The organism is Rhodococcus sp. RD6.2 (assembly GCF_001040705.1).
In the GTDB taxonomy this organism is placed as follows: Bacteria; Actinomycetota; Actinomycetes; order Mycobacteriales; family Mycobacteriaceae; genus Rhodococcus_G.
This window is the reverse complement of record NZ_CVQP01000008.1, coordinates 1-57671: the sequence shown is the minus strand read 5'-3', so window position 1 is coordinate 57671 and position 57671 is coordinate 1. Positions and strand designations below refer to the sequence as shown.

General features: G+C 67.1%; 46 protein-coding genes and 3 pseudogenes (1 of these 49 running past the window's edge). 19 read left to right on the top strand and 30 right to left on the bottom strand.

The genetic code is table 11. The features are described from left to right. On the bottom strand, positions 1-334 hold the 5' end (the start) of the coding sequence (locus RHCRD62_RS17005) for a lycopene cyclase family protein (protein ID WP_084734358.1). 794 nt of this gene lie to the left of the window's left edge; only the first 334 of its 1128 coding nucleotides appear in the window; the start codon lies at positions 332-334; the stop codon falls past the left edge of the window. 68 nt (positions 335-402) lie between these two features. Between RHCRD62_RS17005 and RHCRD62_RS17000 the strand changes: the two genes are divergently transcribed. Further along, positions 403-780 (top strand): DUF1622 domain-containing protein, encoded by a 378-nt coding sequence (locus RHCRD62_RS17000; RefSeq protein WP_050065941.1) that lies wholly within the window; start codon positions 403-405, stop codon positions 778-780. Positions 781-786: 6 nt separating this feature from the next. Then, entirely contained in the window at positions 787-2418 is a 1632-nt protein-coding gene (locus tag RHCRD62_RS16995) for an ABC-F family ATP-binding cassette domain-containing protein (RefSeq protein WP_050065940.1), read from the top strand. A gap of 148 nt (positions 2419-2566) precedes the next feature. Here the strand turns inward: RHCRD62_RS16995 and RHCRD62_RS16990 are convergent, their stop codons facing one another. After that, positions 2567-3424: an alpha/beta fold hydrolase gene (locus RHCRD62_RS16990; RefSeq protein ID WP_084734331.1), complete on the bottom strand. Its 858-nt coding sequence runs from the start codon at positions 3422-3424 to the stop codon at positions 2567-2569. 326 nt (positions 3425-3750) lie between these two features. Here RHCRD62_RS16990 and RHCRD62_RS16985 point away from each other — a divergent pair, with 326 nt between their 5' ends. Next, positions 3751-5922, top strand: coding sequence for a hypothetical protein (locus RHCRD62_RS16985; RefSeq protein ID WP_050065938.1), 2172 nt, complete (start codon positions 3751-3753; stop codon positions 5920-5922). Positions 5923-6033: 111 nt separating this feature from the next. Here RHCRD62_RS16985 and RHCRD62_RS16980 read toward each other — a convergent pair whose 3' ends face one another. From RHCRD62_RS16980 to RHCRD62_RS16965, 4 genes and pseudogenes are all read right to left on the bottom strand, one after another. Continuing rightward, positions 6034-7950 (bottom strand): hypothetical protein, encoded by a 1917-nt coding sequence (locus RHCRD62_RS16980; protein WP_157050970.1) that lies wholly within the window; start codon positions 7948-7950, stop codon positions 6034-6036. Beyond that, positions 7947-9797: an HSP90 family protein gene (locus RHCRD62_RS16975; RefSeq protein ID WP_050065936.1), complete on the bottom strand. Its 1851-nt coding sequence runs from the start codon at positions 9795-9797 to the stop codon at positions 7947-7949. Before RHCRD62_RS16975 ends, RHCRD62_RS16980 begins: the two co-directional genes overlap by 4 nt. Before the next feature lie 124 nt (positions 9798-9921). Further along, positions 9922-10404: a type III secretion system chaperone family protein gene (locus tag RHCRD62_RS16970; protein WP_050065935.1), complete on the bottom strand. Its 483-nt coding sequence runs from the start codon at positions 10402-10404 to the stop codon at positions 9922-9924. A gap of 342 nt (positions 10405-10746) precedes the next feature. Continuing rightward, positions 10747-11920: pseudogene (locus RHCRD62_RS16965) on the bottom strand (AMP-binding protein). A 128-nt stretch (positions 11921-12048) separates the two neighbouring features. On the opposite strand from RHCRD62_RS16965, the gene RHCRD62_RS16960 reads away from it, so the two are divergent. Both RHCRD62_RS16960 and RHCRD62_RS16955 read left to right on the top strand, forming a co-directional pair. Further along, a complete protein-coding gene (locus RHCRD62_RS16960) occupies positions 12049-12705 on the top strand; it encodes a TetR/AcrR family transcriptional regulator (RefSeq protein ID WP_050066236.1) in 657 nt (218 codons plus the stop codon). Further along, positions 12702-14210, top strand: a complete 1509-nt coding sequence (locus RHCRD62_RS16955) for a carboxylesterase/lipase family protein (protein WP_050065933.1) — start codon at positions 12702-12704, stop codon at positions 14208-14210. Before RHCRD62_RS16960 ends, RHCRD62_RS16955 begins: the two co-directional genes overlap by 4 nt. Positions 14211-14302: 92 nt before the next feature. On the opposite strand, the gene RHCRD62_RS16950 is transcribed toward RHCRD62_RS16955, so the two are convergent. The 4 genes from RHCRD62_RS16950 to RHCRD62_RS16935 form a co-directional block, all read right to left on the bottom strand. Then, on the bottom strand, positions 14303-15904 hold the full coding sequence (locus tag RHCRD62_RS16950) for a long-chain fatty acid--CoA ligase (protein WP_253277359.1): 1602 nt from the start codon (positions 15902-15904) through the stop codon (positions 14303-14305). Positions 15905-16049: 145 nt separating this feature from the next. Beyond that, positions 16050-17102 (bottom strand): beta-keto acid cleavage family enzyme, encoded by a 1053-nt coding sequence (locus RHCRD62_RS16945; protein ID WP_050065932.1) that lies wholly within the window; start codon positions 17100-17102, stop codon positions 16050-16052. A gap of 73 nt (positions 17103-17175) precedes the next feature. Next, positions 17176-18000, bottom strand: coding sequence for an SDR family NAD(P)-dependent oxidoreductase (locus tag RHCRD62_RS16940; RefSeq protein ID WP_050065931.1), 825 nt, complete (start codon positions 17998-18000; stop codon positions 17176-17178). Positions 18001-18079: 79 nt separating this feature from the next. Then, a complete protein-coding gene (locus RHCRD62_RS16935) occupies positions 18080-19441 on the bottom strand; it encodes an MFS transporter (RefSeq protein WP_050065930.1) in 1362 nt (453 codons plus the stop codon). A gap of 300 nt (positions 19442-19741) precedes the next feature. Between RHCRD62_RS16935 and RHCRD62_RS16930 the strand changes: the two genes are divergently transcribed. The 3 genes and pseudogenes from RHCRD62_RS16930 to RHCRD62_RS16920 all read left to right on the top strand — a co-directional run. Beyond that, positions 19742-20755, top strand: coding sequence for an AraC family transcriptional regulator (locus tag RHCRD62_RS16930; RefSeq protein WP_050065929.1), 1014 nt, complete (start codon positions 19742-19744; stop codon positions 20753-20755). Positions 20756-20991: 236 nt separating this feature from the next. Beyond that, the gene (locus RHCRD62_RS16925) at positions 20992-21792 is read left to right on the top strand and encodes an IclR family transcriptional regulator (RefSeq protein ID WP_050065928.1); all 801 of its coding nucleotides are present in this window, start codon (positions 20992-20994) and stop codon (positions 21790-21792) included. A 101-nt stretch (positions 21793-21893) separates the two neighbouring features. Beyond that, positions 21894-25235, top strand: a pseudogene (locus RHCRD62_RS16920) (NAD-glutamate dehydrogenase); the annotation flags it as partial. 49 nt (positions 25236-25284) lie between these two features. On the opposite strand, the gene hutC reads toward RHCRD62_RS16920, so the two are convergent. After that, positions 25285-26058, bottom strand: a complete 774-nt coding sequence (gene hutC, locus RHCRD62_RS16915) for a histidine utilization transcriptional repressor HutC (protein ID WP_050065926.1) — start codon at positions 26056-26058, stop codon at positions 25285-25287. Between the two features lie 176 nt (positions 26059-26234). Here hutC and hutU point away from each other — a divergent pair, with 176 nt between their 5' ends. The 4 genes from hutU to RHCRD62_RS16895 all read left to right on the top strand — a co-directional run bounded on the left by hutU (position 26235) and on the right by RHCRD62_RS16895 (position 30929). Beyond that, a complete protein-coding gene (gene hutU / locus RHCRD62_RS16910) occupies positions 26235-27905 on the top strand; it encodes a urocanate hydratase (protein WP_050065925.1) in 1671 nt (556 codons plus the stop codon). Positions 27906-27907: 2 nt separating this feature from the next. Further along, entirely contained in the window at positions 27908-29104 is a 1197-nt protein-coding gene (gene hutI, locus RHCRD62_RS16905) for an imidazolonepropionase (RefSeq protein WP_050065924.1), read from the top strand. Next, positions 29101-30054, top strand: a complete 954-nt coding sequence (gene hutG / locus RHCRD62_RS16900; protein ID WP_050065923.1) for a formimidoylglutamase — start codon at positions 29101-29103, stop codon at positions 30052-30054. Before hutI ends, hutG begins: the two co-directional genes overlap by 4 nt. Positions 30055-30236: 182 nt before the next feature. After that, positions 30237-30929 (top strand): hypothetical protein, encoded by a 693-nt coding sequence (locus RHCRD62_RS16895; protein WP_050065922.1) that lies wholly within the window; start codon positions 30237-30239, stop codon positions 30927-30929. 101 nt (positions 30930-31030) lie between these two features. On the opposite strand, the gene RHCRD62_RS16890 is transcribed toward RHCRD62_RS16895, so the two are convergent. The 5 genes from RHCRD62_RS16890 to RHCRD62_RS16875 all read right to left on the bottom strand — a co-directional run bounded on the left by RHCRD62_RS16890 (position 31031) and on the right by RHCRD62_RS16875 (position 36009). Then, complete coding sequence (locus RHCRD62_RS16890; RefSeq protein WP_084734330.1) at positions 31031-31615, bottom strand: HutD family protein; 585 nt, start codon at positions 31613-31615, stop codon at positions 31031-31033. A 25-nt stretch (positions 31616-31640) separates the two neighbouring features. Next, the gene (gene hutH, locus RHCRD62_RS16885) at positions 31641-33188 is read right to left on the bottom strand and encodes a histidine ammonia-lyase (RefSeq protein WP_050066234.1); all 1548 of its coding nucleotides are present in this window, start codon (positions 33186-33188) and stop codon (positions 31641-31643) included. A gap of 85 nt (positions 33189-33273) precedes the next feature. Further along, positions 33274-34668, bottom strand: a complete 1395-nt coding sequence (locus tag RHCRD62_RS16880) for an amino acid permease (RefSeq protein ID WP_050065920.1) — start codon at positions 34666-34668, stop codon at positions 33274-33276. Positions 34669-35011: 343 nt separating this feature from the next. Further along, complete coding sequence (locus RHCRD62_RS26745; protein WP_216596642.1) at positions 35012-35458, bottom strand: TipAS antibiotic-recognition domain-containing protein; 447 nt, start codon at positions 35456-35458, stop codon at positions 35012-35014. A 62-nt stretch (positions 35459-35520) separates the two neighbouring features. Further along, positions 35521-36009 (bottom strand): hypothetical protein, encoded by a 489-nt coding sequence (locus tag RHCRD62_RS16875; RefSeq protein WP_050065919.1) that lies wholly within the window; start codon positions 36007-36009, stop codon positions 35521-35523. Positions 36010-36604: 595 nt separating this feature from the next. Between RHCRD62_RS16875 and RHCRD62_RS16865 the strand changes: the two genes are divergently transcribed. Beyond that, positions 36605-37378 (top strand): SDR family NAD(P)-dependent oxidoreductase, encoded by a 774-nt coding sequence (locus tag RHCRD62_RS16865; RefSeq protein ID WP_050065917.1) that lies wholly within the window; start codon positions 36605-36607, stop codon positions 37376-37378. 170 nt (positions 37379-37548) lie between these two features. Here RHCRD62_RS16865 and RHCRD62_RS25925 read toward each other — a convergent pair whose 3' ends face one another. The 10 genes from RHCRD62_RS25925 to RHCRD62_RS16820 all read right to left on the bottom strand — a co-directional run bounded on the left by RHCRD62_RS25925 (position 37549) and on the right by RHCRD62_RS16820 (position 46493). After that, the gene (locus tag RHCRD62_RS25925; protein WP_157050968.1) at positions 37549-37686 is read right to left on the bottom strand and encodes a hypothetical protein; all 138 of its coding nucleotides are present in this window, start codon (positions 37684-37686) and stop codon (positions 37549-37551) included. 5 nt (positions 37687-37691) lie between these two features. After that, positions 37692-38534, bottom strand: coding sequence for an SDR family NAD(P)-dependent oxidoreductase (locus RHCRD62_RS16860; RefSeq protein ID WP_253277358.1), 843 nt, complete (start codon positions 38532-38534; stop codon positions 37692-37694). Beyond that, positions 38512-40065, bottom strand: coding sequence for a class I adenylate-forming enzyme family protein (locus RHCRD62_RS16855; protein ID WP_050065915.1), 1554 nt, complete (start codon positions 40063-40065; stop codon positions 38512-38514). The genes RHCRD62_RS16860 and RHCRD62_RS16855 overlap by 23 nt, the downstream gene beginning before the upstream one ends. Next, entirely contained in the window at positions 40062-41309 is a 1248-nt protein-coding gene (locus RHCRD62_RS16850) for a thiolase family protein (protein WP_301280727.1), read from the bottom strand. Before RHCRD62_RS16850 ends, RHCRD62_RS16855 begins: the two co-directional genes overlap by 4 nt. A gap of 2 nt (positions 41310-41311) precedes the next feature. Then, a complete protein-coding gene (locus RHCRD62_RS16845; protein ID WP_050065913.1) occupies positions 41312-42613 on the bottom strand; it encodes an MFS transporter in 1302 nt (433 codons plus the stop codon). A 147-nt stretch (positions 42614-42760) separates the two neighbouring features. After that, positions 42761-43894, bottom strand: a complete 1134-nt coding sequence (locus tag RHCRD62_RS16840) for a PucR family transcriptional regulator (protein WP_157050967.1) — start codon at positions 43892-43894, stop codon at positions 42761-42763. 254 nt (positions 43895-44148) lie between these two features. Continuing rightward, entirely contained in the window at positions 44149-44406 is a 258-nt protein-coding gene (locus tag RHCRD62_RS16835) for an alpha/beta fold hydrolase (RefSeq protein ID WP_050065911.1), read from the bottom strand. After that, a complete protein-coding gene (locus RHCRD62_RS25540) occupies positions 44403-44828 on the bottom strand; it encodes a PadR family transcriptional regulator (RefSeq protein WP_157050966.1) in 426 nt (141 codons plus the stop codon). The genes RHCRD62_RS16835 and RHCRD62_RS25540 overlap by 4 nt, the downstream gene beginning before the upstream one ends. Further along, positions 44782-45705, bottom strand: a complete 924-nt coding sequence (locus tag RHCRD62_RS16825) for a PfkB family carbohydrate kinase (protein ID WP_172671086.1) — start codon at positions 45703-45705, stop codon at positions 44782-44784. The genes RHCRD62_RS25540 and RHCRD62_RS16825 overlap by 47 nt, the downstream gene beginning before the upstream one ends. Positions 45706-45707: 2 nt before the next feature. Next, entirely contained in the window at positions 45708-46493 is a 786-nt protein-coding gene (locus RHCRD62_RS16820) for a YggS family pyridoxal phosphate-dependent enzyme (RefSeq protein ID WP_050065908.1), read from the bottom strand. Positions 46494-46553: 60 nt separating this feature from the next. Here RHCRD62_RS16820 and RHCRD62_RS16815 point away from each other — a divergent pair, with 60 nt between their 5' ends. From RHCRD62_RS16815 to glyA, 6 genes are all read left to right on the top strand, one after another. Then, positions 46554-47876 (top strand): aminotransferase class I/II-fold pyridoxal phosphate-dependent enzyme, encoded by a 1323-nt coding sequence (locus RHCRD62_RS16815; RefSeq protein WP_050065907.1) that lies wholly within the window; start codon positions 46554-46556, stop codon positions 47874-47876. Then, the gene (locus RHCRD62_RS16810; protein WP_253277357.1) at positions 47873-49138 is read left to right on the top strand and encodes a pyridoxal phosphate-dependent aminotransferase; all 1266 of its coding nucleotides are present in this window, start codon (positions 47873-47875) and stop codon (positions 49136-49138) included. Before RHCRD62_RS16815 ends, RHCRD62_RS16810 begins: the two co-directional genes overlap by 4 nt. Positions 49139-49178: 40 nt before the next feature. Then, entirely contained in the window at positions 49179-50519 is a 1341-nt protein-coding gene (locus RHCRD62_RS16805) for an aminotransferase class III-fold pyridoxal phosphate-dependent enzyme (RefSeq protein WP_050065906.1), read from the top strand. 192 nt (positions 50520-50711) lie between these two features. Continuing rightward, positions 50712-51338, top strand: a complete 627-nt coding sequence (locus RHCRD62_RS16800) for a non-canonical purine NTP pyrophosphatase (RefSeq protein ID WP_050065905.1) — start codon at positions 50712-50714, stop codon at positions 51336-51338. Between the two features lie 218 nt (positions 51339-51556). After that, complete coding sequence (locus RHCRD62_RS16795; protein WP_367379651.1) at positions 51557-52030, top strand: pyridoxal-phosphate dependent enzyme; 474 nt, start codon at positions 51557-51559, stop codon at positions 52028-52030. 31 nt (positions 52031-52061) lie between these two features. Next, positions 52062-53333, top strand: a complete 1272-nt coding sequence (glyA, locus tag RHCRD62_RS16790; RefSeq protein WP_050065903.1) for a serine hydroxymethyltransferase — start codon at positions 52062-52064, stop codon at positions 53331-53333. Positions 53334-53422: 89 nt separating this feature from the next. Here the strand turns inward: glyA and RHCRD62_RS26445 are convergent. From RHCRD62_RS26445 to acs, 4 genes and pseudogenes are all read right to left on the bottom strand, one after another. Continuing rightward, positions 53423-53556 (bottom strand): annotated as a pseudogene (locus RHCRD62_RS26445) (histidinol-phosphate transaminase); the annotation flags it as partial. Positions 53557-53743: 187 nt separating this feature from the next. Continuing rightward, a complete protein-coding gene (locus RHCRD62_RS16785; protein WP_050065902.1) occupies positions 53744-55186 on the bottom strand; it encodes a MocR-like pyridoxine biosynthesis transcription factor PdxR in 1443 nt (480 codons plus the stop codon). Between the two features lie 239 nt (positions 55187-55425). Continuing rightward, positions 55426-56028: an adenylate kinase gene (locus RHCRD62_RS16780; protein WP_050065901.1), complete on the bottom strand. Its 603-nt coding sequence runs from the start codon at positions 56026-56028 to the stop codon at positions 55426-55428. 79 nt (positions 56029-56107) lie between these two features. Next, the coding region (gene acs, locus RHCRD62_RS16775) for an acetate--CoA ligase (RefSeq protein ID WP_050065900.1) at positions 56108-57671 on the bottom strand (1564 nt) is incomplete at its 5' end.

The window sequence follows — 57671 nt, the reverse complement described above, 5'->3', positions numbered from 1 at the left end:
CGAGGTGCAGGGCGCGGCCGGTGACGACGCGGGCGCTTCCGGTGTCGAGTGCGGCTCGGAAGATGGCGTTGTCGAGGACGACGTACTCGCGGTCGACAACGTGTTCGCGAACGGCCACGACGCGGGGCCCCGCGACGTCGGCGGCGACCACGCGTCGATCGAGCCAGGCGGGAAGCTCGTCCGCCCACATCGCGTACGTGGGGGTCCAGGCGCGATCGGGCGCCGGGTCGACGGCGACGACGGCCAGACCGGCGGCGTGCGCCCGGTGCGTGAGCGCTCGCCCCGCCGGGCCGAGCCCGACCACCACCAGGTCCGCCACGCCGCCATCGCTCACGATCACACACGGTAGCGGCGAACCTGCGACCCTGGTCCCAACCGAATCGGACGCAGGGGGTCGCCGCCATGGACGTCGAATCCGTCATCTCGAACGTCGGGTCGGCCGTCGACATCGTCGGTGTGGCCGTCATCGTCGTCGGCGCCGCCGTCGCGAGTTGGATCGCGCTCTCCACGATCCGGTCCCGGCCCGGCGCCTCCGTGTACACCCCGTACCGGCGCAACCTGGGTCGCTCGATCCTCCTGGGGCTGGAGTTCCTCGTCGCCGCGGACATCATCAAGACCGTTGCCGTCACACCCACTTTCGAGTCCGTCGGAGTCCTGGCGTTGATCGTGCTGATCCGGACGTTCCTGAGCTGGTCGCTCCAGTTGGAGATCAGCGGACGGTGGCCGTGGCAGGAGCGCGCGGACCGTGGCAGGGAAGGTGCCGACGATCCGGTAGGCTGAACCGTCGTGATTACTGCCACCGACCTCGAAGTTCGTGCCGGTGTGCGAACCCTCCTCTCGGCGCCCGGATCGGCCCTGCGTGTGCAGGCCGGCGACCGCATCGGCCTGGTGGGCCGCAACGGTGCCGGCAAGACGACGACCCTCCGGATTCTCGCCGGCGAAGGCGAGCCCTACGCGGGCACCGTCGTCCGCAGCGGTGAGCTCGGTTACCTTCCCCAGGATCCGAAGGAAGGCAACCTCGACGTCCTCGCCAAGGATCGTGTCCTGTCGGCCCGCGGGCTCGACGAGATCATCCGCAGCATGGAGAAGCAGCAGACGATCATGGCCGAGGCCGTCGACGACGCCACGCGCGACAAGGCCGTCCGCAAGTACGGATCCCTGGAAGACCGCTTCGGCTCGCTCGGTGGCTACGAGGCGGAATCGGAAGCGGCGCGGATCTGCAGCAGCCTCGGTCTCCCCGACCGGGTGCTCGCGCAGCCGCTGCGCACCCTGTCCGGTGGTCAGCGCCGCCGTGTGGAGCTGGCACGCATCCTGTTCGCGGCCTCCGACTCGTCGGGTGGCAAGTCCACCACGACGCTGCTGCTCGACGAGCCGACCAACCACCTCGACGCCGACTCCATCACATGGCTGCGCGGGTTCCTGCAGAACCACGACGGCGGCCTCATCGTCATCAGCCACGACGTNGACCTGCTCAACGACGTGGTGAACAAGGTGTGGTTCCTCGACGCGGTGCGCGGCGAAGCGGACATCTACAACATGGGCTGGAAGAAGTACCTCGATGCCCGCGCCACNGACGAGCAGCGGCGCCGCCGTGAGCGTGCGAACGCGGAGAAGAAGGCATCCGCGCTGCGCCAGCAGGCCGCGAAGCTCGGAGCGAAGGCGACGAAGGCGACGGCCGCGCAGAACATGGCCAAGCGNGCCGACAAGCTGATCGCCGAACTCGACGACGTCCGCGTCGCCGACAAGGTCGCCCACATCCGGTTCCCGGAGCCTGCTCCGTGCGGCAAGACGCCGCTCATGGCCAAGGGCCTGACGAAGGTGTACGGNTCNCTGGAGATCTTCANCGGCGTCGACCTCGCGATCGACCGCGGCAGCCGGGTCGTCATCCTCGGGCTCAACGGTGCGGGCAAGACGACGCTGCTGAGATTGCTTGCGGGAGCNGAGAAGCCGGATCTCGGGGAGCTGGTTCCCGGCCANGGCCTCAAGACCGGGTACTTCGCGCAGGAACACGACACCCTCGACGACGAGGCCAGCGTGTGGGAGAACATCCGGCACGCCGCGCCGGACGCGGGGGAGCAGGACCTGCGGGGTCTGCTCGGTGCGTTCATGTTCTCCGGCCCTCAGCTCGACCAGCCGGCGGGCACCCTCTCCGGCGGCGAGAAGACCCGGTTGGCGCTGGCCGGTCTGGTGTCCTCGGCGGCGAACGTGCTGCTGCTCGACGAGCCGACCAACAACCTCGATCCGATCTCCCGCGAACAGGTGCTCGAGGCGCTGCGCAGCTACGCCGGCGCGGTCGTGCTGGTCACCCACGACCCCGGCGCCGCTGAGGCCCTCAACCCGGAGCGGGTGATCCTGCTACCGGACGGCACCGAGGACCACTGGTCCCAGGAGTACGTGGAGCTCATTCAGTTGGCGTGACTCCGCGGCTGACGTCCCGCGCCGGTTCGTCACCGCACTCCCCAGCCGGCACAAGTGTTCACTCACAACATCTTTCACTGACAGTGACGAACCCCGCGCGGGCGGCACCGCGACGGGACTCCGGCGCGGGACTCCAACCGACACGCGGCTACCGTCCCAGCGACAGCATCGCCGCCGCCACCTCACCGGTGGCCGCGTCGGGGATCGCGGTCGCTGCATCCTCGATGACGAGTAGCCGGGCCTCGGGGATCTCCCGCGCGCACGCTTCGCCGTTGCCGACGGGAAAGAACGGGTCGCGCCTGCCGTGCACCACCAGTGCCGGGATCGTGAGTTCGGGCAGACGTTCGCGCCAGCGCGGCGTGCAGTCGAGTCGGGAGAACACCATTCGCAGCTGGTTGGCCGTCTGGATCGCGGACCCGGTGCCCGGCGTTCGGTCCCAGATGCGTTCGGCGGTGACTCGCGCGGCGGAGGGGTCATCACCACGGATCTCGGCGCCTGCGGCGGCGAACTCCGCCACGGCGGCGCGATCGGACCAGTCCGGCCTCGGAAGCGAGAACAGCCGGGCCATGGTCGCTCCGTCATGGTCAGGCAGATCGTCGTCGACTGGACCCGGAGCGACAGGCCTCGTCCCGACGAGCGTGAGTGCACTGAAAGCGTGCGCATGATCGAGCGCGGCGACCTGGGCGACCATTCCACCGACACCGATGCCCGCCAGGTGCGCCGGCCTGGAATCGAGTTCGCGGGCGAGCGCCGCGGCATCCGATGCCAGATCGCGCAGCGTGTAGGCAGGCGACTCGGGATCGAGTGTGGTCGAGGGCCCCGAATCGCGGAGGTCGTACCGCACGACATGGTGCCCGCCGCGGGCGAGGGCCGCGCACAAGGCGGTGGGCCACGAGAGCATGGTGGTTCCGCCCACGAGGAGGATCAGCGGCGCCGTCGCGTCCCCGAAGTGCTCCACCCCCAGTGCGACGCCGTTGACGTCGATCGTGCTCATCCCGTCTGCCATCAGGGTTTCCCTCCGTCATTGTCCGTACCGACCGGCGCCCTACCCGCAAGGCCGCTCTTGCACAGATGGACCCGTCACGAAGCCTGGAATCATCGGTCAGGTCTGACGGAACACATCGACGACACTCACGTCCCGCAAGGCGAACCCTGACTCACGCATCCCGAAAGCCGTCCTCGACCGGAGCCGGCCGAGTCGAGCAGTCCGGGCAGTCCCGCCCTCGATGAAGGCAATGTCCCGGCGAACTCCACGGCGTTCGGTCCCGTAGATTCTGACACCGGTGTGCGACGTCCCGACCGACTTCCGGCTGTTCCGCGACAAGGAGACTCATGACCGGCATGCACGTGCGAACCCACCTCGCCGAGGTCGACTGGTCGACGCTGGAGCATGCATACGGCGATGCGAGTGATGTGCCCGGCTGGATCGAGTTGCTGACGGGCGCGGAGACCGCCGAAGAGTCGCTACACAACCTGTGGGCGGCGGTGTTGCATCAGGGAACGCTCTACGACTCGACCCCACCGGCGATGGTGTCCATCGCGTCCCTCCTCGGCGCACGGCAGGCCGCGGACGCGGAGAACACCGCGTGGTTGCTGCTGATGTTCGCCGACGCGGTGCGCGACTACGAGCAGGTTGAGGTGGACGACGCCGACACGGCCACGATCGTCCGGTCGGCCCGAGAGTCGCTGACCCGGATCGCCGCCCTCGTACGACCACTGATCTCCGACGCCGGCCCGGAAGCCGTGGCAGCAGCACTGCTCCAGGCCACCACGGGCACGGCCGATTCCGCAGCCCTCGACACCCTCGGGGCACGGGCGAACGCCCGCCCGGCTGAGCAGGTCGAGCAGGCGTGTGTCGCTGCGCTCACCACCCTCGGGGCCGATGCTTCGGAGGCCCTCTCCGACGGGGATCAGGGCCTGGTGATGGCGGCAACGCTTGCCCGGATCGCGGCTGGCGACGCCACGACCACCGACCTCGACGCGCTGGTAGCGGGCTGGGAGCTCGCCGTCGAGGTGGCACCGTGCATCGCGTTCGGGGTCGCGAACCTTCCGGAGTGGTTGAGCGCGGTCAACCCCGACGCGTCGGCTCACGTACTGGCCGCGCTGCCCACGCCGGACGAGGCGACGATCGCAGGGCTCGTCGATGTCGTCATCGGCTCCAGGCGCAATGCTCCGGCCGCGGTCCGCCGCCTGCTCGCCTTTGCCGCGCTGCCGGAGGCCGCGCCGGAGACGATGATCGCAGCACTCCGGCAGTGCCCACCGACACCCGAGGTCTGCGACTCTCTCGCCGACCTCGCCGAAAGAGTCACTGCCGGTGGCACATCCGCCGTCGGGTCGAGCACGTTCGACACGGATGCCCGGGCAGACTCCGCTCTCGCCCTGCTGCGTGCGGGAGACGGACGGTGGGCCCGCCCGATGGCCCAGGCCTTCCTCACGAACCCGGCCGCGCGCGGCCTCATGGTGTCGACGTCCGCGTCCGGACGGTCCGCGCTCGGTTTCGCGCTCGTGCGCGTGGGCGCGCCGTCCGCCACCATGCTCGTCGCGGGTATCCGGCAGGCGCTTCGGCAGGAGCCGCCTGCCGATCCGTCCCGGGACGGCGCCGGGCACCTCGCAGAGTTGCTCGCCTCCTGGCCGGCCGAGGCTGCCGCCGGCGCGCTGCCCGAGGTCCGCGAACTGCTCGCCGTCGCGCCGAAGCACGCCGCCGCTGCACTCGCGACGTGGGACGACACCGCGAGCATCGACCGGATCCGCGAGGCGAGCGTCACCGGCGACGCGACCGTGCTGCTCGCTCTCGCGCGCTTGACCAGGGACCCGGGTGACTTCCATCGCGTTCTCGACGCCGACCTCCAGTACCGGGAGTCGGAGGTGCTGGTGCACTGGGCCGACCGCACCGACCCATGCTTCCTCGACTGGTGCCGCAGCCTCGCAGGCACGGAGCCTGCGACGGCCGACTACCAGCGACAAGACCAGCTGACCGCGCTACGCATCCTCGCTGCCGCCGACTCGAGCGAGGCCGACACCGGCTGGGTCGTGCTTCGCGGCATCCTCGATGCCGGTCGTGGCCCGATCGACAAAGCCATCGACCTCGCACTCGAGTGGCGCGCGCAGCAGTTGCTGTCGCCCGAGGCGCGCGCCGACCTCGAGTCCCTGCTCGCCGACCTCGTCGTCACCGACCGCAGGGACTACAACGGCCCCACCGCCAAGACCAGCGCTGCCGCCGCGATCGCTCTCCTCGATGCGGGACTGCCCCTCCCCGGCCCTCCCGCACGAATCGTGAAGGTCGTCACGCGTGCCGTGGCCGACCGGCACGCGCGCGGTCATGGGCTCATGCTCACCGAACGGCTCACGGCAGCAGCGCAACCCGTCCGCGGCGCCGTCGCGAAGGCGCTCCGCTCCCTCGTCGACCGCGACGAGCGCTTCGACTCCACCGGCGACATCGCCGTCGAGGACGAACGCGCCCTAGAGCGTCTGCGCCCGATCCTGAGCACCCTGGAGACCGCCTAGGGTTCTCCTGCCCGACGTCAGACCAGGGCGAACTCAGCTGTCCCGTTTGAGGTTCCTAGTGCCCCGCCAGATGATGCCAACGCCCATGACGGCTTCGACCTGCCGGGTCGGTCACCGTGTGAGTTGTGCAGTGACCTGGTCGGCTCGGTCGGACAGACCGCTGGCGCGCAGGAGCTCGATGAGTTCTCCAGCGGCCTCGGCGCGGCCGTCGGCGTTGCCCACGGCGGTGAATCCTTCGAAAGCCGACTCCAGCGCCCAGACCGCAGCGTCGGTCATGCCCGCCGCACGCTGCACCCTGCCGGCGAGCCAGAAGGCGTGCGCGGCATCGACGACGAGGCCGAGGCGGGCGAACCCCTCGCCCGCCCGCATGGCCTCGTCCGCGGGGTTGGTGGCGTCGAGTTCGGCTGGGATCTGCCAGGTCTGGGCTCCCGCCAGCGTCCGCGCGAGCGTGTCCCGCACCGTCGCGACGGTGTGCTCGTGTTCGGCGCGACGCCGCTCAGCGAGTTCCTCGGTGAGGGCGGAGGTGTCGAGTGGAGACTCGACCCGTGCCAGCAACTCGGCCAGCGACGAGAGGAGTTCGCCGATCTCATCCATTCGAACCGCGAGCGGCGCCCAGGCGGTGAGGACGGCCGCGGTGACCGCCTCCGGCGCTCCACCTGCGACGAGACGCGGAACGGCCGCGCCGAAGGTCTCGTGCGCGACCTCGTCGTCATCGGTCTCCGCCGCACACTGGGCTGCTTCGGCGAAGGCGAGTCCCGCGCGGTCGAGGAGGCCTTGCGCTTCGAATTCTGCGGCGGCGGACAGGTACTCGGCGCGCGCCGACCGGTAGTCCCGTCGCGCGGCGAAGGCTTCGGCCCGAGCGAACCGTTCGTCGCCCGAAGCGCCGGCGCCCGAGACGACTGCAGTCGAGGCGGCACCCGAGGGCGCGGCGGAGTTGGCGGATGAAGCGCCGCTCTCGAGATCCAGCGGACGATCCGTGCGCGTCGCGGCGAGCGCCCGGGCGACGAGGGCGGCGTGGTAGCGATTGTCGTTGCGGGCGTCGAACCGCGCCGCAAGTCCATCGGCCTGCGCGCGTACCCACGTGTGCAGCGCGGAGACGGTGCCGCGCTCCGGTTCACGCAAACCGGTGGCGGTGTCGCCCTGGTCGAGGTTGGCCGAGAGCCCCGCCAGCACGCCGATGAGGAAATGGAGGCGCTTCAGCGGCGACGGAGCCTGGTCGAGGAGCGAAGCGTCGTCGTTGCGCAGAACGCGCAACGCACGTTCGAGATATCCACCACGGGCGAGCAGTTCGAAGTTCTGGCCTCGCGACGGCGCGAGTTCGCGGTTGCTCGCGTCGAGCGACGCGAGTGCCCGGCGGTGCTGGTCCAGCGCGAGGTCCGGATCGCCGAGCAACAGCGCCGAGAGCGCGACGGCGTGGTGGGTGATGGTCGGCTCGAGGTTGCAGCCGTCGTCCTGCGTCAAACCGAGTTCGACGGCCTCCTCGTGACGCCCCGTCTCGGTGAAGAAGGCGACCTGCTGCCCGATCGTGCACGCACGGCAGTCGTCGAACTCGTCGCGCACCTGGGCGATCCAGGCGAGTCGAGCGGCTTCGGCATCCGGACGGCCGGTGTGCCAGGACCAGCGGAACTGGCTCATGCGCACCGCGGACAGACCGTGCCCGACGATCCGGTACCGACGCTCCATGTCCTCGAGGAACGCGGCGCCCTGCTCCGCGGTGATCTGCGGGAAGTGCGGGAGGTCCGAGGCAATCCACTTGAACTCCCAGAACAGGTTGTGCTCGTCCTGGCCGTCGAAGAGCTCGGGGCTCTCGTCCCAGAGCCGCAGCAGCCGGGCGAACACGACGAACGACTTCGCGCCCTCTCCGGCGTACGTGTATGCCTCGACCAGGTCGAGCAGTGCTTCCGCGAGCAGTTCCCGAGGCCCTTCCGCCTCGATTCGCCGAGTCACGGTTTCGGCGGCGGCGATGCGGGCGACCCCGTAGGGCATCCGGCTGATGTCACGGAGTTCGAGAGCAGCAGAGGTTGTCACGGGGTGTCTTCCTGTCGAGAAGGGTCTGATTCGAGCGCGCCAGATCGAAGCGAGGCGTCGAGCAGGACACCTAGCGCGTCGGAGAGCGCGGCAGATTCCGCGGACCGGAGTCCTTCGCCCGCGAGCATGACCGCGGCGAGGTAGAGCGACCGCAGGCCGGCCGCGAACACCTCCCCGTGCGGGGCGGTCAGGAGGCTCCGGGCAACGGGCGCGTCGTCGTTGAGGACGAGGGTGCGCGTGCGGGAGGGGCTTTCGTCGGCGAAAGAGTCGAGCAGCCCACCCCAGAGGTCGGGTGACGCCGCGCGTTCCCGCTCCCGTTCGCGCCGGTGCTCGGACTCCGAGTCGCGCAGCAGGATCGCGGGCACCGTGTTCGGCGAGAAGGTGCGCACGATCACGTCGCAGTCGTCGGCAGCGAGCAGGTCGCGCGCATGCGCGACCGCCGAAGCGAGCTCCATCTCGCGGGCGACACCCGGTACCCCGAGCACCTGCACCAGGTCGGAACTCTGCAACTCCCGCGTTCGCCAGCCACGACGCCGGGCGAGGCGCTGCATGATGTCGGCGTCGTAGACGTAGCCCGCGTTGACCACGATCAGGCCCTGCGCCCGGGCGACGGCCGCGACCCTCCGGTAGGCCTCCGTGGTGGTCGTATAGACGATCTCGCCGTCCCGAGCGGCCTCGGCGAGGGTCAAGGGCCGATCCGTCGTCTCGAACGGCAGCACTCGGGCCACGAGATCGAGCACATCGGTGTCGGTGAGCGCGAGCGCGCGCAGCGCGAGGTGATGTGTTTCGAGCACGGAACGCGCGAGTGCGCCCGGTTCACTCAGCGTGTCGACGGCCCACCGTGTGATCTGCTGACCGAGTGCGTCGCGCACCCCGAGAAGCGCGTCGTCGTCATGGATCTGTTCGCGTGACGCCGTCGGCGAGAGCGTGCTCGTGTCGAGGACGGCCCGGGTGAAGAACGCCCACTCGGGAAGCACGTTGTCGACACGTGGGCCGAGCAGCATCCGCTTGGTGTAGACGCGGTGCTGGCCGGAACCGGGTGACACCGCTTGCGGCAGTACGAACGCGACGCCGGACACCCCGGCCACCGGGAGGTCGAGATCGATGTGCGTGAGCGGTGTGAACCCGAACGTCCGCTCGCAGTACTCCGCGAGCGCTCGCTCCCGTGCGGTGCGGGTCGGATGCGCGACCCGCCACGGCAGTTCGGGCTGGGTGATGCGCCGCCACATCGGCGACGAGCCGGCGACGGGCACTCGCACGGCGAGGTCGGGGGGGAGCAGCGAACCGTACTCCTCGGCGAGCGAGAGCACGGTGTCGTTCGCGAGCCAGTGCTCGGCGTCCCGGCGAGCGGTCAGCCGCACCGACGTGCCCACCGGTGCATCCGGATCGGCGTCCTCGCTCACCTCGAACGTGCCGTCCGCGCATCCGATCCAACGGATCGCCGATCCAACGTGCCGCGCACTCCGCGACCGCACCTCGATGTGATCCGCGACCATGAACGCCGACAACAGGCCGATGCCGAACTGACCGATGAACTCGGTTCGTCCGAGCCCCAGCATCGGATCCCGCTTGGAGGACCGTCCGATGGTTGCGAGCAGTTCCGCGGCTTCGTCGGCGGTGAGGCCGATGCCGGTGTCCGTGACCTCGAGCGTCGACCGCCCGCTCGGGTCGGTGCCCGTGCTCAGCCGGATCGTCGCCTCCGCGGAGGGGTCGAGTTCGCGCCGGGCGGTCACGGCGTCGGCCGCATTCTGGACGAGCTCGCGCAGGAACACCTGCGGGCCGGAGTAGAGATGCCGGGAGAGCAGGTCGACCATGCCGGCGAGGTCGACTTGGAATCGATCGGACACGAGGCTCCTGAGATGTCGAGATGGTAGATACGAGCAGTACTCATGTTGTAGCCGAGGAGAACTGGGCACGGGTGTGCCCACGGCACGGTGGTGGTTCGCGCCGATCCCGGATCGGCTCAGGCCGCTACTCCTCGGACTCGAACTGCGCCCACACCTCGGGGAACGTCTCGTTCACATGCTCGAAGAACGTCATGCTGGTGTTGATGGCGCACAAGAGGTGCTGCCGGAGCTGGTCGTCGGTCAAACCGTGCTCGTAGTCGACGTTGAGTTCGGCGTTGACACGGATCCGACCCTCGCTGTCACGCTCGAGATAGGTCTTCGGCCAGATCTTCTCGGAGTTCCACTCGTTGCAGACCTCGAGAGCCTTCACGTAGTCGGATTCCTCGAGCTTGCCGCGCCAGAATCCGCGCACACACAACAGTTCTCCGCTGGCGCCGTTGACGAAGAAGAAGAACGATCCATACTCCCAGGAGCCGAAGATGTCACCGTCGGGATCGACGCTGTACGTCCAATCGGACCGCTCCAGCGCTGCCTTGATCCGGTCCTGAGACAGTGGGGCGAGGGCGCTCCCGAGACCTGGTACCGCGTCCTTCGTGAAAAACCCCATCGTGCGCCCTTCTGATCGGTGTGAGTGTGAATCGCACCATCAGTTGTAGCGGGGGCCACCGACACATTTCGCATCCGGCCTCATGCAGCCGCGGGCCTCCCTCCCCCTCAGACGACGCCCAGGCCCCGGCCGTCCGTCTCCCGCAACGACGTTGACCCGGTGCGCGGTGCGACGAGGACCCGATCGCCGCCCGACCGACCGACTCGCAGTTCACCCCCGACGCGGTGGTTTCGGCCGCATGCGGGCGTGGCTGTCCTCATACCGAGACAGCAGCGATGACGCCGTCGGGTACGGCGATCGCGCGCTTGAGGATCTTCCCGATGGAACCCTTGGGCAGGTCGTTCACCAGCCAGATGTGCCGCGGGTACTTGTAGGGCGCGACAGGTCGCCGGTCCGGAACCAGCCGTCCGAGAGCACCGCTGCGGTGGCGGCGGGCTGACGCCAGTAGCCCTTCATGACATTGTGGCCGTGCACCGCGAGTTCGCCGACCTCCCCACCGGCGACTTCCCGCCCGTCCTCGCCGAGCACGCACATTCTGATGCCGCCGATCGGCGTGCCGATACTGCCGGCCTTGCGCATCGCGTCCGGATGGTTGAAGTACGCCACCGGCGAGGTCTCGGACAGCCCCCATCCCTCGAGAATCGTTGTGTCGAAATGTCTCTCGAAGGCATGCAGCGTCTCCACCGGCAACGCCGCGCCGCCGGACACACACCCGCAGCGCGCTCAGGTCATGGTCGGCATGGCCGGGGTGCGCGAGCAGCGCGGCGTACATCGTCGGCACGGCCACGAATACCGTGACGCCGTCACGAGTCAGCACCTGCAGCGCATCTGCGGCGTCGAAGCGGGGCAACAGCGTGAGGCATGCGCCGTGGGCGATGGCCGAGGTGAGGGTTACGGTCTGCCCGAACGCGTGAAACAGCGGCAGGCCTCCGAACACGACGTCGTCCTCGGTGAGCTTCAGCAGATTGGTGCTGGTGACCTCTTGATTACGCATGAGGTTGTGATGAGTGAGCTCAGCGCCTTTCGGCTTGCCGGTGGTGCCCGAGGTGTAGAGGACGACCGCGGTGTCCGAGGGCTCTCGATGCGCAACGCCACCCTCGCCGTGCAGTACCGCTACCCGGTTCACGAGTGAATCCGGATGCACCGTCAGGCATTCGACGCCGGCGACCGCCGCGCCGGGAATCGCTTCTGCGGCCTCGTGCCAGGCGAGCAACATCGCTGCCGTGCTGTCGGCGAGTTGGTGCGCTACTTCGCGGGGCTTGAGGAGCGGATTCATGGGCACCACGATCGCGCCGGATCGCAGGATCACATAGTAGGCGATCGCGAACATCGGGACGTTCGGCACCATCATTGCGACGCGATTGCCGGACCGAACCCCGCGCTCGTGCAGTTCGAGCGCCAGGGTTGCACTGGCCGCCTCCAGTTCGGCGTAGGTGAGTTGCTCCTCGGCGCAGATCACCGCGATCCGGGAGGGGTGCCGCTGGGCGGACGTCGTCAGAGTGGTTGCCAGATTCATCACGTCGACTTCCCTACCGATCGATCGGTTGTCACTGTGAAGTGCCCAACTATCGAGCCATCTCGCGTACGATGTCAACCGATCGATCGGTAGGAAGCCAGAATCGGAGCATGACGGAGGAGTCTCGCGTGGATGTGCCTGTGTGGAAACCGCGGCGGGTGGCCGCAGTGCCCGTGGAACTACCGGAGGACGTGGCGCCTGCCGGAACGCGCGGGGCGATACTCCGAGCCTCACTCGCGCTCTTCGCCGAATCCGGGTACAGCGCGGTATCCATCCGCAGGATCGCCGGCGAGGTCGGGATCACCTCGGCGAGCCTCTATGCACATTACCGGTCCAAGGACCAGATTCTGGCCGAGCTGGTACTAATCGGACACCGCGAACTCCATGCACGACTGACGAACGCGCTGGCGTCCGCCGAGCCCGCAGCGGTGGCCCAGCTGTCGGCGCTGGTTCGCGAGCATGTGCTGCTGCACACGGACTTTCCCCTGCTCGCCGTGGTGACGAACTCGGAGCTGCACGCGCTACCGGAGGAGTTGGCCGCTCCCGCGCTGGAACTGCGGTCGACGTGCAGCCGACTGCTGCTCGATACGCTCGAACGCGGTGTCAGCGACGGCGTCTTCCGAATCGAGAACCTCCAGCTGGGTGCGATAGCCATCGGCGGGATGGCTCTGCAGGTGGCGCAATGGTTCGGGCCGGACGAGCCGTTCACCCCGGACGAGGTGGCCGACAACTATGTTCGCTACGCCCTCCGCATCGTCGGTGCGGACGAAGGAGCGCTCCGATGACACGCGCCGCGCATAGTGTGGTTGTCACCACCACCGACGGAGCAGTACGCGGCCGAACGGATCCGACCACCGGTGTGGTCTCCTTCAAGGGAGTTCCCTATGCGGCTGCACCGGTCGGTGCGCGCCGATTCGCTCCACCACAGCCCCACCCCCGATGGGACGGCGTGCGAGACGCGAGCGAGTACGGACCCACCGCACCGGCCTCCCCGTATGCACCTCCCTACACTGCACTGATCCCCGAAGTGTTCATCCCGGGCGAGGACTACCTGAACCTCAATGTCTGGACACCGGATCCGAACGGCACTGCGCCGGTGATGGTGTGGATCCACGGTGGTGCGTTCACCAACGGCTCCGGTTCGGCCAACCCCTACGATGGCACCGCATTCGCCCGCGACGGCGTCGTGCTGGTGACCATCAACTACCGGCTCGGTGTCGACGGGTTCGGACATCTCCACGGTCAGGCCACGAACCTCGGCCTGCGCGACCAAATCGCTGCGTTGCACTGGATTCGCGACAACATCGCATCCTTCGGCGGCGACCCCTCTGCCGTAACGATATTCGGTGAGTCCGCCGGCGCAATGAGCATCGGAGCGCTGCTCGCCTCCCCACAAGCCGAAGGACTGTTCCAGCGCGCAATCCTGCAGAGCGGCGCGGCCCACCACACGATACGGCCCGAGACAGCCGAGCGGATCGCGGAAGAACTGGCTTCCCTGCTGGGGATTCCGCCAACCCTGGAAGCCCTCACCGCCGTTCCGATGGACCGGGTACTGGCCGCCCAGCAACAGTTGCGTGCCGCGGTGTCAGCCGACCCGAATCCGCATCGGTGGGGTGAGGTGACACGCAACCTCATGCCGTTCGAGCCCGTGGTGGACGGCGACGTGCTCCCGATCGCGCCGCCCGAGGCGATAGCGAACGGTGCGGGCGGCGACGTCGACGTGCTGATCGGATGCAACACCGAGGAATTCCGCTACTTCCTGGTTCCCGTCGGCGCGATCGATGCGGTCTCAGCCGAGCTGTCGCAGGGTGCGGTCGCCGCGTACGGGCTCGACCCCGATGTCGCGCTGGCGGTCTACCGGGAGGCCGATCCGACTGCCGGTCCCGGAGACCTACTCGCGGCCGTCGGCACCGACTGGTTCTACCGGATACCCGCCATCCGGTTGGCCGAGGCGCATTCCAGCGACGGCCGGGGACGCACCTACGCCTACGAATTCGGCTGGCAACCACCGACGTTCGATGGCCGACTGGGTGCCTGCCATACCGCCGAGATCCCGTTCGTCTTCGACAACCTCCGCCTCGGGGGGTTCGAGAACGTCGTGGGAGTGCGGCCGCCGCAGGACTTGGCCGACACCATGCACGCCGCGTGGATCTCATTCGCGACACACGGCGATCCCGGCTGGGCGCCATACACGGTTCGGGACCGAGCGACGATGTGCTTCGACAGCATCTCCGCCGTGCAGACGGATCCGCATGCCCGGCAAAGGCAATTGTGGAACGGCATCCGGTGACAACCGCTTCCTGATCGAACCACTCCCCCGTCGAAGGCCATGCCTTCGACGGGGGGACATCCGCTCTGCGCGGGCACAGTGCCGTCACGAACTCAAGCGGAAAACTGTTCGCGTAGATCCCTCTTCTTGAACTTTCCGGTGGCTGTTCTCGGAATGGTGGAAACGAACTCGAACCGCTCGGGCAGCTGCCACCGCGCGAACTCACCCGACAAATGCTCGCGGAGCTGCTCCGGGTCCGCGGTCAGGCCGTCCCGCAGGACAAGCACCGCCAAGGGGCGCTCACCCCACCGCGGATCGGGGACGGCGATCACCGCCGCCTCCGCCACCGATGGGTGTGCCATGAGGTGATTCTCGAGGTCGACCGAGGAGATCCACTCGCCGCCGGACTTGACCAGGTCCTTCGAGCGGTCACAGATCCGGATGCAGCCACGGTGGTCGATGCGGACGATGTCCCCGGTGCGGAACCATCCGTCGGCCGTGAAACTGTCCGAGCCCGCGCCGTTGTGGTAGGCAGCAGCGACCCACGGGCCCCGCACCTCCAACTCGCCCATCGCCACGTCGTCCCACTCGATGAATCCGTCATCCTCGTTCCGAGCGCGAATGTCGAAGAACGGCACGGCGACACCCTGCCTGGCCCGGAACTCGTACTGCTCATCGGCCGCACGGTCCCGCAGATCCACCGGGAGTCGACTGACGGTGCCCACCGGCGCGGTCTCGGTCATTCCCCACGCCTGGACAACCGTCAGTCCGTGACGGTCGTACCCCTCGAGCAGACTGCGCGGAGCCGCCGCCCCACCGACGATCAACCGTTCGAGACGGCCCAGGTCCCATCGATGCGGCTGGGCGTCGAGCGCGTCGAGCATCGCCATCCACACCGTCGGCACCCCCGCGGTCATGGTGACCCGTTCGGCCTCGATCAGGTCGAGCACACTGACCGGGTCCAGCTTCGGCCCCGGTAGGACGAGCCGCGCGCCGAGCAGCGCGGCGGCGATCGGCAGACCCCACGCGTTGACGTGGAACATCGGCACCACCGGCAGCAGCGTGTCCTGCACCGATACGCCGAGGGCGTCGGGCAGCGCCACGGTCAACGAATGGAGCACGAGCGCTCGATGCGAGTACACGACGCCCTTCGGCCGACCGGTGGTGCCGGACGTGTAACACATAGCGCCGGCCCGTCGTTCGTCGAGAACCGGCCACTCCATCGGCTCGGACTCACCGATCAGGATCTCGTAGTCGAGCATTCCGTCCGGGGCCGGTTCGCCCTGGGAGACCACGATGACGTGGTCGAACCGGTGGGTGTGCCGGAAGCCGTCGAACACCTCGAGCAGGGATTCGTCGACCACGATGACCCGGTCGTCCGCGTCCCCCACGATGAATGCCAGTTCGTCGGGGTGCAGGCGCGGGTTGAGTGTGTGAACGACCGCGCCCATCGACGGGACCGCGAAGTACATCTCGAGGTGCTCGGCCTGATTCCACAACAGCGTCGCCACCCGGTCACCGTGCCCGACGCCGAGCCCGGCCAGCGCGGTGGCAAGCCGACGCGCCCGACTGGCGCACGCCCCGAGCGTGGTCCGGGCAATGCTGCCGTCGGGGCGGCGAGAGACGACGTCCTTTCCACTGTGGAAACGCTCGGCGCGCTCGACCACGGCGGTCAGCGACAGCGGGTAGTCATCCATGGTCAAGCCATTGATCACGTGTAACTCCTGGATCGGGGGTGGGCAGAACTCGACGGCCGAGGATCGGGCACAGATCACGGCATGGCCAGGTGTCCGATGGGATCACCCGGCTGCGGGGCACGAATCTCGGTTCCATGCCCCGCAGTGGAAACAACCAGGTTTGCTAGGCGTGGTGGGTGAACCCGACCTGACCGGGACGACGGTTCGGGGCGTAGCCGAGCTTGGCGAGTGTCTCGTCGGCATCGGCGTATGTGGTGCCGATCTTGTAGATGTCGCGGGCGTCCTTGCCGGTGGCGACCTCGCGGCCGAGTTCGCCGGCGATGCGGACCAGCTGCTGGATCTGCTGGACCGAGGTCATTCTCTCGCCCTTGCGGCCCCAGATGGTGTCCTCGTTGCCGCAGCGGGTGTGCAGGCCCATCGCGATCGCCATCGTGTTGACGGGCAGCACGCTGCGCATGAGGGATTCGAGGGTCAGGGCCGCGCCGTCCGGGACACGCTGGACGAAGTTCATGATGTTGTACGGGTTCGGCCCCTCCATGCCGCCGCCGATGCCGGTCCAGGTCACATTCAGCGGGCCGGTGTAGACGCCACGGCGGATGAGCCGCTCGACGCTCTCGAGGCCGGTGATGCCGGTCAGTGCGAACAGTGGCTGGATGCCGGCGGCCTGCAGGCGTCGCAGGTGCTCCTCGACCCATCCCGGGCCGGCCGGGATCGTCATCTCCCGGTACGTCTCCTGCAGTTCCGGACGCGCCAGGGATGTGCCCGCGACGTCGTCCGCGGTCAACAGCTCTGCGATGTTCATCTGGCTGGTGTTGATCGCGATGGTCACCTGGTCCGGCTTCGGATCGAGCTCGGCAAGCATGTGCCGGGTGTCATCGGTGAGCCACTTCGCCTCGGCACCTTCACCTTCCGGCGCGAACGAGATGGATCCACCGACCTGCAGGATCATCTCCGGGACGGCCTCACGGAGCAGACCGAGGAGCTCGTTGAACTTCGAGAGGCGCTTGCTGCCCTTGCCGTCGAGCTCACGCACGTGGATGTGCAGCACCGACGCACCGGCCTCGTAGCAGTCCACCGCCTGCTGGACGTGCTCGTCCATGGTCAGCGGCAGGTCCTCGCGGAAGTCGTCCGGCTCCCACTCGGGACCGTACGGCGCAGCCGTGATGACCAGCTTGTCCTGGTTCTCCGGGAAGAGGGAATCGTCGTGAAAATGCATGGGGTCGCTCCTGGCGAGAAGGTCGGAAGGTGTTGTCGAGCGAATGCTCGACGGAACCGCGGGTCGGCAGCGGTCAGATGACGGCGCCACCGTTGGGACTGATGATCTGGCCCACGAGGTAGTGGTTGTCGCCAGCGAGATAGACAGCGAGAGAGGAGTATTCCTCCGGCTTACCCAAGCGACCTACGGGAATGATCTGGTAGAGGTTCCGCTTCTCCTCCTCCGTGGCGTTGTCGAGGTAGGCCTGGAAGGGAGGGGTGAGAACGCCACCGCAGGCGATGGCGTTGACGTAGATGCCCGCCCCCGCAACGTCGAGTGCGACGGTCTTGGTCAGGCTCACGACAGCAGCCTTGGCCGCCGAGTAACCGGGGCTGTGCGTGCTCGCGGTGGAGGTACCGGCGATCGACGCGATGTTGACGATGCGGCCGTAGCCCTGGGGCTCCATGTACTTCAGTGCCTCGCGGGTGCAGTAGAAGACGCCGTGGACGTTGACGTCCCACCACTTGAGCCAGTCCTCGTCGGTCAGGCTGCTGGTGATGCCCATGGACTGGCGCTCCATGGGGGTGGTGACGTAGGCGTAGTGCCGGCTGCGGCGGACCTCGTCGGCAGGCGAGTTCGGCACCCGGGCAGCGTTGTTCACCAGGATGTGGACGGTGCCGAACTGCTCCGCGGCCCGGGCGAACGTCTCGACGACCTGCTCCTTGGAGGAGACGTCGCAGCGCAGGGCCAGACACTTGCGGCCCAGTGCCTCGATCTCGGCGGAGACCTCCGCCAGCTTGTCCTCCTGTAGGTCGCACAGGACGAGGTCCGCGCCTTCCTGCGCCATGGCGAGGGCGATCGATCGGCCCAAACCCTGCGCGGCTCCGGTCACGACCGCAACCCGGTCGAGTAGCTGCATTCCTTCATCTCCTTCGGTGGAACGGTGGAAGTCACATCCGCACAGTCGATACCGAGATGGTTCGTGTGCGGCACGGGATCTACGCGGAAGCGGTGGGAGCGTGCACGTCCGGCGCTACGAGCACCGCGTGCGTGCGCCTCGTCTGCACGGAGGCCAGCTTGCGGAGACCGGCGGGGTAGAGCTTCATGCCGAGTGCGAGGAGCACGATCGACACGACTGATGCGAGGGGGACCCACTGCAGTGCACCGAGCAGTCCCAGCCGGTCGGACAGCATGCCGACGACGACCGGACCCAAGGCCAGGCCGAAGACATTGTTGGCAAGGGTACCGACGCCGAAGGACGACGCGTGGATCGACGGATGGGAGAGGCTGGCCACGACTGCTGTTGTGGCACCGGAGAATCCGGAGCAGAAGAACGCACCGATGCCGAGGAGGACCAACTGGATCGGGCCGTTCTCCAGCTGGAACCCGATCATGAGGCAGACCATCGCGATGGCGGCATACGCGATCGCGGCACTCCATCTGCGCTCGGGCCGGCGACGCCCGAGACGATCGGCGGCGATGCCACAGAGCACCGTTCCGGCACCGATCAGGAGCACGAACACGGATGCGGCCAACCCGGCGCCTGCAGCATCCATGTCGTGATATCGGTTGAAGTAGCTGGGAAGCCAGGCGAGCAGAACACCCGAGACGAAGAACTGCACCCCGGCCCCGACGTATGCACACGTCAGCGAGGCATTGGTGAACAGGCTCGAGATGGGGGCGCGTCCGCTGACGGCGCTCGGCGCTCCGACGGTCGGTTGATCAGGGGCATAGCGCGCCAGTCGATTCTCGTTGACGACGACCCGGAAGAGGATGACCAGTGTCATCCCGAACGCGGCCATGATCAAGAACGCCGCACGCCAGCCGAGCCGATCGGCAAGGATGCCGCCGAGTGCGACACCGATGACCGAACCGAAGAAGGCCGCACCGAGGAATGCGCCGCTGAGTGAGGCATGTAGTCGCGGTGCGAAGACACCGAGCATGACGGCCAAACCCACGCTCGCGTAGGCGGCTTCACCGAACCCGATCAAGAATCGCGCCCCGAGCAACTGGGTGTAGTTGCTCGCGGCGGCGCACAGGACGGTCGCGACACTCCACATGACCGCCATCAGGACGACACTGCGGATGCGGCCCCAGCGGTCGGCCAGTAGTGACATCGGCAGCGCCAAGACCCCGACCATCAGAGCAACGACGCTCGTCAACGCCGCGAGCTGCGAGTCCGACAGGTCCCACTCGGCTTTCAGGACGGGGAAGACCGAACTGAGAACCTGGCGAGACATGTAGTCCGACATCATCAGTCCGAAGATCAGAGCGAAGACGGCCCACGGAAAGATCTTCGAATGGGCACCTGCGCCGGAAACCTCTCGGGATGGCGGGGACTCCTGGGTCTCCAGTTCCATGCGTGCTCCTGTTCTGGACGGGCGCGTTGAGGCGACGCGTCACGGATATGGCCGGCTCGAAAGCTCGCTGCGGGCGTGAATCGGGCTGTGGTTGCGCGGCGTACGTGTCGGCACGATGTGTGTGAATCGAGTCTGTGCGTCAGCGCTGCCGGGCGTGTGTGCGCTGAGGGTTGCCCAGCGAAAGCGACCGCGTGGACCGGTTCGACAACTGCGGTGACACAGGTCACGCTATACGCATTGAGACGGAAACACTTGTCTCATTGGGACGCATGATTTGGCATCTTGGGACGGGAGCGGTCGATGACGGCGGCGAAGGTAAAGAGTTCGGCACTGACCGGGTACGTCGAGCTGACCCAGTCCCTCGGCTCGGCCCCGGATCCGTTCATGCGTGCCGCCGGGATCGACCCGACCTCCTTGGCCATACCTAACACCTGGCTCCCCGCGGAGCGCGTCGACGAACTGCTGGAACGGACCGCTCTGGCAACGTCCTGCACGAACTTCGCAGTCACGATGGCGGACGGAAGGGGGGTGTCGATACTCGGAGCAGTCGGTTTGGCCGCCAGGGAGGAGCCGGACGTCCGCAGCGCAATCGCGCTGATACTGCGTCACATGCGCGTACACAACGAGGCGATTCGGATTCTGCTCGTCGAGTTGAACGGGCTTGCCTCACTGCGAATCGAGCCCGCACCCGGTATGACGCTCGGTCGCCAATCCATCGAACTGGTCGTCGCGTCGTTGGCCGGAATACTCAGTGCGTTTCTCCCGGAGGGCTGGCGACCACTGTCCACGTGCTTCGTCCACGATGCGCCGGCCACACTCGATGCCCATCACCGCGCGTTCGGGACGGGCATCGCATTCGAACAGGACTTCAACGGTTTCGTGCTCTACTCGAGCGATCTGGACTCCGTCAACCCGTTGTCGGACCCGATGTTCCAGCCCTACGCAAGGCAGTACCTGGACATGCTCGCACCGCCAGAGGATGCCTCGACCGTCGGACGTGTGCGAGAGATGATCGAGGCCCTCCTCCCTGGCGGAAACTGCACCGCGGCCCGGATCGCACGCAGTCTCGGGATGGACCGGCGAACCCTGCACAGACACCTGTCACAGGCGGGCGAGAACTACACGTCCGTATTCGATTCCGTGCGTGCAGATCTCGCGCGACGTTACGTCGCGCGCGGGGACAGGAACCTCACCGACATCGCAGGCGAACTCGGCTTCTCGGATCTGAGTTCCTTCTCACGCTGGTTCCGTCGACAGTTCGGCACGAGCCCAACGAAGTGGGCGGCACACCAGCACGACATCACGCCGGTCTGAGAAGCGGGATTCGGATACCGCAGTGTCGTTGTCGTCCGTGCCGGTTCGACGACTGCCGGTCAGGAACGCCTTTGGCTGCAGCCGAATGCCCACCTCGTCGACGCTCTGGTCGCAGCCGATCCGTCGAGTCGGACAGCGGCAAGGACTCGAATGGTCGACGAAGGAGGTGACACCGCGCATGCCTGGCTCGGGCCGAGCTCGGTGATCATCGCGCCCGGGCTGGCAGAATCGGCAGCGTGGTCAGGCCAGCGAGTTCCAGCGCATCGCCGGCGGTCGGTCGCGCCCTCGACATCCTGGTGCGACTCGCGCAGCGCCCGGGTCCGGTGCAGGCGGCTGCGCTCGCCCGCGACCTGGATCTGCCGCGTTCGTCGGTGTACCACATTCTGTCCGTGCTGGTGGAGCGCGGCTTCGTGGTGTATGTGCCGGGCGAGCAGGCGTACGGACTCGGGGTGACGTCGTTCGAGATCGGCTCGGCGTACCTGCGCCACGAGCCGCTCGAGCGCCTCGCACAACCGATCCTGCACCGGCTGGCCATGCAGCTCGGGCAGGCCGTGCACCTGGGGATCCTGCACGGCAACGAAACCGTCTACCTGCTCAAGGAACGCCCCACCTCCGGCCCTGCGGCCGAGGTCTCGCTGATCACCGACATCGGCGTCCGACTGCCGGCGCACCTGACCGCCAACGGCCGCGCCATCCTTGCCGCCCTGCCTGACGCCCAGGTCAAGGCGTTGTACTCCCGGCGCGGCGACTTCATCACGCGCACCGGGCTCGGTCCGCGGACGCTCACCGAACTGCGCCGCACCCTCGCGGAGGCCCACTCGCGCGGCTGGGCCGAGGAGGTGGACGTGGTGACGACGGGCCTGCGGTCGGTGGGCACCGCGGTCTTCGACCACAACGGCCGGCCGGTCGCGGCACTGAGCACCACCTGGCGCAAACAGTTGGCCTACCCCGAGCCGGATGCCGTCGGACAGATCCTGCAGGGCGGCGCCGAGCGCCTGACCTCCCACATCTCGGGCCACGCCCCCACCCCTCGCTGAGTGGGCGAACACCGGAATTTCGATCCTTGTGAGGCAGTTCACAGAGTTGTATAGTCCTGTATATACAACTGCCGCCGTATGAGGAGAAGCCGACGATGACGCAGGCCTGGGACGACGACTTCCGCGACCGGATGGCGGATCCGGTATTGGCGAAGTCCTACATCGCATCCCTGCCGGAGGCGTACAAGCACGACTTCGACGCCGCACGCGGCGCCGCCGACGTCACCCGGATCGAGGCGCTGCGGACCGACTCGTTCGAGGTTGCCCTGCACCCGCCGACCGGCGCGGCACGGGGCCAGCTACGCCTCACGCTCTACATCGACGGAGAAGCCGTCTCCCTCAGTCGCATCCTCCCCGTGATCCAGTCCCTCGGCGTCGAGGTGCTCGACGAGCGCCCCTATCCGATGGCCGACTCGGCAGGCACCGAGTGCTGGATCTACGACTTCGGCCTCGCCCTCGACGTCGCCCCCGCTCCGTCCGACACCGGCATGGCAGCCCGTTTCACCGAGGCCTTCGCCGCCGCGTGGCGTGGCGACGCCGAGGTCGACACGTTCAACCACCTCGTCCTGCGCGCGGGGCTGACCTGGCGGCAGGCGTCGATGCTGCGGGCATACGCAAAATACCTGCGCCAGGCCGGGTTTCCGTACAGCCAGGTGCGGATCGCGGAGGTCCTGTCCGCGCACCCCGAGTCGGCGCGGATGCTGGTCGAACTGTTCGGGGCCCGCTTCGACCCGGCGGCACACGACGAGGCCCGCCAGAACGAGCTGATCAGCCGCCTGGACGACGCGCTCGGCAGCGTGGTCAGCCTCGACGAGGATCGCATCCTGCGGGCCTTCACGACCCTCATCCGAAACACCCTGCGCACCAACTATTTCACCCGCGGCGGCGCCTCGCCGTTGCTCTCGTTCAAGTTCGATCCGCAGGGGATCGACGAACTCCCCCACCCCCGACCACGATTCGAGATCTACGTCTGCTCGCCGCGCGTCGAAGGCGTCCACCTGCGGTTCGGCAGCGTGGCCCGCGGCGGCCTCCGCTGGTCGGACCGCAAGGAGGACTTCCGCACCGAGGTACTCGGACTGGTGAAGGCGCAGGCGGTGAAGAACGCGGTCATCGTGCCGGTTGGTGCCAAGGGCGGGTTCGTCGTGAAACAGCCGCCCACACCGACGGGCGCCGACGCGACCGACCGCGAGGCGCACCTGGCCGAGGGAATCGCGTGCTACCGGCAGTTCATCGCCGGCCTGCTCGACGTCACCGACAACATCGACCCGGCCACCGGCTCGGTCGTTCCCGCCCGCGACGTCGTCCGCCACGACGCGGACGACACCTACCTCGTCGTCGCCGCGGACAAGGGCACCGCCACCTTCTCCGACATCGCCAACGAGGTCGCCGCCGAGTACGACTTCTGGCTCGGCGACGCGTTCGCCTCCGGGGGTTCGGTCGGCTACGACCACAAGGCGATGGGCATCACCGCGCGCGGCGCATGGGAGAGCGTCCAGCGTCACTTCCGTGAGATGGGACGCGATACCCAGAGCGAGGACTTCACGGTCGTCGGCATCGGCGACATGAGCGGCGACGTGTTCGGCAACGGCATGCTGCTCAGCGAGCACATCCGGCTGGTCGCCGCCTTCGACCACCGTCACATCTTCCTCGACCCCGCGCCCGACGCGACGACGTCCTTCGCCGAACGCGGTCGACTGTTCGGCCTGCCCCGCTCGTCCTGGGCGGACTACGCCCCCGGGCTGATCAGTCCCGGCGGCGGGGTGTGGGCACGATCGGTGAAGTCGGTCCCGATCAGCCCCGAGGTGCGGGGCGCGCTCGGTCTCGCCGACGACGTCACCGCGCTCGCGCCCGCCGACCTGATCGGCACGATCCTGCGCGCCCCGGTGGACCTGGTGTGGAACGGCGGCGTCGGCACCTACGTCAAGGCGTCGACCGAATCCCACGCCGAGGTGGGAGACAAGGCCAATGACGGGGTCCGCGTGGACGCGTGCGACCTGCGGGCCCGCGTCGTGGCGGAGGGCGGGAACCTGGGGCTGACGCCGATGGGCCGGATTGAGTTCGCCCGCGCGGGCGGCCGCATCAACACCGACGCGTTGGACAACTCGGCAGGCGTCGACTGCTCCGACCGCGAGGTCAACATCAAGATCCTGCTCGCAGGCATGGTCGCGTCCGGCCACCTCGCCGCCGGTGAGCGGGACGCGCTGATGCGCTCGATGACCGACGAGGTCAGCCGACTCGTCCTGGCGGACAACCGCTCCCAGAACCGGATCCTCGGAGTGAGCCGGTCCACTGCCCCCGCGATGCTCGGCGTGCACGCCCGGATGATCGCCGAACTGGAGAACGACCGCTGCCTGGTGCGCGCGCTCGAGGCGTTGCCCGACAAGCGCGAGCTCTCCCGGCGTGCGCAGGACGGCCTTGGGCTGACCTCTCCGGAACTGGCCACCCTCATGGCGCACGTCAAGCTCGCCGTCAAGGACGAGCTGCTGGCAGGCGACCTCCCGGACGACCCGGCGTTGCACGACCGCCTGCGCGCGTACTTCCCCGACGCATTGCGGCAACGATTCGGCGACCACCTCGACTCGCACCGGCTGCGCCGCGAGATCGTCGCGACGATGCTGACGAACGACGTGATCGACCACGGCGGACTCACTTTCGCGTTCCGCCTGGCCGAGGACTCGGCGGCGATCGGATCCGACGCCGTGCGCGCCCATGTCGTCGCGGCCCGGATCTTCGACCTGAACCGGCTGTGGGCGGACATCGCCGAGAGCGGGCTGCCGACCGACGTCACCGACGCCCTGGTGGTCGACACCCAGCGGGTGCTGGACCGGGCCTCGCGCTGGCTGCTGGCCAACCGACCGCAGCCCCTCGACATCGGCGCCGAAGTCGACCGATTCGCGCCTCGACTCGCCCGGCACGCACACCTGGTCCCGGAGTGGCTTCGCGGACAGGAGCTTGCCGATCTGCACGCACGGGTCGCCGTGTCGGTCGACGCCGGCGTCCCGCACGATCTCGCGGCCCGCGTTCACCTGCTGCTCGACCAGTTCGGCCTGCTCGACATCATCGAGGTGGCCGACGCCAGCGGCCGCGAGGTGCCGGAGGTCGCGGAGCTGTACTACGCACTGAGCCAACATCTCGGCGCCGTGCATCTGCTGCAGTCGGTGTCGAGGCTGGCCTACGACAACCGATGGAACTCCCTTGCCCGCCTCGCGATGCGGGACGAGCTCTACGGCTCCCTGCGTGCACTGTGCCTTGACCTGCTCGGAAACCCTTCGAGCGCAGGAGAATCCGCAGCCGACATGATCTGTCGATGGGAGGAGCGGAACTCCACTCGCATCCTGCGGGCACGATCGACCCTCGACGCGATCTTCGAGAACTCCGCCGTCGACGTCGCGGCCATGTCCGTTGCGGTGCGCCAGATCCGGAGTCTGGTCGGTAGCGTCTGAGCCGATCGCGGTCGGGCCGGGCGATCGGCGCGCCGTTACCGGCCCGGGGTCACTGCGTCTCGAACGTGCCCTCGAGCCGGTAGCGGGAGCCGGGATGCACCAGTCGCGCGGTGCTCACCAGCCGGCCCTCGGACCAGGTGCGCCGGTGGATCAGCAGACACGGCTCGGCCTCGCCGATCCCCAGGAGCCGGCACTCGTCCGCGGTCGCGAGTACCGACTCGACCACGTGCTCACCCCGACCGAGCGGCGCAACCGACATCAGGTAGTTGTTGGGCGTCTGAGCGGTGAAGTCCTGGTCGAGGTACTCGGGCGCGATCTCCGGACTGACATGCCGGTCCTCGACCTGGATCGCCAGGTCGTCCTCGAAATGCACTACCCGCGAATGGAACACCGGGCTCCCCTCCGGCACGCCCAACTGGTGCGCGATGATCGCCTCGGCGGGCTCGGCGCGGAGAAAGTCCACCTCGCTGCGATGCCGGTGCCCCCTGTGCGTCACCTCGTCGGCGATGTTGCGCACCTCGAAAAGCGCCGAACTGACCTTTCTTTCGGCGACGAACGTGCCGACACCCATGAGCCGTACGACCAGTCCGTCCGCGCTCAGTTCGCGCAACGCCCGGTTGACCGTCATCCGAGACAACCCGAGGCTGTTGACGAGCTGATTCTCCGACGGCAGTTGATCACCCTCCGGCCAACGGCCCGACACGATCTGCTCCGCGATGAGATTCTTGACCCGCTGATAGGCGGGCGCGGACTCGTGCCCGCGGGCCCGATACAGCGACGCCACGTCGGACTCGTCGATCGCCACGCTCGTCACCGTCCACATCCCGCCCGTTCGTGGGCATCTCGTTTCCACCCAGTCTATCGGCCCGCCGCTCGTCGCCGGATCGGGCTCGCCAACGGCATCGTGTCTCGTATCCGAGAATTCAGGACGGAGGCACTGTTCCGCGTCGCACCGAGCGGGTGTCATGGGAGTCACACAACCTCGTCAGGAGACTCGAGATGACCAACCACTCCCCCACTGGAGCCCGGCCCGTCCGGGCACCGCGCGGCCCCGAGCTGACCTGCCTCGGCTGGCAGCAGGAGGGCGCCCTGCGCATGCTGATGAACAACCTCGACCCCGAGGTTGCCGAGCGCCCCGACGACCTGGTGGTCTACGGCGGGACCGGCCGCGCCACGCGCAGCTGGGAGGCGTACGACGCCATCGTCCGCACGCTGCAGACACTGAAGTCCGACGAGACGATGCTCGTGCAGTCCGGCAAGCCCGTCGGCGTCTTCCGCACGAACGAATGGGCGCCGCGGGTCCTGCTCGCAAACTCCAACCTGGTCGGCGACTGGGCGAACTGGGAGCACTTCCGCAAGCTCGAGGCCGAGGGCCTGATGATGTACGGCCAGATGACGGCCGGTTCCTGGATCTACATCGGCAGCCAGGGCATCCTGCAGGGCACCTACGAGACCTTCGGCGCGGTGGCGCGCAAGAGGTTCGGCGGTACCCTCGCCGGAACCATCACCCTCACCGCGGGTGTCGGCGGCATGGGCGGCGCCCAGCCGCTGGCGGTCACCATGAACGACGGTGTCGCGATCTGCGTCGACGTCGACGTCACCCGCATCGACCGCCGGATCGCGCACGGCTACCTCGACACCAAGGCCGAGAGCCTCGAGGCCGCCCTGGCACTGGCCGTCGAGAAGCGCGATGCCCGCGAGCCGCTGTCCATCGGTGTCGTCGGCAACGCCGCCGAGATCTTCCCGCAGCTGCTGGCGATGGGCGCCCCGATCGACATCGTCACCGACCAGACCTCCGCGCACGATCCGCTGTCCTACCTGCCGATCGGGATCGCAGTCGAGGACTGGCACGCGATGGCCGAGAAGGACCCCGAGCACTTCACCCACGAGGCCCGGAAGTCGATGGCCGCGCACGTCGAGGCGATGGTCGGGTTCATGGACGCGGGCGCGGAGGTCTTCGACTACGGCAACTCGATCCGCGACGAGGCCAGGAAGGGCGGCTACGACCGGGCGTTCGCGTTCCCCGGGTTCGTTCCCGCCTACATCCGTCCGCTCTTCGAGGAGGGCCTCGGCCCGTTCCGCTGGGCCGCCCTCTCCGGCGACCCCAAGGACATCGAGGCCACCGACAAGGCGATCCTCGAGCTCTTCCCCGAGAACGAACATCTCAAGCGCTGGATCACCATGGCGGGCGAGAAGGTTCACTTCGAGGGCCTGCCCGCCCGCATCTGCTGGCTCGGGTACGGCGAACGCCACAAGGCAGGCATGAAGTTCAACGAGATGGTCGCCTCCGGCGAACTCTCCGCACCGCTCGCCATCGGCCGCGACCACCTCGACTCCGGATCGGTCGCCTCGCCGTACCGGGAGACCGAGGCCATGGCCGACGGTTCCGACGCCGTCGCCGACTGGCCGCTGCTCAACGCCCTGGTCAACACCGCCTCCGGCGCGTCCTGGGTGTCCATCCACCACGGCGGCGGAGTCGGCATGGGCCGCTCCATCCACGCCGGCCAGGTGTGCATCGCGGACGGCAGCGAGATGGCCGCACAGAAGCTCGAGCGGGTGCTCACCAACGACCCGGGCATGGGCGTCATCCGGCACGCCGACGCCGGGTACGAGCACGCGACGCAGGTCGCGGCCGAGCGCGGCGTTCGCATCCCGATGCAGGAGGCGTAGCCGTGTACGACGCACCCGGGCAGGACGGCCGATGGACGGTCATCGACAACATCGGCACCCTCGTCACCAACGATCCCGAGTCCGGTGAAGGCCCGCTCGGCCTGATCCGCGACGCCGCGTTGGTCCTGGGAGATGGACTCGTCCAGTGGGTGGGCCCCCGTTCCCGGATCCCGGAGGGCAGTGCCGGGTCGCGGTACGACCTGCGTGGCCGGGCCGCCCTGCCCGGGTTCGTCGACAGTCACGCCCACCTCGTGTTCGGCGGCGAACGGGCCGAGGAGTTCGCGGCCCGGATGACCGGCGCCCCGTACGCAGCCGGCGGCATCCGCACCACCATCGCCGCCACGAGGGCCGCCTCGGACGCCGAGCTGGGCGCGAACGTGGCACGGCTCGTCGCCGAGTCGCTGCACTCGGGCACCACCACGATCGAGACGAAATCCGGCTACGGACAGTCGGTCCCCGACGAGTTGCGCAGCCTCGAGGTCGCCTCCGCGCACACCGCGGAGAGGACCCTGCTCGCCGCCCACGTCACGCCGCCGGAGTTCGCCGGTCGCAGCGACGACTACGTGCGGATGGTGGTCGAGGAGATGATCCCCAAGTGCGCGCCGCACGCGAAGTGGATCGACGTGTTCTGTGAGGAGGGCGCGTTCGACGCCGACCAGTCGCGGGCCGTCCTCGAGGCCGGCATCGCCGCCGGGCTCACCCCGCGGGTGCACGGCAACCAGCTCAGCTACGGCGCCGGCGTCCAGTTGGCGGTCGAGCTGAACGCCGCCTCCGTCGACCATGTCACCTACACCACCGACGCCGACGTCGAGGCGCTGGCGGCGAGCGACACCGTCGCCACGCTGCTGCCCGGTGCCGACTTCTCCACGCGCAACAAGTATCCCGACGCCCGCGCCCTCCTCGATGCCGGTGCCACCGTCGCGCTGGCCGCGGACTGCAATCCGGGGACCTGCTACACCACCAGCATCCCGTTCTGCATCGCGCTGGCGGTGCGCGAGATGCACATGAGCCCCGACGAGGCCGTGTTGGCGGCCACCGCGGGCGGCGCAGCGGCGTTGCAGCGCAACGACATCGGACACATCCGGGTCGGCGCGAGGGCCGACCTGATCGCACTGGACGCACCGTCCCACCTGCACCTGGCCTACCGGCCCGGGGTGGCGCTGGTGCGTGAGGTCTGGAAGGACGGGTACCGACGATGAGCAGGGTGGACCTCGCTCCCACGGCCTGGTCGGGGCGCGACGACGGCCCCGGCGACGAACACCTGCGCTGGCACGGCGCCGTCGCACCGCTCGAGGGCCGAACCGATTCCGGTGCAGGCGTTCTCATCGGGTTCCGCAGCGACGAGGGCGTGCGGCGCAACAAGGGTCGTCCCGGCGCCGCCGACGGCCCTGCCGCGCTGCGCGCCGCGCTCGCGTCGATGTCGCTCGCCGCCCCGATACGGCTGTTCGACGCGGGTGACATCGAGGTTGCCGACGAGGATCTCGAAGGCGGCCAGGCCAGACTCGGCTCGGCCGTCACCGGCCTGCTCGACGCCGGGAGCCTCGTCACCGTCCTCGGCGGCGGACACGAGGTGGCGTACGGCAGCTACCTCGGCATCGCGAACTCGGCGGCCGTCGCCTCGGGTGCGCGCCTCGGCGTACTGAACCTCGACGCACACTTCGACCTGCGCAGCGACGCGCGGCCGAGCTCCGGGACTCCGTTCCGGCAGATGGCCGACCGCGAAACCGCCCAGGGTCGGGCCCTCGACTATGCGGTGCTGGGTATCTCGCAACCCAGCAACACCGCGGCGCTGTTCGCGACGGCAGCCGAACTGGGCGTGCGCCACCTCCTCGACGACGACTGTGCGAACCCCGCTGTCGTGGAGTCGTTCATCGAGGAGTTCCTCGGCGGCGTCGACCTCGTCTACCTGACGATCGACCTCGACGTGCTGCCGGCCGCGGTCGCCCCCGGGGTCAGCGCCCCGGCCGCGTTCGGGGTGCCGCTCGCGGTGATCCAGCGGGTCTGCGACCTGGTGGCGACCAGCGGCAAGCTGGCGCTGCTCGATGTCGCGGAGCTGAACCCGGCCCTCGACGTGGACAACCGCACCGCGCGTACGGCGGCGCGGCTGATCCACCGGATCGTCACCACCGCGATCGATCATCGGGCTTAGCCCGATCCCCCACCGTCCCCGGCTCGACGTGCGCACCGAACCGCCGCGTCGAGTCGGGGATTTTCAGCTGGTCGGCGCGGGGGACCCCGTACCGGGGCAGTAGTCGAGGTCGTGCGAAGGTTCATCGCCTGCCGGGACTCTGAAGCGGGACTCTGCCGCGCCAAGCGGGCTAGATTCCGGGTATGGGCAAGCGGGAGTCGACCGCAGCCGGTGAGTTGGCGCGCCGGCTGCAGCGGATCGTGGCCGCGCCGGGCTCGGACACCGAGGTCGCGGACCGGATGCTGCGGGAGTCGGGCCTGTCGCTCCACGGCACCGTCGTCCAGCTCATCCGCAATGTCCTCGACCATCTGGACCTAGCGGGCCGGGACCGCGACCCGCACGAGTTCGCACACTCGACCCTGGTCCGCTCCGCCATCACAAGCGCGGCCACTGCGCTGTGGATCATGGCCGGTCCGATCGACGAACAGTGCTATCGCACAATGCAGTTCGGCTACCGCGACGAGGTCTACCGCCGTCAGTACCTGGAGGCGAGCCGGGGCCGATCGCGCGACTGCACCGCCTCCGACTCGCGACGCGCGGCGCTGTTGGCCGCCGCCCGGACGCTTCGGCCCGACCTGAGCGAGCGCCGCTTCCACACCATCGACTCGGACAGCTTCATCGTCGCCCAGGCCGGCCTACTGATGCCGCCGGACGCTCTCGGTGGCACCGACCCGGCGGTGGAGGTGCCCGCCCAATGGAACCTGCTCAGCGCCTACGCGCACGGCCGAAACTGGGTGACCATCGAACCCGGCGACCGGATGGACAGCGTCGAGGTCGCCCTGGCGGTGGCGGAGGCGGCGGTGGCCCGACTCGAACGGCTCAGCATCGTGCGGTGACGCGTGTCGCGAACTTGCCGGGCGAATGCGAGAAGCTGCATACAGCAGTCGCTGCGGTTGCTGCTACCCATTCGGGATGGAGCGGGATCCCGCTGCGGCGCCTACATGTTCGCGGTGTGCCTGTCTGAGGGCGAGAGCGAGATGATCGCCCAGCTGCCTGGTCCTACCGGCGGCATCAATTCACCGGGCGGCACGATCAGGGCGTCTTCGGTTGCGAGGTCGAGACAGATCCGGACCGAACCGGAACGGTCGGGAATCTCCGACGACCCGATCTCCACCGTCATGTCGGCCACGCCCCGCCTGGTCATGACATTGAGGGCCCGCGTGCGACACGACGCCCGAGATGCCGGCGCCCACTCCCCCGGGAACGCGAATGATTGCAGCGGCTCGATCACGTGTCGCACGACGGTGACCGCGTCGGGCCCGTTCTCGGGTGCGGAGAAGGGCGGTCCGGTGAGCTCGAGAGCGACCGATCCGATCGGGATGATCACTCGGTCGTAGCCCGCGATCACCGAGAACGTCGACTCGAGTGGTTCTTCGGCGATGCTCACGCGCCAGTCGCCGGTCTCCGCAACCACCTGGGTGGTGCCCTGGCCGTTAAGCCAAGGCACCACCGTCCGGTCGGACGCCGTGGTACGGAACGCCGTTGTCCCGTAGCCAGTTTCACCGGTTGTCCGATTTGTCATGTCGATGTGAGGCGGGCGGCGTGAATCAGTCGAGCTTGCCGATGACGGCCTCGGCGCTCTCGAGCAGCGCACCGGAGGCGGCCAGCTGCACCGCGGCCTCGATCTCCGGCGCAAGGTAGCGGTCCGTGCCCGGCCCCTGAACCTGCTCACGGATTTTGTCGCGCACGGCGGCCGTCGCGGGGGACGGCTCGAGCGGGGCACGCAGGTCCAGGCCACGTGCGGCGGTGAGCGCCTCGATGGCGAGCACGCGGGTCAGCCCGTCGACGGCCCGCCGCAGCTTGCGGGCGCCGGACCAGCCCATCGAGACGTGGTCCTCCTGCATGGCCGAGGACGGGATCGAGTCCACGCTCGCGGGCGCGGCGAGGCGCTTGAGCTCGGAGACGATCGCGGCCTGGGTGTACTGGGCGATCATGTGTCCGCTGTCCACGCCCGGGTCGTCCGCGAGGAACGGCGGCAGGCCATGGTTGCGCGCCTTGTCGAGGAACCGGTCGGTGCGGCGTTCGCTCATGCTCGCGACGTCCGCGACAACGATCGCGAGGAAGTCCAGCACGTACGCCACCGGCGCCCCGTGGAAGTTGCCGTTGGACTCGACTCGGCCGTCGAGGGTCACGACCGGGTTGTCGACGGCGCTCGCCAGCTCGTACGACGCGATGCGCTCGGCGTGGGCGAGGGTGTCGCGGGCGCCGCCGGCGACCTGCGGGGCGCAGCGCAGCGAGTAGGCGTCCTGCACCACGGTGCAGTCGGGGGTGGCGTGGCTGGCGACGATTCCGGAGCCGGCGAGCACCCGGCTCATGTTGGCGGCCGCGACCGCCTGACCGGGCTGCGGGCGCAGCGCCTGCAGGTCCGCCGCGAACACCTTGTCGGTGCCCATCAGTCCCTCGACGCTCATCGCCGCGGTGACATCGGTCAGCGACAGCAGCTTGCGCAGGTCATGGCAGGCCAGCACCAGCATGCCCAGCATGCCGTCGGTGCCGTTGATGAGGGCCAGGCCCTCCTTCTCCTTGAGCTCGACCGGCTCGATCCCGGCCGCGGCCAGCGCCTCGGTGGCGGGCATGAGCTCGCCGTCCGCGTCCCGCACGGTGCCCTCACCGATCACGGCCATCGCCACGTGCGCGAGCGGCGCGAGGTCGCCCGAGCAGCCGAGGCTGCCGTACTCGTGCACAACCGGGGTGATGCCCGCCGACAGCAGCGACGCGTAGACCTGGGCCACCTCCGGACGAACACCGGTCCGGCCGGTCGCCAGCGTGGACAGCCGCAGCAGCATCAGCGCCCGCACGACCTCGCGCTCGACCTCGGGACCGGACCCGGCGGCATGCGACCGGATCAGGCTCCGCTGCAGCTGCGCCCGCAGCTCCAGCGGGATGTGCCGGGTGGCCAGCGCACCGAAGCCGGTCGACACCCCGTATACCGGCTTCGGGTCCTCGGCGAGTGCCTGGATGCGGGCGCGGCTGGCCCCGATCGCCGAGACCGCCTCGTCGGACAGGCGCACCGGCGCGCCGTAGCGGGCGACGCGCACCACCTCCTCGGGGCTCACGGCGCCGATCCCGACCACGACGGGTTCCAGCTTGTCCATGGTGCGCATCTCCGTGTGCGAGAGGGTGTTCGTGCTCATGATTGTTCTCCGTTTCGAAATGAGCGGTAGTGGAAAAAGTTGTCGGTCAGGACGTCGAGATCGCGGCGGCGGTTTCCTGCGGCACCGGGACCGGTCGGACCCAGCGGCGGTAGGCGAGTGCGAGCAGCGCCAGCCACCCAACCCCGACGATCAGCGCGACGCGTGTGTCGGCGTCGAACGCGAGGACCGCGATCACGAACACCAGGAACCCGATGGCGATCAGCTGCCCGTACGGCCAGAACGGCACCGGGAACTTCAGGGCCGCGGCCTCGGCCGGGCTCATCTGCTTACGGGAGCGGTAGTGCGACAGCAGGATCATCAGCCACACGAAGATCGTCGCGAAGGTGGCGATCGAGGCGATGACCAGGAACACCTTGTCGGGGATCAGGTAGTTGAGGAGCACACCGACGAGCAGGGTGACGGACATGATCACGACGGTCATCCAGGGCACCCCGTTGCGGGAGACCTGCTTCATCACGGCGGGGGCCTGGCCGCGCTGGGCCATCCCGAACATCATCCGGCCGGCGCCGAAGATGTCGCTGTTGATCGCCGACAGCGCCGCGGTGATCACCACGATGTTCAGCACAGTCGCGGCGGGCCCGATGCCGAGCCCCTGGAAGATCTGCACGAACGGGCTGCCCTCGGAGCCGATGCTCTGCCACGGGTTGATCGCCATGATCACGGCCAGGGTGAGGACGTAGAACAGGATGATGCGGACGGGGACCGTGTTGATCGCGCGGGGGATGGTGCGCTCGGGGTTCTCGGCCTCGCCGGCGGTGATGCCGATGATCTCGGTGCCGCCGAAGGCGAACATCACGATCGCGAAGCAACTGATGAACCCGCCGAACCCGGTGGCGAAGAACCCGCCGTCGGACCACAGGTTGCTCACTCCGGCGCTGTCGTCCTGCATGCCGAATCCCCAGATCAGGATCGCAATGCCGCCGACGATCATCGCGATGATCGCGGCGATCTTGACCAGGGTGAACCAGAACTCCACCTCGCCGAAGACCTTGACGCTGAGCAGGTTGATCGCGCCGATGAAGAAGATGATGGCCAGCACCCAGATCCACCGCGGCACGTCGGGGAACCAGAAGCCCATGTAGACGCCGAATGCGGTCACATCAGCGAGGCACACCACGATCATTTCGAAGGTGTAGGTCCAGCCGGTCATGAACCCGGCGAGCGGCCCGAGATGCTTGCTCGCGTACTCGCCGAACGAGCCCGAGACGGGATTGCTCACGGCCATCTCACCGAGCGCGCGGAGCACGATGTAGATCGCCGCCCCGCCGATGAGGTAGGCGAGCAGCACCGACGGGCCCGCCCGGTTGATCGCCTCCGCCGATCCGTAGAACAGTCCGGTCCCGATTGCCGAACCCAGCGCGATGAACCTGATGTGGCGTGCTGTCAGACCTCGGGTCAGCGCCGCGGCGGTGTCTTTCACAATCGATCTCCCTGGACTGTGCTGGTGGATCCGGCCGGGACGGCCCCTCGCACTGTGTGGCGAGTCACACCATTCGGGATATGTATAGTCCTGTATATACAGCTTCGTCAAGGGTTCGTCGCCGAACAATTCGGTCGAGCACCGGCAACCCTCCGGCTGTCGACCACTGGGAATGCATGTCGCGATACCCGAACCAAGTACGCGCACCGGCCGCCGCCCGGCACCGCCGGACAGGCCGGCCCGCACTGTCGACCTCAGGCGACCGCCTGCGAACGGACGCACGGCGTGGACAAGCACATGGCCACGCCTGCGTCATGAATCGTCGATACGGGATGAAGTCCCCTCACCCACGCACCACCAATGAGGGGACCGCGAGCAAGAAGAAGTCAGCCGACGGCGACAAAGTTCCAGGGCGTAGTTGCCGATTCTGTTGAGCGCCTTGGCAGTACGGGCCTAGTTGGCTTTTGGCAGGACGCGGCATGACGTGTATCCGGATGTCGCCGGCCTCGCCGTTTGTTCCGGCCCGATTGCCGACACAGCGGGAGCGCTCCCGCACTGACCGCGGAGGGGACGCTGCATCGTCCGGGATACCCGGGCTTCCGGGCCGAGGACTACTCGCCGAGCTGCTCGTCCGTGTAGACGACCATTGCGTCCCGCTGGTACTCGGCCAGGCCGTCGGCATCTTCTCGTAGTTCGCCCTGGACCGCTCGTCGTCCACGTACATCTGCCCCATATACCCGTACGCGCCCCGGTTCGGAGTCCAGAAGCGGCAGGCGCTCTGGTACCACATGTGGATCGCGACTACCGCGGGCCGACGCCGGCCGCGTGACTCAGCGCGACCGGAACTGAGCCTCAGCGACCGAAGAGCCGACCGAAGAACCCGCCCCGGCCCGATGCGAGCGGCGCCCACTCGAGGTTCCACAGCTCCTCGACCGTGATCCCGGCGAGGCGGCAGACGAACTCCAGGTGCGCGTCCTCCGGGTCGTCCTCGGTCTCGAACACCGCCTCGGCGTCGATCGGGGCGCCGAGGTCTTCGGCGACCTCGCGCTCGGCGAGCACTCGAAGGCGAGGGTCGTTGCCGAACGACTGGACCACGTAGACGTCGCTCGTGCCACCGAGAGTGACGAGCACCGTTCCCCGCGGCGGATCGGAGAGCTGCGGAAGCTGCTGGAGATCAAGTCCGGGATCCACGAGCACCACGTGTGTGCCGACCTGCGCGGCCGACGGGCCGGTCGCGGTGCTGCGGCTCGCGTCGCCGAAGTCGACAGTCGATTCGGCGTCGGCCCCGAAGGCCGAGAGGTCGGTGTTCGGCACGAAGCCCAGCATGAAGTTCATCGACATTTGCGACAGCCTAGCGACCGGGGACGATGGTTCCCCGGATCGAGTGGCCGCCGGGTTGGTGCACGCGACTCGCCGTCGACCCGCCTGTTTTCGCGGACAGGCGGTTATTGAAGACGGAGGTGTGCGCGCAGGAGAGCACCATACGGGGCTCGTTCCTCCGTGCTGACGTTGGCAGCCTCGTCATGCCGGGTGTAGAGCTGATCGTTCAGATAGCGGGGGAACACGTCGGAAGGGAGCGCATACAGGTTCTCGAAGTGCGCGACTGGGGCGACAATGACGTGGCCACGGTTGTTTGGCCACCACTTCGGCGAGACTCGCGCGACCGCGTGCATTGTCGTCGCAACGAGGTCGGTCGTCGCATTCAGACTGTCGTAGCTGCCCCCAGCAAAGCGACAGAATGGGCAGTCGTAGTTCTCGGGCGCATGGTTCCAGTCATCGGCCTTCACGAGCCGGACTTCGCCGACTCGTCCCTCAAGGGACCTGCGGCGCCTGTGCGCGAAGTTCACCCGGCCGGGGTAACGATCGCGCACTGGCCCCGTAGCCGCTGAGCGGGAGAGGGTTTGTCGCCGCCGACGGGCGAGCGCACGCTTGACCCATGTCTGATTCCACCACGCCCTCCCTCACGACCGCCGTCGTCGTCACCGGCGGAGCCTCCGGCATCGGCCTCGCCTCCGCCCGCGCGCTCGCCGAGGCCGGCCGCCCCGTCGCGCTCTGGGATCTCAACGAAGCCAGGGCCAAGTCCGAGGCCGAGGCCATCACCGCCGAGTTCGGCGTTGCCGCCATCGGCGTCGGCATCGACCTGAGCAACCCGGACCTGTACGCGGACGCACTGGCCACCACCCGCGCCGCGCTACCGAAGATCGGCGGCCTCGTGCACGCAGCCGGCGTCGTCGACCAGGGCTCGCTCGAGGGCGTCACCGTGGACGTATGGGATTTGGGCATCAACACCCACCTGCGCCCGCTGGTGCTGCTGACGAAGGAGTTGCTGCCGGACTTCCAGGCCAACCTGGGCTCGGCGATCGTCGGCATCTCGTCGATCAACGCCCACCTCGGCAACGCGATCAACCCGGTCTACTCGGCGGCCAAGGGCGGCATGCTCGCGGTCGTGCGTTCGCTCGCCGACCGGCTCGGCCCCGAGGGCATCCGCATCAACTGCGTCTCCCCCGGCCAGATCCTCACCCCGATGCTGCAGCCGACCGTCGACCTGCTGCCGGAGGGCACCTTCGAGCGCCGCATCCTGATGGGCCGCCTCGGCAAGCCGGAGGAGGTCGGCCGTGCCGTGCGGTTCATGCTCTCCGACGAGGCCAGCTACATCACCGCCAGCGAGTTGGTCGTCGACGGCGGCAACATCTCCTCGCAGCGCATGTGATCGAGCGTCGCTGACCGCAGACGTCAGCGACGCTGCCCGCCGACGGCATCTGAGTGAATGTGCCGTTCGCTCAGCCCGTTGGCGGGCGCCGAGGACCCGTGAGAAAGCCGTCAGCTCGCGTAGTAGTCATCCAGGACATGCCTTCCGTCATGCTGTGACTCGCTCGCCAGTCAGACCCGGGAACGATGATGATGCGGTGCAAGTAGTTGGTCGACGATGCCGCGGATCCGGTCCCGCGCCGGGTGGTTGTAGGCGAGCAGGTCGAGCTCGCGGATGATCCGGCCGGCGCCGACAACGTCATGACACACAGCAGTTAGTTTCCTATCGCGCTAACGGTAGGCGCTCTAGCAGGGTCGATGGTGCTTGTGAGTCCCGCATCGATTGGAAGAACGATTCCGGTGGTCCAGCGCGACTCCGGTCCTGCCAGGTATCGAACCGCTTCTGCCACATCCCATCCCGTGCCCTCGGTTCGAAGCGGTGCAGCCTCGGCCCGGAGACGACGCGCATGCTCGTCCAGCCCCTGTGCGTCCATCAGCGATGTGTGCACCAGACCGGGAGCGACGGCATTGACCCGGATCCCGTCGGGACCGTGCATCGCGGCCATGGCTTGGGTGAGGCTGAGCAGTGCACCCTTGCTGGCCGAGTATGCGACGGACGGGTGACCGCCGCGCAGTCCTGCGACCGAGGCCATGTTGACGATCCCTCCGCTGCCGGCCATTGCAGGAATCAAGTATCTGGACAGCAGAAGCACCGAGTCGATGTTGATACGCAAGCACGTTCGCCAGGCATCCAGGTCGATATCCACCACACTTCCAGCGGGACCGGTGACCCCCACGTTGTTGACCAGGATGTCCACCCGGCCATGCTGATCGAGCACGTCCGCGGCAAGGCTGCGGCAGGTCGAGTCGTCAGCGACGTCCGCGACGACCGCTGAGGCGTTCACCCCGAGAGAGGCACACATCCGGACGGTTCCCTCGAGATTCGCCCCGATGTTGTCGACCAGAACGACATGGGCCCCGGACTGGGCGAGTCGGACAGCGCAGGCACGACCGATTCCGATTCCGGGCCCACGCGATCCGGCGCCGCTGATGACTGCAACCTTGCCCGACAAACGGTTATCGAGCATGCCTGGTTCAGATTCGCTGTGCACTGTCACTCCAGTAGGATTCACGCACATCCTTCTTCAGTACCTTTCCGTTCGAGCTGCGTGGCAGCCGATCGACCACATCGATCCTTTTCGGGGCCTTGTAGCTGCCGAGCTTGTCCTTGCATCTCCGAATCAGTGCTTGACGGTCGAGAGCGGCGCCTTCGTTGAGCTCGACGACTGCTACCACCTGTTCGCCCCAATCTTCGTGCGGCACACCAACTACCGCACAGTCCTGGATGGCAGGATCCGACCACAGGACTTGTTCCACCTCGCTTGGGTACACGTTCAGCCCGCCGGTGATGATCATGTCCTTCTTGCGGTCAGTGATGTAGAGGTAGCCGGCATTGTCCAGGTGGCCGATGTCGCCGGTGTGAAGCCAGCCCTCGACGACAGTCTCGGCAGTCCTCGCGGGCTCGCGATAGTAGCCCTGCATGAGGAGGTCTCCAGCTACACAAACTTCGCCGCTGCACCCCACCGGTAGTGGATTTCCGTTGTCGTCGCGGATTTCGACGTTCACAAACGGTCCTGGGCGGCCGCAGGAAGCGAGGATGCCGTCGGTGCGCGGGCGACCGTCGACAAGATGCTCCTCAGGCCGAAGGAAGGATATGGCACCGAAGGCTTCGGTCTGGCCGTAGAACTCGATGAGGATCGGGCCGAAGACCTGGATCGCACGACGTAGCTTCTCTTCGGACATCGGTGCCGCACCGTAGATCAGATAGCGGAGGGACTCGAGGCAGTAGTGGTTCTCCTCGACCATTTCGAGCAACCGGTAGATGACCGTCGGAGGAAGGAATACCTCTGTCACGGAAAACTTCTCGATGGCGGACAGCACCGCCCTCGGCTCCGCCCGTTCGATCACCACCACCGTTCCGCCACGTGCGGACACCGGGAGGCTGAGCATGCCCGCCGAATGCGTCAGAGGGGCGGCAGCGAGATTGACCACGGGTTCGTCGGCGTCGTATGTCAAGCCCAGCATGAAGTGAGCCAACGTAACGCCGAAGGAGCGATGCGTGTTCACAACGCCCTTCGGTCGTCCGGTCGTTCCTCCGGTTGCCGAGATGGAGACCACGTCGTCGGGTCGAAGATGTATGGGCGGTGCTGTCTTCGGCTTGTCCCGGCACCAGTCGATCAGCGAAGGTTCGTCTCCGAGCGGTGCGTCGATGCACACCACCAGACGGACCTTCCCCAATGCACGGATCCGGTCGACGATCGAGATCATGGTGCTGTGCACGAAAAGGACGGTGCAGTCGAAACTGTCGATGAGATCGACCAGAACGTCCGGCGAGCTGGACGGGTTCAAGGGCACCCAGACCATTCCGGCCCTCCACGTGCCCAGGACGGTGATCCAGGCCAGTGGGTCGTTCGGGGCGATGACCCCGATCTTGGCCTGGGCAGGCAGACCAGTGTCGAGCAGTGCATGAGCGATCCGGCAGGACAGTTCGCCCGCCTCGTCGTAGGTCCACGTTCCTCGCTCGCTGACATACGCGGTGCGGTGTCCACCCATACGCCAGCCGCGGTCGAACATGTCGATGACACTCACGAATCGATCCTTCCGAGAATGGTGACCGCGGCGACGGCCTCCTCGTACCCGAGGAATCCGCCTCCGTTCTCGGTCAAGCCGATCCGCGCATCGGTGACCTGCCGGACTCCCGCTCGGCCACGAAGCTGCTCGACGAGTTCGAAGATCTGACCGAGTCCGGTCGCGGCAAGGGGGTGTCCTTTCGATTCGAGCCCGCCCGACGGATTGACGGGGATTCGCCCACCAATCGTGGTCACTCCGCTCGCCGCCGCCATTCCTCCGCTGCCGGGCTCACACAAGCCCAACATCTCACTCACCAGAATCTCTGCGAATGCGGTCGCATCGTGCACCTCTGCGACGTCGACATCACCCGGACCCACACCTGCTTGTTCGTAGGCGGCGCGCCCCGCGACACGGGTGACGTGTCGATTCCAGTCGCCGAGATCGCGATCCTGACCGGACACCACCACGCTGGCCATCACATCGACGGGGTCGGGGACGCCGAGGTTCCGGAGAGCCTCGGCGCTTCCCACCACCACCGCCGCTGCGCCGTCAGTGAGCGGGGCACACATCGGTACCGTCAACGGTGGCGCGAGAGGACGTGCAGCGAGCACCTCGCGAACCGTCATCTCTGCTCTGTAGAAGGCGCGTTCGTTGTGAACGGCGTGCAGGTGGTTCTTGGCGGCGACGGCAGCGATCTGTTCTTCGGTCGTGCCGAACTCGCGCATGTGTGCGCGCGCAACTGCAGCATAGATGTCCATGAACACGGAGCGCTGACCGATGGTGGAGTCATCGATGTCGCCACCGAGCTCGACAAGGGTCTCGGCGAGGGTCTCGGGCCTGGAGGTGTCGTACGCTCCGTCGAACACCGCCATCGCGCGGGCACGATCACCGACATTCATCTTCTCCGCGCCGACGGCCAGCGCGACATCAGCGAGCCCTGCCCTGACGTGAGCGACCGCGAGGTGGAACGCGCTTGTTCCACTGGCACAAGCATTCTCGACGTTGAAGATAGGGATTCCCCCCAAGCCGAGTCTGCGTAAGGCAATCTGTCCGCCGATCATGTGCTGACCTTCCAGCGGCGATTGCGTGGTGTTTGCATAGAACGCGACGTCGATGTCCGACAGGGAGAGAGCAGCGTCGGCGACCGCTGCGTGCACGGCCTCGGCGGCGAGGTCGGCCACGGAGCGGTCCCGGTGGCGGCCGAAGGTAGTCATTCCTGCGCCGGCTATCTGAACGGAAGCAGAGTTGGAAGCAGTGGTCACGGTCAGTCCTCGAGAGGTTTGCGGGCGGTCTCCGGCATGGAGACGAAGGTCAGGAAGGTGATGGCGGACAGGGCTGCGATGTACCAACTGAACAGTGAGGTTCGACCCGAGTCGATCAGCCACGTGGCGATGTAGGGACCTGTTCCACCGAAGATCGCCACTGTGAGCGCATAGGGAAATCCGATACCGAGGACGCGAATCCGGGAGGGGAAGAGCTCGGCCTGGACCGCTGACGCGATGGACGCGAAACACGCCAGCGCGGCCATGCCGGCACACTGCACGACAAGCAGGCTCCAGAAGCTGTTCGACAGCATCCCCAACAACGGCACTGTGCCCACGGTGAAGGCGAGGGAGCTGGCATACAAGAACGGCTTGCGGCCGACCTTGTCGGAGGCCCATCCACATACGGGCACGACAGCCCAGAAGAAGATCAGGGAAATCAGTCCGATACGGATCGACTCTGCCCGATCGAAACCAACCGTGATCTGCGCGTACGTCGGCAAGAACACAACCCAGGTGTAGAAGGCGACAGATGGTCCGAGTTGCATCCCGACCACCTGCAGAGTCTGACGGGGATGCTGCCGGACGAAGTCGAACATTCCGGACTTCGCCGGGCTTCCCGATGGCACTTCAGCCGCGGTGAGAGTCTCCACGCTGCTACGGCGAATCCAGATGGCGCACAACGACGCCGCAGCGCCGATCAAGAAGGGCACACGCCATCCCCATGACTCCATCGCGGCTTGATCGAGGATTCCCGAGAGCAGAGCAACAGACCCGACAGCTGCAACATTGCCGGCCGTCGCGCCCAGATAGAAGAAGCTCGAGAAGAACCCCCGCCGGTTCGGCGGGGCCGATTCGACGAGAAACGCGGAGGCGGAACCATATTCGCCGCCCGTGGACAAGCCCTGGAGCAACCGCGCCGCGATGAGGATCACCGGAGCGAGAAGGCCGATCTGATCGTAGGTAGGAGACAACCCGATCAGCAGGCTGCCGACCCCCATCAACGAAACAGTGGTTTGAAGTGCCTTCTTCCGCCCGTAGCGATCACCGAGTCGGCCGAGGAACAAGCTCCCGAGCGGACGCATGAAGAAGCCGACCGCAAAGACGCCGAGTGCCGCCAGCAGCGGGACGAGGCTACCTTCGGTGTCGCTGGGAAAGTACTGCTCGGCGAAATAGACCGCGAGCAGCGAGTAGATGTACCAGTCGTACCACTCGATGAGGTTTCCGACGACAGCAGCAGCGATTTGCCTATACGGGCGTTCCACGGCCGGGACGTGGGATACCTCGGCGATCTTCGATTCCATACACATGCCTCCGCAAGCTCGAGTTCGCATGACAGCCCTCGCCTGTGATGGCGGTCATGTTCGCTTGAACAAGCATGTGGTGACACAGTCCGCTAGTCGACGGGCACCAGTCCGAAGATTATTGGAGATTTGAACAATCCGTCGCCGTCAATCGATGCCGATCTCGAGCGCCCAGCTGAGCCCGATGATCACGTCGGTGCACTCGAGGTCGACATCGAGCAGTGCCTGGATCTTGTTCAACCTGTATCGGAGCGTGTTCGGGTGCACCACGAGGGCGGCAGCGGCAGATTGGACATTGCGGCGATGCTTGAGGAAGACCGCAAGCGTGTCCTCCAGCTCGCGAGATGAACGGTCTTGTGCACGAAGGGGATTGAGATATCTATCGCGTAGCCACTCGCAAACCACGGGCTCGCACCGTGCAGCTGCCCGCCAGGTCACATCGTCGAGTGTGTAGACCCCCGGCACGCCGCGAGGCGCTACGACGGCGTACACCAGTTCGGCGATCTGCATCGCCGCTGCGGCAGAGGCGGGCTCGCACGATGGCCCGAGTGCAACAACACCGAGCCGGCCGGGATCGGGCTTTCGGGGGCTCACCCCGATGCAACGCTCGTCCCACACGCATGTCAGCGCCGCACGATCGCCGCTTCGTCCCGTCGATTCCAGACGTTGCCGGAGGGCATGGTGGCCGACACCGTCGATCGGTTGCGCGATGAGGGGATGGTAGGAGCTTGTGGGGGACAGGCCATACTCCGAGGCGATCACCGAACCGAACGAGCCGGTGACCACATCGCGAATGAAGTTCGTCCGCGCCCTGTCCTCCTCCAATGCATTCTCGATACCGATGCGCTGGTATGTCACCGCGGCCTGGCTGATGAAGTGGTCGCCGAGGCGCCAGAGTAGACGGGCGCCGGCGAGCACCTGGGCTGGATCGACCTGCTCCCGAGCTGCCCACTCGTTGAACCGCTCATAGATCACGGTTATCGACAATCGGTAACCGCGGATGATGTCCTCGATCGGGATTCCCTGCGCGGCCCGCTCCGCGGTCGTACCGGTGGCCTCCGCCACGGTCTCGGGAGCCGGGACGTCTCCGCACTCAAGGACCTCGGCCGAACGCATCACATTGCGGTGGAGCGAGTTCCTCAGGTCATCGACAGGAATCGCCCGGTACGAGGGAATCTCATTCATCCCGCGGTCGATGCAGTCCTCCGTGATGCTGTCGACATCACGTCGCATCATCGACGCGCCCTCGGCCAGGACACGTAGTACGCGCTCGTCAAGCATCCGTTCCTGCCCGTCCGTTCTCGCGACATCCACATGGAGACTGCATCAGCCCAGGTGACGACAACACTATGACGCGGGCCGGCAAGAGGCACGGAGGGGGCGTCTCGACCCGTCATCACGGATGCACCGAAGTGAGACGGTTGGCCCACTCCGCGTCGCGAGGGCCTCCGCCTCTGCGCACCGGCTCTACGGGTCGAGGTGCGATGACCACGGGTCAGCGTCCCCGTCGGCCGCTTTGGCCAACGTCGAGGCGGTCAGGGCGCAGAGCGACCGCAACAGCCACAGGGCGCTGCCGGGTGTGACGACGACAGCCCGTAATGCGGGCGGTCGATGGCGATGATCCGACTGGCGTGGCGCTCGAGCAGCTCCCCCGGCATGGTCCAGCCCGCCGTCGACCGAGAAGACGAGTAGCCGTGGACGAAGAAGCAGGGCCTGCCGGTGGGGTCACCGAATTCGGCGAATCCGATCTGGCGGCCGTCTTCTAGCTCGATGCTTGTCGTGGTGTCCTTCATGTAGATGCCTGCTCCTCGCGGCTCGGCCAGGTCGCGACCGTCTCGATTGCCCATTCGGCCCAGGAGATCATTGCCTCCAGGCGTCGGATTCCTGCCTCCAAGCCGAGCAGTGCTGCCCGATCAGCGGGACTGGCGAGGTCGAGACTCTGTTTGAGCACTCGCATTCCGCGGAGCCGCGCTCGGTGGTGCTCGAGCTCCCCGGACAGGAACTCTCGTGTCTCCTCCGGCTCGACGAGCCACAACGCGAAGGACCGCAGGATGGTCTCGTTTCTCAATGAGTGGTCCGGGGCTGTGACCACCAACCACTGGCGAAGCTCTTTCAGGCCGTCTTCGGTGATCTCGTACGGCCGGCGGCCGCGCGGGCCTTCCCCTTGTTCACGTATCAGTCCATCGGCGGCAAGACGTTTCAACTCGGGATACACCTGAGTCTGTCGGACGGTCCTCCCGGCAGATCTGGTGTGCGGTGTATTCGGCGGCGGCGTCAACGGCCTGTGAGAGGTCGTGACCCGAGAGCAGTCGTGAGATCAATGACGCGGTGAAGGTGTCCCCGACCCCTGCAGGAGCAGCGGGAACGACAGGGCGCGAGAGGATTCGCGTGGTGTCGTGGGTGATAATGAGCTCACCGATCCGGCCGACGCGGGAACTGTCGTTGCCCACGGTCGTGCGGCGCAGGCCCGTGACGGCGATCCATTGCATCTGGGGCGTCATGAGGCTTCGCGCCGCGGCCGTCACGTCCTCGAGTCGTGTCAGGGAGGAGAGCGGACATTCGGAGAGGAGCGCGAGCTCGAAGAGGTTGGGGGTCAGTCCTGTGGCCATCGGAAGGAGCCATCGTCGGAGCGCTGCAGCTACATTCGGATCGTTGTAGAAGCCGAGGTCCACGTCGCCGAGCGTCGGGTCGAGCACGAACGGACTGTCGACGGGCGATCCGGTACGCGACCTGGACCATTCGGCAATGACCGCGGCGTGTTCAGGCAGAGCCAGGTAGCCGACGCTGATGGTGCGCAGCCGGCGGAGTGCACCACTGAGGTCCAAGTCGTGCAGGACCTCCCACAGCCAGTCCGTGGACAGGTCCGCCCGGTGCATGGACGGGTAGTGAGGCAATACGCTGAGAATCGTGGTGGGCACTGCGGCACATCGCAGACCGGCGGCCTCGTATACGGGGACGGCCGCGTTGAGGCCGACTGAGCCGTAGGCCAGTTGCGAGCCTATGGCCAAGACGTCCACGGGACGGGGATCGAGTTCGAGGTACCGGGCGTCCAGATTGCCGGCGCCGACGCAGTGCGCCTGATCCATACTCATGATCATTGTTTCGTGGGCGTGGGCCAGTAGAGGTCGTTCGCGGTGGTCCGGGCTCCGAAGATGGCCTGGCCCAACCGAACACAGTCCGCGCCTTCCTCGATGGCGACCTCGTAGTCACCGGACATGCCCATCGACAGCTCACCCGGGCCGATGAGGTCGGGATCGGTGTCGCGGGCGCGGTCACGGACCGTACGCAGAAGCCGAAAACAGCCACGGACACGGGGTGTGTCGGCGGTGAACAGGGCCAGTGTCATGAAGCCACGAACCCGCAGCGCGGTGAACTGCGGCAGTGCGGCGACGAATGCCGGCACGGCGGCCGGTTCCAGGCCGTACTTGGACTCTTCGGCCGAGGTGTTGACCTGCACGTAGACGTCGAGGGAACGTCCGGCCGCATGGAGGCGGCGGTCGAGTACCTCGGCCACACGCAGACTGTCCAACGCCTGGAATTCTGCAGCGAAGGCGGCGACGTCCCGCGCCTTGTTGGTCTGCAGATGTCCGATGACCGACCATCGAATATCGAGGTCGGCGAGGTTTCCATGCTTGCGTTTGGCTTCCTGCACATTGTTCTCGCTGAGTTCGCGGCATCCTGCCTGCACTGCCAAGCGGACTCTGTCCTCGCCGACGGTCTTGCTCACCGGCAGCAGACGAATCTCGGACGCGTCGCGACCCGATCGTTCGGCTGCTGCGGCGATGCGGGCCTGTACCGAAGCGATATTGCGCTCGAAATCGTCGACAGTCACTGCACACGGGTACTCCGGGCCACTCGATGCATCGGATACACTTGGCATAGGCCAAACATTACATGGTCTAGTTCAAGTCGACATCGGTGTGATGGAAGGACATTCGCGGTGGCGGAAATCAAGGGCAGGACGGCAGCCGAGATCGCCGGCAGTGTGCGCCTGCTGGTGGACACGGGCGCGCTGGGCGCTGGGGAAGGACTGCCCCCGGTGCGCGAGCTGGCGAAGACGCTCGGCGTGAACCGCAACACCGTGGTCGCGGCCTATCGTCAGCTGACCGTCGCGGGTGTCGCGGTCACCAACCGGGGCGCGGGCACGTCGATCACTCGGGCCCCACGGTTCGTCGAGGAGGGATTCGCCCCGGACACGGTCCTTCGGGATGTCAGCCACGGGAACCCGGACCGGGACCTCCTGCCCAACCCTGCGATGGTGCAGCTGTTGCCGTCCCCACCGGTGCTGTACGGCGAGTCGACCATCGACCCGGGGCTAGGAGCGTGGGCAACGCCGCGGTTCGCCGCCGATCAGCCGCGCGAGTTCCGCCTGACGGTGACCAGCGGTGCCGTCGATGCAATCGAGAAGCTGCTCTCCCAGGCCCTCAGCCATGGCGATGCGGTCGCCCTCGAGGACCCCTGCTTCCTCACCAGCATCAACGCAGTCCGGCGCGCCGGCTACCGGCCCGTCCCCATCCGCGTCGACGGCGAGGGGATGACAGCCGATGGATTGCGTTCCGCGCTGGAGGCCGGCGCCCGCGCCGTCGTGTGCACGCCTCGCGCCCACAACCCGACCGGAGTGAGCCTCACACCGTCACGGGCCTCAGAGCTTCAGGACGCGCTCGCCGATCATCCGCACGTGCTGGTCATCGAGGACGACCACTTCTCCCTCCTCTCCCAGAGCCGGTACCGCAGCATCATCTCGCGCACCCATCAGCGGTGGGCACTGGTGCGGTCGGTGTCGAAATTCCTCGGCCCCGACTTGCGGGTCGCGCTGGTGGCGAGCGACCCGGGTACCGCGGAGCGGTTCGCCAAACAGATCAGCGGCGGAACGAAATGGGTGAGCCACTTCCTCCAGCGCACCGTGCACGCGCTCCTCACCGACGAGACGGTGCAGGACCGAATACGCGCTGCCGCCGTCCACTACCACCGGCAGAACACCCAGTTCGTCGAGCTTCTGCGAGAACGCGGAATCACCGCCAGGAGCGGCGACGGTGTCAACGTCTGGGTGGACACCGGCACCGACGCGCATGCCGTCGCCGGGCAGTTGATGCGGCGCGGCTGGATCGTCCGCACCGGAGACAGCTTCGCCCTCGGCACCGAATCGGGCGCCGAGCGTATTCGACTGACGGTGCACGAACTCGACACGGATGGCGCCGAGGCGCTGGCCGCCGGTCTCGCTGAGGCCACGGCGGCCGCAGGTACGACAGGAGCGGGACTGTGACGACACCTCTGACGCCGGCCGAGAATCCCGTGATCGTGAGCTCGTCGTCGAGGCTCAACGGAGTCCTCTACGACCTGCGGGGGCCGGTGCACGAACGCGCCGCCGAGCTGGAGCGGCGCGGGCACGAGATCCTGCGTCTGAACATCGGAAATCCGGCTCCGTTCGGATTCGAGGCGCCTGAGGTTGTGGTCGACGCGCTCCGGGACGCGCTTCCGCACGCGCACGGTTACTCCGAGTCGCAAGGGCTCGGCTCCGCGCGCGAAGCGATCCGGGACCACTACGCTGTCCGGCCAGGGTTCCCGGCCGCCGCTATCGACGACATCCTGATCGGCAACGGCGTCTCGGAGTTGGTGACCCTCACCCTGCAGGCCCTCCTCGAACCCGGCGACGAAGTCCTCATCCCGTCGCCGGACTATCCCTTGTGGACGGCGTCGACCGTGCTCGCCGGTGGAGTACCCCGGCACTATCCGTGCGATGAGAACGCCGAATGGCAGCCTGACACAGAGGAATTGGGGCGAATGGTGACGCCCCGCACCCGGGCGATCGTCGTCATCAACCCGAACAACCCCACCGGCGCGGTGTACTCGCGGCGCACGCTCGAAGCCATCGCGGCTGTCGCGGATCGGCACGGACTCCTTCTGCTCTCCGACGAGATCTACGACCGCATCGTCTACCCCGGGCATACCCACCTCAGCACCGCGCAGGTCGCCGCCACGCATCCCTGCATCACCTTCTCGGGACTGTCCAAGACCTCGCGGGTCGCCGGCTACCGCGCCGGCTGGATCGTCGCCACCGGGTTCAGCCCGGACGACGGCTACCTCGCGGGGCTTCGCCTGCTCGCCTCGATGCGCATGTGCGCCTCCGTTCCCGCGCAGCACGCGATCACCGCAGCGTTGCGGCACGACGACACGATCGCCGCGCTCAGGATGCCGGGCGGTCGGCTCTTCGAACAGCGCGCGCTGACCGTCCGACTGCTGCAGGACATTCCGGGGGTGACCTGCCACGAACCAGGGGGCGGCCTCTACGTCTTCCCTCGCATCGATCCCGACATCCACGGGGTCGTTGACGACGAGCGCCTCGTACTCGACTTCCTCGACGCCGAGCACGTCCTCCTCGTCCACGGGCGCGCGTTCAACTGGACACGCCCGGACCACCTACGTATCGCCTTCCTTCCCCGCACTCCGGTACTCGCCGACGCGCTGGATCGTTTCGCCCGGTTCCTCACCGACTACCGGCAACACTCCCACCGCCGCGCGGTGTGAGGACCCCGCGACGCCCGATCGAGAGAAGAAAGAACGCCACATGACCGAGACACTTGCATCTGCATCCACACCGACACGGCCTGCACTGGTCACCGAGGTGCCCGGGCCGAGAAGCCGCGACCTCCACAGCCGCAAGACGGCGGCGGTACCGCGCGGAATCGGGACCGCGCTGCCGATCTACATCGATCACGCCGAAGGCCCGTGGCTCGTCGACGTCGACGGCAATCGGTTCCTGGACCTGGGTTGCGGCGCCGGCGTCAACATGGTGGGCCACCACCAGCAGAGCATCATCGATGCGGCGACGGCGCAGCTGAACCGGGTCACCCACACGCTGTTCGGCATCACACCCTACGAGGGATATGTGCGCCTCGCCGAACGCCTGACCGAGAAGACCCCCGGGTCCCACGCGAAGAAAACCATGTTCGCCAACTCCGGCGCCGAAGCGGTCGAGAACGCCGTGAAAGTCGCCCGGGCGTACACGGGTCGGCGAGCGGTTGCGTCCTTGGACCACGGGTTCCACGGCCGCACCAACCTGACGCTTGCGATGAACCACAGGGCGGTCCCGTACGCGAGCGGTTTCGGTCCGTTCGCTCCCGATATCCACCGGGTGCCGAACTCCTATCCTTTCCGGGATGGGCTCACCGGTCGGCAGGCTGCTGATCGGACGATCGCATATTTGGAGGAACGCGTAGGTGCCGCCGACCTGGCCGCTCTCGTCGTCGAACCGATCCAGGGTGAGGGCGGATTCATCGTGCCCGCAGAAGGGTACCTGCCGGCCCTGCAGGAATGGGCCAACCGAAACGGCGTGGTGCTCGTCGCCGACGAGATCCAGTGTGGGCTGGGACGGACCGGGACCTGGTTCGCCAGCGACCTGTTCGGCCTCGTTCCCGACGTGGTGCTCACCGCCAAGCAGATCGCCGCAGGTCTCCCCCTTGCCGGGGTCACCGGGCGAGCAGAGATCATGGATGCCGCGGCGCCCGGCGGCCTCGGCGGTACCTTCGGCGGCAACCCGGTGTCGATCGCCGCCGCGCACGTCGTCCTCGACCTTCTGGAAGGTGAGGAACAGTTCTCTGCGGCACGCCGGATCGGGAACACCCTCACCAGTGGGCTGCGTCGAATTGCCGAACACCACCCCGTCATCGGCGACATCCGTGGGCATGGTGCGATGATCGCCTTCGAATTGACCAGGGCGGGAACGACTCAGCCGCTGCCGGGTAGCGCAGCGGCGATCAGCGAGCACGCAGCTCGGCGCGGCGTGGTCCTGATCACGGCAGGCAGCGACGGCAACGTGATCCGGTTCCTTCCGACGCTCGACGTCACCGATGATCTCCTCGAGTACGCGCTGACCGTGATCGCGGAAGCACTGGACCTCCAGGACTGAGTAAGCGCAGCGCCGACCGCGAAGGCGGCACAGCATGGTGGGGTGACCGAATAGCCAGGTAGCGGCGCACAACGCCGTGCAGGCAGATTCGAATCCTGCCCACCGCGACAGGACACTGCACGGCAGGCTCGGGTCGCGCCGTGTAACACCCGAGTCATGTTCAGATCCGTTGTCGGCCAGAGGAGGTCGTTCATGACCGAGCACGACAGATTCGTTCTCGCGACGCACAATGCGACCAAGGTCGCCGAGTACCGCTACATCGCCGGGCTGGTTCTTCCGGGCTGGACACCGGTTGCCTACGACGGTCCCGAGCCGGTCGAGGATGGGCTCGGCTTCCGTGACAACGCCCTGATCAAGGCACGCGTTGCCGCCGCGCACTCCGGTCTGCCGGCTCTAGCCGACGATTCCGGACTGTGCGTGGACGTGCTCGGCGGCGCACCGGGGGTGTTCTCCGCCTACTGGGCCGGACATCGGAAGGACCCCGTCGCCAACCGAAACCTGCTCCTCGACCAGCTCTCCGACGTCGCCGACCCCTACCGGACAGCACGATTCACTTCAGCGCTCGCACTGGTCACCCCCGATGGCGCCGAACACGTTGCCGAGGATCACTGGTCGGGTAGGTTGTCCCGTGGACCGGCAGGTGACGACGGTTACCCGTATGATTCGATCTTCGTCCCGGACGGCCAAAGACCCGGTCACGAGACCACCGTCGCCGAATGGGGCGCCGAAGAAAGGTACCGGAACTCGCACCGGGCCCGCGCCTTCACAGCACTCGTTCCGGCACTCGAAGCGCTGACCGATCTCCGTACGAACTGGTGAGCCACCGCCGTCACCCGGCATCCGGACTTCACAAGGCTCGGCTGCCCGCCCGAATCCATGTGCCGCACAACATGCCACATCGGCCCTGGACTCCCCACAACCTGTTACCATCAAATGTGAAGCCACTGGATAACGTTACTACCGAAACGCCAGAGCTGTTACGGCTGACAGGCGACGCGGGGAACAGCACCGGCAGCAGTTGCACACGACCAGGTGTCGTGGCCGTACCGACGCATGTGTACAACATCGCCGCCGACCTTCCCGAACCGATCCCACCCCACCCGAAACCAGCGACCGGCGAGCATGTCACCACCGCCGAACTCGAGGCACTCTTCCCTGCGGCATTGGCAGCTCAGGAACTCGGCAAGGAACGATTCGTGCCGATCCCCGAGCCCGTCCGCGACGTCTACACGTCTTGGAGGACCACTCCCCTACTGCGTGCCTCACGCCTGGAACGTGCGCTCGACACCCGTGCGCGGATCTATCTGAAGCATGAAGGCGCGAGCCCTGTCGGGAGTGGCAAGCCCAACTCTGCTGTGGCCCAGTCCTGTTACAACCAATTGGAAGGCGTCGCGAAGCTCACGACCGAGACCGGCGCAGGCCAGTGGGGCAGCGCTCTCGCGTTCGCGGGGGCGATGTTCGGCCTCGACCTGCCCGCCTGCCAGTCCGTCCTGTCCGGCACCTGGCGGTGAACCATTCGTGCAACACAGAAGAAGGCCTCACATGAATGACCATCTCAACGCCTCGTTGGCAGACATCGACCCCGCAATCAAAGCGGTTCTCGACGACGAACTCGATCGCGAACGCTCGTACCTGGAGATGATCGCCTCCGAGAACTTCGCTCCAGTGTCGGTGCTGGAGTCGGCCGGCAGCGTGCTGACGAACAAGTACGCCGAGGGATATCCGGGCCGCCGCTACTACGCCGGCTGCGAGCCTGTCGATGTGGCAGAACAACTCGCGATCGAACGCGCGAAAGCACTCTTCGGGGCGGAGTATGCGAACGTTCAACCCCACTCGGGCGCGACAGCGAACGCCGCCGTGCTGTCCGCCATTGCCGAGCCCGGGGACACGATCCTCGGGTTGCGGCTCGATCACGGCGGGCATCTCACCCACGGGATGCCGCTGAACTTCTCCGGCAAGCTCTACAACGCCGTCACGTACGGGCTTGATCGTAACTCTTTCCTTGTCGAGCTGGATGCGGTGCGCGACCTCGCGCGGGCACACCGACCGAAGGTCATCATCGCCGGATGGTCCGCTTATCCACGGCATCTCGACTTCGCTGCCTTCCGGGACATCGCGGATGAGGTCGGCGCCCTCCTGTGGGTCGACATGGCGCATTTCGCGGGTCTGGTGGCCGCCGGACTCCACCCGAACCCTGTGCCCGTGGCCGATGTCGTGTCGTCCACCAGCCACAAGACGCTCGGCGGGCCACGCGGCGGATTCATCCTCAGCCGAGACAATTCGTACGCCAAGAGCCTGAACCGGAGTGTCTTCCCTGGCCAGCAGGGCGGGCCACTCATGCACATCATCGCGGCGAAGGCCACCGCGTTTCTGCTCGCGGGTACAGAACCGTTCGCAGATAGGCAGCGGCGAACCCTCGAAGGTGCGCGCATCCTGGCGGACCGACTCCTCGCCCCGGACGCCCGCGCCAACGGTATCGACGTACTCACGGGAGGGACAGACGTCCACCTCATCCTTGCGGACCTTCGTTCCTCCGAAATCGATGGCATCACCGCAGAGCGGGTCCTCCACGAAGTCGGAATCACCGCCAACCGGAACAGCATTCCCTTCGATCCCCGGCCACCCTTGGTCACATCTGGTGTTCGGCTCGGTACCCCGGCTCTCGCAACCCGGGGTTTCCGAACCCTCGACTTCGTCGAAGTTGCCGATGTCGTCGCCCGCGCCCTTCAACCTGACCCGGACATTCCCACACTGCGAGCCCGCACAAAGGCCCTCGCGGAGAAGTACCCGCTCTATCCGGGACCGCCGCAATAGCTGCGCAAGTGGCCTTCCTGCTCCGAACGAGTCCGAGCAGGAAGGCCACGGACAGCGCGAAACGGTATCTATCGCTGTCGGTCGAGCACGAACAGGATGAAGTTGGCGTCACTGGGAACGACCTTGTGGCCCTCGCTGTCAGCTCTGCGCTCACGCGATCCCGCTCGGACGCCAGTTCGGCGACACTGCCGAGTGTCTCGTCGGCGTGCCGCAGCGCGGACCGCCTCGGCGACGTCGTCGACGAGCGCGGCCTCTATCGAGAATGGGGGCTCATTTCGATTGTCCGCGATCGATGTAGGTCGCTCCGACTCGGTCCATTCCTTCTGCTGGCCAGCGATGCTCGAGCGGCGATGCCGTACCCGGCGACAGCGGTGGCCGAGCTCGACGAGTCGAGCTCCTGGCTATCTCATTCACTGCATCTGGCCGCTCAGGACCTCGGTGATCACCGCAGCGACGTGGCCTGCATTCTGTTCGGGTAGTCGAGCGAATCCACAGACGAGTCCGCGCGGCCCGGTGTCCGACAGGCGATGCTCCGAGAGACTCGACACCGAAATGCCTCGTTCGTCCAGTTCTTCAACAACTTTCGCATCGTCGACGCTGTCGGGCAAGCGAAGGACGACATGCAGTCCTGCCTCGATCCCCACTACCGCCGCTCCCCTTCCGCCAAGGTCGGACAAGTGCGTCTGTAGTGATGCCACGAAGGCAGTTCGACGTGAACGGTAGCGCCGCGTAGCTCGGCCAACGTGGCGTGTCATCGCACCCGAATCGAAGAGATGCGACAGTGCCGAGGCCGTGACTCCACACGCCATCTCACTACTTGATCGAATCACAGCGTCGATCTCGGTCCGTAGTGCGCGTGGCGCGAGGAGCCACGCCAGCGGAACGGAGGGCGTCAGAATCCTCGATATCGAGCCGATGTAGGCCACTCGATCCTTACCGCCGACAAGACCTCGCAGCGCGGGGACAGGCGCCGCATCGAAACGCAGCTCACTGTCATAGTCGTCCTCGACTATCAGATTGTCCGACGCCTCGGCCCACGCCACCAGCGCCGCTCGACGAGTAACCGGCATATGCGAACCCAACGGAAACTGGTGTGCCGGAGTACAGTACACAGCCTTGTCAGTAGCTACCAGATGCTGTGGATCGAGGCCGTCATGATCGACCGCTATCGGGCGAACCAGGGCACCGCATTGTTGCAACGCCACACGAGTGCGGCGAGAACCGGGCTCTTCGAAAGCGACTCGGCGGCCCGATAGATCCGCAACTTGCACGATGGCGCGCAGAACCGCATCGACGCGCGGAAAGATCACAACGTCGTCGTGTCGTGCTGCAATGCCACGCACTCGCCGAACACGTGCAGCAACCGAGTGACGAAGTTCTGGGTGCGCGTCTACGCCGGCGATTCCGTCGCAGATCGAGGCAGCAGCGGCAGCACGCCACGATCGGCGCCAGTCCTCCGACGAAATCAAGGATGAGTCGGGAATCTCCGGGTGAAGATTCCATCGAGGGCCGTTGGTCTGTCGCTCCCGGTGCGGGACCGATCCCTCGAGCGCGGGGTCCGGCACTGAGCAAGCCGCCGCCGCTTCCACCGCACCAGTCGCCACTCGCGTTCCAGAGCCTGGTCGACTGACAACGAAGCCGGCTGCTGCAAGCTGCTCGTAGGCCTCGACCACTGGGGTTCGCGACACCTCGAGCTCAACAGCCAAGGAACGAGTTGATGGAAGAATGTCGTTGGATTGCATTCTTTCTGCAGCTATTTCACGGACGATGGCTTCCGCGATCCGTTGGCGGAGCGGCGTACCTGCTGACGGAAGGTGGAGCGCAAGTTGCTTGTCTCGGGCAACGCGTGACATCGCATCACACCACCGATCTCAGATTGCTCCGGCAACAGGACATGTGTCCGCCAGACCGTAGGACCGCGGGATTGGTCGATGGTCAGCCTTCGGGAAGGCAAGTCACCAAGTCATCCCCGACCTGAGCCCAGCCCTCTCGCTATGCGCATTTGCGGCCCGGGTCCTACGACAAGGCGCCAGCGGCAGAACCCGGGCACACAAGTTCCGCTCGACCTGGACGCATGGGCGACGACTCACCATCACCCACCCACTGTGTGGCCCGAACGTGCGCTGCGCACTCCAAGCGACTGCAGAATCCGTGCCCCCAGAGCGCTGAGTAGGCGTTCGCCGATCTCCTCGACCGATCCGGATGCATCCAGCTCAGTCACGATGGGCCCATAGTGCCCGAGTATCGCGGCCCGCTCCTGCACATACACGTCGAGGCGGCGCCGAATCACGTCGTCGGTATCGTCACTACGGCCGCGAGCCAACAATCGTGACGCCAGATCCGCGTTGTCCAGGGTGAACTCGATGACGTGATCGACCTTGTCTCCTCGAGTCTCGAGAATGGCGTCGAGGACACGTGCCTGATCATGTGTGCGAGGAAAGCCGTCGAGGATGAACCCTGCCGCTGCGTCGTCTCTCGACAGTCCTTCTGCGACGATGAGCTCGGTGATGCTGTCCGGGACGAGCTCACCGGCATCGATGTGAGCCTTGACCGCCTTGCCCAAGGTACTGCTGTTCGCGATGTGCCAGCGAAAGAGGTCGCCGGTCGAAATATGGGGAATCTTGAGGGTGCGTGCGAGCAGGCTGGACTGCGTCCCCTTCCCGACGCCCGGCGGCCCAATCAGGATGATGCGCATACTGACTCCAATCAATCTATGAGCGGCCGCCACCACGAGGGGTGGACGGGATTGGTGATGATGGCTACAGGAGCACTCGTCACGTCGCCGGGCGGTGAATACGGATCGGCTCGAAGACCTTGGGGTCGACGAGGGTGGAAGTGTCACCCAGGTCGCGGCCCTCGGCGATGTCGCGCAGGAGGCGTCGCATGATCTTGCCGGAACGGGTCTTCGGCAGTTCGGGGACGACGGTGATCTGGCGGGGCTTGGCGATGGGGGAGATCTCGGTGGAGACCTGGGCGCGCAGTTCCGCGATCAGGGTGTCACCGGTGTTCTCGGCGCCTTCGCGGAGGATGACGAACGCGACGATGCCCTGACCGGTGGTCTCGTCGGCGGCGCCGACGACGGCAGCTTCGGCGACGGAATGGTGTCCGACCAGCGCTGATTCGACCTCGGAGGTGGAGATGCGGTGCCCGGACACGTTCATGACGTCGTCGACGCGGCCCAACACCCAGAGGGCGCCGTCCTCGTCGTACTTGGCGCCGTCGCCGGCGAAGTACCAGCCTTCCTCGGCGTACCGGGACCAGTAGGTGTCGCGGTAGCGGTCCATGTCGCCCCAGATGCCGCGCAGCATCGACGGCCACGGCTCGTCGAGCACGAGGTAGCCGTTGCCGCCTGCGCCGAGGGGCTTTGCTTCGTCGTCGACGATCTTCGCGGAGATACCCGGCAGCGGTGCCATCGCCGAGCCCGGCTTGGTCGCCGTGATACCGGGCAGCGGGGAGATCATGATCGCGCCGGTCTCGGTCTGCCACCAGGTGTCGACGATGGGGGCGGTACCCGCGCCGATGACGTCACGGAACCAACGCCACGCCTCGGGGTTGATCGGCTCACCCACCGAACCGAGGAGACGGATGCTCGAGAGATCGTGGGCGTCGGGGATCTCCCGTCCCCACTTCATGAACGTCCGCACCAGCGTCGGGGCGGTGTAATAGATGGAGACGCCGTACTTTTCGATGATCTCGAAATGCCGGTGCTCGTTCGGGGAGTTCGGTGTTCCCTCGTACACGACCTGCGTGACACCGTTCGACAGCGGCCCGTAGACGATGTAGGAGTGTCCGGTGACCCAGCCGATGTCGGCGGTGCACCAGTAGACGTCCGTGCCTGCATTGTGGTCGAAGACGTTGTGGTGCGTGTACGAGGCCTGCGTCAAGTACCCGCCGGAGGTGTGGATGATGCCCTTCGGCTTCCCGGTGGTGCCGGAGGTGTAGAGGATGAACAGTGGGTGCTCGGCGTCGAACGGCTGAGCAGTGTGCTGGTCGGATGCCTTCTCGACGGTCTCGTGCCACCACAGGTCCCGGCCGGTGACGGTGTCGACGTCGATACCGGTTCGCTTGACCACGAGCACGTGCTCGACGGATTCTGCTCCGTCGACGGCCTCGTCCACAGCAGGCTTGAGCGGTGCCGCCTGCCCGCGACGCCACTGCCCGTCCACCGTCACGACGAGCTTCGCCTGCGCGTCGTCGATGCGGGAGCGGAGCGCGGTCGCGGAGAACCCGGCGAAGACCACCGAGTGCGTCAGGCCGAGGCGGGCGCAGGCGAGCATCGTGACGATGGCCTCGGGGATCATCGGCATGTAGATCGCGACCCGGTCGCCTGCGACGAGG

What these genes read in the sequence shown, in the direction of transcription:
- RHCRD62_RS16865 (WP_050065917.1), top strand. Translation starts at nt 36,605, where the DNA reads ATGTCTGATTCCACCACGCCCTCCCTCACGACCGCCGTCGTCGTCACC.
- RHCRD62_RS16955 (WP_050065933.1), top strand. Translation starts at nt 12,702, where the DNA reads ATGACACGCGCCGCGCATAGTGTGGTTGTCACCACCACCGACGGAGCA.
- RHCRD62_RS26745 (WP_216596642.1), bottom strand. Translation starts at nt 35,458, where the DNA reads ATGTGGTACCAGAGCGCCTGCCGCTTCTGGACTCCGAACCGGGGCGCG.
- RHCRD62_RS16935 (WP_050065930.1), bottom strand. Translation starts at nt 19,441, where the DNA reads ATGGAACTGGAGACCCAGGAGTCCCCGCCATCCCGAGAGGTTTCCGGC.
- RHCRD62_RS16820 (WP_050065908.1), bottom strand. Translation starts at nt 46,493, where the DNA reads ATGCCAAGTGTATCCGATGCATCGAGTGGCCCGGAGTACCCGTGTGCA.
- RHCRD62_RS16845 (WP_050065913.1), bottom strand. Translation starts at nt 42,613, where the DNA reads ATGGAATCGAAGATCGCCGAGGTATCCCACGTCCCGGCCGTGGAACGC.
- RHCRD62_RS16930 (WP_050065929.1), top strand. Translation starts at nt 19,742, where the DNA reads ATGACGGCGGCGAAGGTAAAGAGTTCGGCACTGACCGGGTACGTCGAG.
- hutU (WP_050065925.1), top strand. Translation starts at nt 26,235, where the DNA reads ATGACCAACCACTCCCCCACTGGAGCCCGGCCCGTCCGGGCACCGCGC.
- RHCRD62_RS16800 (WP_050065905.1), top strand. Translation starts at nt 50,712, where the DNA reads ATGACCGAGCACGACAGATTCGTTCTCGCGACGCACAATGCGACCAAG.
- RHCRD62_RS16895 (WP_050065922.1), top strand. Translation starts at nt 30,237, where the DNA reads ATGGGCAAGCGGGAGTCGACCGCAGCCGGTGAGTTGGCGCGCCGGCTG.
- hutC (WP_050065926.1), bottom strand. Translation starts at nt 26,058, where the DNA reads ATGTGGACGGTGACGAGCGTGGCGATCGACGAGTCCGACGTGGCGTCG.
- RHCRD62_RS16940 (WP_050065931.1), bottom strand. Translation starts at nt 18,000, where the DNA reads ATGCAGCTACTCGACCGGGTTGCGGTCGTGACCGGAGCCGCGCAGGGT.
- RHCRD62_RS16780 (WP_050065901.1), bottom strand. Translation starts at nt 56,028, where the DNA reads ATGCGCATCATCCTGATTGGGCCGCCGGGCGTCGGGAAGGGGACGCAG.
- RHCRD62_RS17000 (WP_050065941.1), top strand. Translation starts at nt 403, where the DNA reads ATGGACGTCGAATCCGTCATCTCGAACGTCGGGTCGGCCGTCGACATC.
- RHCRD62_RS16945 (WP_050065932.1), bottom strand. Translation starts at nt 17,102, where the DNA reads ATGCATTTTCACGACGATTCCCTCTTCCCGGAGAACCAGGACAAGCTG.
- RHCRD62_RS16970 (WP_050065935.1), bottom strand. Translation starts at nt 10,404, where the DNA reads ATGGGGTTTTTCACGAAGGACGCGGTACCAGGTCTCGGGAGCGCCCTC.
- RHCRD62_RS16840 (WP_157050967.1), bottom strand. Translation starts at nt 43,894, where the DNA reads ATGCTTGACGAGCGCGTACTACGTGTCCTGGCCGAGGGCGCGTCGATG.
- RHCRD62_RS16985 (WP_050065938.1), top strand. Translation starts at nt 3,751, where the DNA reads ATGACCGGCATGCACGTGCGAACCCACCTCGCCGAGGTCGACTGGTCG.
- RHCRD62_RS16825 (WP_172671086.1), bottom strand. Translation starts at nt 45,705, where the DNA reads ATGAGTATGGATCAGGCGCACTGCGTCGGCGCCGGCAATCTGGACGCC.
- glyA (WP_050065903.1), top strand. Translation starts at nt 52,062, where the DNA reads ATGAATGACCATCTCAACGCCTCGTTGGCAGACATCGACCCCGCAATC.
- RHCRD62_RS16805 (WP_050065906.1), top strand. Translation starts at nt 49,179, where the DNA reads ATGACCGAGACACTTGCATCTGCATCCACACCGACACGGCCTGCACTG.
- RHCRD62_RS16890 (WP_084734330.1), bottom strand. Translation starts at nt 31,615, where the DNA reads ATGACAAATCGGACAACCGGTGAAACTGGCTACGGGACAACGGCGTTC.
- RHCRD62_RS16990 (WP_084734331.1), bottom strand. Translation starts at nt 3,424, where the DNA reads ATGGCAGACGGGATGAGCACGATCGACGTCAACGGCGTCGCACTGGGG.
- RHCRD62_RS16875 (WP_050065919.1), bottom strand. Translation starts at nt 36,009, where the DNA reads ATGTCGATGAACTTCATGCTGGGCTTCGTGCCGAACACCGACCTCTCG.
- hutH (WP_050066234.1), bottom strand. Translation starts at nt 33,188, where the DNA reads ATGGACAAGCTGGAACCCGTCGTGGTCGGGATCGGCGCCGTGAGCCCC.
- RHCRD62_RS16835 (WP_050065911.1), bottom strand. Translation starts at nt 44,406, where the DNA reads ATGAAGGACACCACGACAAGCATCGAGCTAGAAGACGGCCGCCAGATC.
- RHCRD62_RS16785 (WP_050065902.1), bottom strand. Translation starts at nt 55,186, where the DNA reads ATGTCACGCGTTGCCCGAGACAAGCAACTTGCGCTCCACCTTCCGTCA.
- hutG (WP_050065923.1), top strand. Translation starts at nt 29,101, where the DNA reads ATGAGCAGGGTGGACCTCGCTCCCACGGCCTGGTCGGGGCGCGACGAC.